At 72.5% G+C, this 57,671-nt stretch carries 44 protein-coding genes (1 of these 44 running past the window's edge); 31 read left to right on the forward strand and 13 right to left on the reverse strand.

Annotated elements, in window-relative coordinates; translation table 11 throughout:
- The first annotated feature begins 652 nt into the window (after window positions 1–652).
- A complete protein-coding gene (locus QSK30_RS30135) occupies window positions 653–1,876 on the forward strand; it encodes a hypothetical protein (RefSeq protein WP_285508033.1) in 1,224 nt (407 codons plus the stop codon).
- Between the two features lie 353 nt (window positions 1,877–2,229).
- Here QSK30_RS30135 and QSK30_RS30140 read toward each other — a convergent pair whose 3' ends face one another.
- Complete coding sequence (locus QSK30_RS30140) at window positions 2,230–4,407, reverse strand: tetratricopeptide repeat protein (RefSeq protein ID WP_285508034.1); 2,178 nt, start codon at window positions 4,405–4,407, stop codon at window positions 2,230–2,232.
- A gap of 514 nt (window positions 4,408–4,921) precedes the next feature.
- On the opposite strand from QSK30_RS30140, the gene QSK30_RS30145 reads away from it, so the two are divergent.
- From QSK30_RS30145 to trpA, 15 genes are all read left to right on the forward strand, one after another.
- Window positions 4,922–5,578, forward strand: coding sequence for a peptidoglycan-binding protein (locus tag QSK30_RS30145; RefSeq protein WP_285508035.1), 657 nt, complete (start codon window positions 4,922–4,924; stop codon window positions 5,576–5,578).
- Between the two features lie 10 nt (window positions 5,579–5,588).
- Window positions 5,589–7,916: a hypothetical protein gene (locus QSK30_RS30150; protein WP_285508037.1), complete on the forward strand. Its 2,328-nt coding sequence runs from the start codon at window positions 5,589–5,591 to the stop codon at window positions 7,914–7,916.
- 448 nt (window positions 7,917–8,364) lie between these two features.
- Window positions 8,365–9,318: an AraC family transcriptional regulator gene (locus QSK30_RS30155; RefSeq protein WP_285508039.1), complete on the forward strand. Its 954-nt coding sequence runs from the start codon at window positions 8,365–8,367 to the stop codon at window positions 9,316–9,318.
- 152 nt (window positions 9,319–9,470) lie between these two features.
- Complete coding sequence (locus tag QSK30_RS30160) at window positions 9,471–10,757, forward strand: FAD-dependent monooxygenase (protein ID WP_285508041.1); 1,287 nt, start codon at window positions 9,471–9,473, stop codon at window positions 10,755–10,757.
- 184 nt (window positions 10,758–10,941) lie between these two features.
- A complete protein-coding gene (locus QSK30_RS30165) occupies window positions 10,942–12,417 on the forward strand; it encodes a 4-hydroxyphenylacetate 3-hydroxylase family protein (RefSeq protein WP_285508044.1) in 1,476 nt (491 codons plus the stop codon).
- 63 nt (window positions 12,418–12,480) lie between these two features.
- Window positions 12,481–13,923, forward strand: coding sequence for an MFS transporter (locus QSK30_RS30170; protein ID WP_285508045.1), 1,443 nt, complete (start codon window positions 12,481–12,483; stop codon window positions 13,921–13,923).
- A gap of 78 nt (window positions 13,924–14,001) precedes the next feature.
- A complete protein-coding gene (locus QSK30_RS30175) occupies window positions 14,002–14,913 on the forward strand; it encodes an SDR family oxidoreductase (protein ID WP_285508047.1) in 912 nt (303 codons plus the stop codon).
- A gap of 109 nt (window positions 14,914–15,022) precedes the next feature.
- Complete coding sequence (locus tag QSK30_RS30180; RefSeq protein ID WP_285508049.1) at window positions 15,023–16,258, forward strand: beta-ketoacyl [acyl carrier protein] synthase domain-containing protein; 1,236 nt, start codon at window positions 15,023–15,025, stop codon at window positions 16,256–16,258.
- 111 nt (window positions 16,259–16,369) lie between these two features.
- On the forward strand, window positions 16,370–17,503 hold the full coding sequence (locus QSK30_RS30185) for a monodechloroaminopyrrolnitrin synthase PrnB family protein (protein ID WP_285508050.1): 1,134 nt from the start codon (window positions 16,370–16,372) through the stop codon (window positions 17,501–17,503).
- Window positions 17,500–18,777 carry a flavin-dependent oxidoreductase gene (locus QSK30_RS30190; protein ID WP_285508051.1) on the forward strand — a complete coding sequence of 426 codons (1,278 nt, stop codon included), beginning with the start codon at window positions 17,500–17,502 and terminating at the stop codon, window positions 18,775–18,777. The genes QSK30_RS30185 and QSK30_RS30190 overlap by 4 nt, the downstream gene beginning before the upstream one ends.
- A complete protein-coding gene (locus tag QSK30_RS30195) occupies window positions 18,774–19,451 on the forward strand; it encodes a DsbA family oxidoreductase (RefSeq protein WP_285508052.1) in 678 nt (225 codons plus the stop codon). The genes QSK30_RS30190 and QSK30_RS30195 overlap by 4 nt, the downstream gene beginning before the upstream one ends.
- Complete coding sequence (locus QSK30_RS30200; RefSeq protein WP_285508054.1) at window positions 19,448–21,082, forward strand: FAD-binding oxidoreductase; 1,635 nt, start codon at window positions 19,448–19,450, stop codon at window positions 21,080–21,082. Before QSK30_RS30195 ends, QSK30_RS30200 begins: the two co-directional genes overlap by 4 nt.
- The gene (gene trpC / locus QSK30_RS30205) at window positions 21,079–21,885 is read left to right on the forward strand and encodes an indole-3-glycerol phosphate synthase TrpC (RefSeq protein WP_285508056.1); all 807 of its coding nucleotides are present in this window, start codon (window positions 21,079–21,081) and stop codon (window positions 21,883–21,885) included. Before QSK30_RS30200 ends, trpC begins: the two co-directional genes overlap by 4 nt.
- On the forward strand, window positions 21,882–23,144 hold the full coding sequence (gene trpB / locus QSK30_RS30210; protein WP_285508058.1) for a tryptophan synthase subunit beta: 1,263 nt from the start codon (window positions 21,882–21,884) through the stop codon (window positions 23,142–23,144). Before trpC ends, trpB begins: the two co-directional genes overlap by 4 nt.
- A gap of 17 nt (window positions 23,145–23,161) precedes the next feature.
- Window positions 23,162–23,968, forward strand: coding sequence for a tryptophan synthase subunit alpha (gene trpA, locus QSK30_RS30215; RefSeq protein WP_502871909.1), 807 nt, complete (start codon window positions 23,162–23,164; stop codon window positions 23,966–23,968).
- Window positions 23,969–24,003: 35 nt separating this feature from the next.
- Here trpA and trpD read toward each other — a convergent pair whose 3' ends face one another.
- Entirely contained in the window at window positions 24,004–25,077 is a 1,074-nt protein-coding gene (gene trpD, locus QSK30_RS30220) for an anthranilate phosphoribosyltransferase (protein WP_285508061.1), read from the reverse strand.
- A gap of 146 nt (window positions 25,078–25,223) precedes the next feature.
- Between trpD and QSK30_RS30225 the strand changes: the two genes are divergently transcribed.
- A complete protein-coding gene (locus tag QSK30_RS30225) occupies window positions 25,224–26,630 on the forward strand; it encodes an aminotransferase-like domain-containing protein (protein ID WP_285508062.1) in 1,407 nt (468 codons plus the stop codon).
- Window positions 26,631–27,155: 525 nt separating this feature from the next.
- On the opposite strand, the gene QSK30_RS30230 is transcribed toward QSK30_RS30225, so the two are convergent.
- Complete coding sequence (locus QSK30_RS30230) at window positions 27,156–27,728, reverse strand: anthranilate synthase component II (protein WP_285508064.1); 573 nt, start codon at window positions 27,726–27,728, stop codon at window positions 27,156–27,158.
- Window positions 27,725–29,182, reverse strand: a complete 1,458-nt coding sequence (locus QSK30_RS30235) for an anthranilate synthase component I family protein (protein WP_285508065.1) — start codon at window positions 29,180–29,182, stop codon at window positions 27,725–27,727. Before QSK30_RS30235 ends, QSK30_RS30230 begins: the two co-directional genes overlap by 4 nt.
- A 200-nt stretch (window positions 29,183–29,382) precedes the next feature.
- Between QSK30_RS30235 and QSK30_RS30240 the strand changes: the two genes are divergently transcribed.
- A complete protein-coding gene (locus QSK30_RS30240; protein WP_285508066.1) occupies window positions 29,383–30,720 on the forward strand; it encodes a class II 3-deoxy-7-phosphoheptulonate synthase in 1,338 nt (445 codons plus the stop codon).
- Window positions 30,721–30,838: 118 nt separating this feature from the next.
- On the opposite strand, the gene QSK30_RS30245 is transcribed toward QSK30_RS30240, so the two are convergent.
- Window positions 30,839–31,306 (reverse strand): NUDIX hydrolase, encoded by a 468-nt coding sequence (locus tag QSK30_RS30245; protein WP_285508067.1) that lies wholly within the window; start codon window positions 31,304–31,306, stop codon window positions 30,839–30,841.
- A gap of 165 nt (window positions 31,307–31,471) precedes the next feature.
- On the opposite strand from QSK30_RS30245, the gene QSK30_RS30250 reads away from it, so the two are divergent.
- The 3 genes from QSK30_RS30250 (at window position 31,472) to QSK30_RS30260 (ending at window position 35,045) form a co-directional block, all read left to right on the forward strand.
- Entirely contained in the window at window positions 31,472–32,002 is a 531-nt protein-coding gene (locus QSK30_RS30250) for a hypothetical protein (RefSeq protein WP_285508069.1), read from the forward strand.
- A gap of 617 nt (window positions 32,003–32,619) precedes the next feature.
- Window positions 32,620–33,171: an isochorismatase family protein gene (locus QSK30_RS30255; protein ID WP_285508071.1), complete on the forward strand. Its 552-nt coding sequence runs from the start codon at window positions 32,620–32,622 to the stop codon at window positions 33,169–33,171.
- 602 nt (window positions 33,172–33,773) lie between these two features.
- The gene (locus QSK30_RS30260; RefSeq protein WP_285508072.1) at window positions 33,774–35,045 is read left to right on the forward strand and encodes an amidase family protein; all 1,272 of its coding nucleotides are present in this window, start codon (window positions 33,774–33,776) and stop codon (window positions 35,043–35,045) included.
- A gap of 6 nt (window positions 35,046–35,051) precedes the next feature.
- Here the strand turns inward: QSK30_RS30260 and QSK30_RS30265 are convergent, their stop codons facing one another.
- The gene (locus QSK30_RS30265; protein ID WP_285508074.1) at window positions 35,052–35,261 is read right to left on the reverse strand and encodes a hypothetical protein; all 210 of its coding nucleotides are present in this window, start codon (window positions 35,259–35,261) and stop codon (window positions 35,052–35,054) included.
- Window positions 35,262–35,730: 469 nt separating this feature from the next.
- Between QSK30_RS30265 and QSK30_RS30270 the strand changes: the two genes are divergently transcribed.
- Window positions 35,731–41,217, forward strand: a complete 5,487-nt coding sequence (locus QSK30_RS30270) for an ATP-binding protein (protein ID WP_285508076.1) — start codon at window positions 35,731–35,733, stop codon at window positions 41,215–41,217.
- A gap of 341 nt (window positions 41,218–41,558) precedes the next feature.
- On the opposite strand, the gene QSK30_RS30275 is transcribed toward QSK30_RS30270, so the two are convergent.
- Window positions 41,559–41,975 carry a MarR family winged helix-turn-helix transcriptional regulator gene (locus tag QSK30_RS30275; RefSeq protein WP_285508078.1) on the reverse strand — a complete coding sequence of 139 codons (417 nt, stop codon included), beginning with the start codon at window positions 41,973–41,975 and terminating at the stop codon, window positions 41,559–41,561.
- Window positions 41,976–42,026: 51 nt separating this feature from the next.
- Between QSK30_RS30275 and QSK30_RS30280 the strand changes: the two genes are divergently transcribed.
- Window positions 42,027–42,620, forward strand: a complete 594-nt coding sequence (locus tag QSK30_RS30280) for a TIGR03086 family metal-binding protein (protein WP_285508079.1) — start codon at window positions 42,027–42,029, stop codon at window positions 42,618–42,620.
- A 92-nt stretch (window positions 42,621–42,712) separates the two neighbouring features.
- Here QSK30_RS30280 and QSK30_RS30285 read toward each other — a convergent pair whose 3' ends face one another.
- From QSK30_RS30285 to QSK30_RS30305, 5 genes are read right to left on the reverse strand one after another with little or no spacing between them, the layout of a single operon-like run.
- Entirely contained in the window at window positions 42,713–43,945 is a 1,233-nt protein-coding gene (locus QSK30_RS30285; RefSeq protein ID WP_285508081.1) for a multidrug effflux MFS transporter, read from the reverse strand.
- A complete protein-coding gene (locus QSK30_RS30290; protein ID WP_285508084.1) occupies window positions 43,942–44,925 on the reverse strand; it encodes an alpha/beta hydrolase in 984 nt (327 codons plus the stop codon). Before QSK30_RS30290 ends, QSK30_RS30285 begins: the two co-directional genes overlap by 4 nt.
- Window positions 44,922–45,899 carry an alpha/beta hydrolase gene (locus QSK30_RS30295; protein WP_285508086.1) on the reverse strand — a complete coding sequence of 326 codons (978 nt, stop codon included), beginning with the start codon at window positions 45,897–45,899 and terminating at the stop codon, window positions 44,922–44,924. Before QSK30_RS30295 ends, QSK30_RS30290 begins: the two co-directional genes overlap by 4 nt.
- Before the next feature lie 29 nt (window positions 45,900–45,928).
- The gene (locus tag QSK30_RS30300) at window positions 45,929–46,894 is read right to left on the reverse strand and encodes an aldo/keto reductase (RefSeq protein ID WP_285508088.1); all 966 of its coding nucleotides are present in this window, start codon (window positions 46,892–46,894) and stop codon (window positions 45,929–45,931) included.
- Between the two features lie 49 nt (window positions 46,895–46,943).
- Window positions 46,944–48,050, reverse strand: coding sequence for a zinc-binding dehydrogenase (locus QSK30_RS30305; protein ID WP_285508090.1), 1,107 nt, complete (start codon window positions 48,048–48,050; stop codon window positions 46,944–46,946).
- Between the two features lie 400 nt (window positions 48,051–48,450).
- On the opposite strand from QSK30_RS30305, the gene QSK30_RS30310 reads away from it, so the two are divergent.
- The 6 genes from QSK30_RS30310 to QSK30_RS30335 all read left to right on the forward strand — a co-directional run bounded on the left by QSK30_RS30310 (window position 48,451) and on the right by QSK30_RS30335 (window position 55,092).
- On the forward strand, window positions 48,451–49,995 hold the full coding sequence (locus tag QSK30_RS30310; RefSeq protein ID WP_285508092.1) for an ABC transporter substrate-binding protein: 1,545 nt from the start codon (window positions 48,451–48,453) through the stop codon (window positions 49,993–49,995).
- Between the two features lie 61 nt (window positions 49,996–50,056).
- A complete protein-coding gene (locus tag QSK30_RS30315) occupies window positions 50,057–50,998 on the forward strand; it encodes an ABC transporter permease (protein WP_285508095.1) in 942 nt (313 codons plus the stop codon).
- Window positions 50,995–52,848, forward strand: coding sequence for a dipeptide/oligopeptide/nickel ABC transporter permease/ATP-binding protein (locus QSK30_RS30320; protein ID WP_285508097.1), 1,854 nt, complete (start codon window positions 50,995–50,997; stop codon window positions 52,846–52,848). Before QSK30_RS30315 ends, QSK30_RS30320 begins: the two co-directional genes overlap by 4 nt.
- On the forward strand, window positions 52,845–53,708 hold the full coding sequence (locus tag QSK30_RS30325; protein WP_285508098.1) for an ABC transporter ATP-binding protein: 864 nt from the start codon (window positions 52,845–52,847) through the stop codon (window positions 53,706–53,708). The genes QSK30_RS30320 and QSK30_RS30325 overlap by 4 nt, the downstream gene beginning before the upstream one ends.
- A gap of 22 nt (window positions 53,709–53,730) precedes the next feature.
- On the forward strand, window positions 53,731–54,312 hold the full coding sequence (locus QSK30_RS30330; protein ID WP_285508099.1) for a TetR/AcrR family transcriptional regulator: 582 nt from the start codon (window positions 53,731–53,733) through the stop codon (window positions 54,310–54,312).
- Between the two features lie 39 nt (window positions 54,313–54,351).
- Window positions 54,352–55,092, forward strand: coding sequence for an alpha/beta fold hydrolase (locus QSK30_RS30335; protein ID WP_285508100.1), 741 nt, complete (start codon window positions 54,352–54,354; stop codon window positions 55,090–55,092).
- Between the two features lie 41 nt (window positions 55,093–55,133).
- Here the strand turns inward: QSK30_RS30335 and QSK30_RS30340 are convergent, their stop codons facing one another.
- Window positions 55,134–55,991, reverse strand: coding sequence for a DUF4253 domain-containing protein (locus QSK30_RS30340; protein ID WP_285508101.1), 858 nt, complete (start codon window positions 55,989–55,991; stop codon window positions 55,134–55,136).
- Window positions 55,992–56,262: 271 nt separating this feature from the next.
- Here QSK30_RS30340 and QSK30_RS30345 point away from each other — a divergent pair, with 271 nt between their 5' ends.
- Together QSK30_RS30345 and QSK30_RS30350 are read left to right on the forward strand one after the other, a co-directional pair.
- Window positions 56,263–57,396 carry a hypothetical protein gene (locus QSK30_RS30345; RefSeq protein ID WP_285508103.1) on the forward strand — a complete coding sequence of 378 codons (1,134 nt, stop codon included), beginning with the start codon at window positions 56,263–56,265 and terminating at the stop codon, window positions 57,394–57,396.
- Between the two features lie 48 nt (window positions 57,397–57,444).
- Window positions 57,445–57,671, forward strand: the start of a protein-coding gene (locus QSK30_RS30350; protein WP_285508105.1) for a M20 family metallopeptidase. Its footprint extends 871 nt past the window's final position; the window shows 227 of its 1,098 coding nt (coding positions 1–227); the start codon lies at window positions 57,445–57,447; its stop codon lies beyond the right edge, outside the window.

Raw genomic sequence — 57,671 nt, forward strand, 5'->3', positions numbered from 1 at the left:
TGTGGGGCCCCTAGAGCACCGCGGTGGAGAGCAAAGGGCAGGGTAAGGGCATCCCCACCCACGGCAAGTTTAGCGGCACTCTCCCCCCACACGAAGCGAGTCCACTAGATCGAGCATCCGTAGCGGGACTTGCTTTCCAGCGCGGTCGGCCTCACCGCTGCGGTTTGCTGGGGGACGGAACCTGTCGGGTGCCAGTGAGGCTGGGGTTTGGTCCGCCTCAGCGGGCTCGGGATCCTCTCTGTGGGCGGGTGGGGTGAGGGATCGCCGCCGCGGTGAAGGTAGGTTTCTGAACCTGTGTTCCGGAGGCATGTAGCTCCGTGTGCTGTTTCCGCTTTGGAAGTGTGGCGAGAGCGGACTGACAAGCGAACTGAAAGTCTGCGTGCAGCGGTCCGCCGACGTCTCTGGTGTCGCGCGGGATTCCGCCTTTCGACTCCGCAGTCGGGCGGAGACACCCGGTCCCGTGCGTGCAGTACCGGTGTGGTGGTGTTCGGGTTTTGCGCGTCCGCTGAAAGGGAACCGACGTGATCTGCGGGCATCGTTCTCCTCGTTGTCGCGGTGCGCCGGTGTGGGGTGCCGCACCACCTGGGGAGGGAACTGTGACCGATCGAGGGAGTGGGCGGGTTCGTGTGGTGGGGGAGCGGGGAGGTCGGCGATGAGCGGGGAGGACCGGTGGGTGCGCAGCCCGGTGAACCGGCTGCACCGGCACTGGGCGACGCGGCAGGGGTGTCGTTCGGTGTTGGTGTTGGTGCCGCACATCGTGGCCGGGACGAGGTTGTTCGAGTTGTTGCCGTTGCTGGAGAACGACCACCGGGTGCAGGTCGTGTTCACCCAGCCGGAGGCGTGGGAGACCTGGCAGGCGACGCAGGACTTCCTCACCGCGCACGGTGGGGTGGTGCTGCCCTGGGCGCAGGCCCGGAGTGGTGAGTACGACCTTGTGCTGGCGGGCAGCACCCGCGGGGTCGACGATGTGCGCGGGCCGGTGTTGTTGGTGCCGCACGGTGGTGGGTTGGCGCAGTACCGGCGCGGTCGTCCGGCCAAGATGGGTGAATCGTGGCAGCCGATCCTGAACGTGGACGCGGCTCAGTTGTTGCGGGACGGTCGGGTGCGGGCCGAGGCGATCGTGCTGACCCACGACCTGGAGCTCGAGGTGCTCACCCGGACCTGCGCGCAGGCGGCGCCGTTCGCGGTCGTGGCGGGGGACATCGCGTTCGACCGGTTGACCGCCAGTCTGCCCGCCCGGGCGGGCTACCGGGCGGCGCTGGGTGTGGCCGACGGGCAGGAGTTGGTCGTGGTCAGCTCGACGTGGTCGCAGGCGTCCGCTTTCGGGCGGCACCCAGGCCTGTTCGAGCGGGTGCTGCGGGAGCTGCCGCCGGACCGGTATCGGGTGGTTGGGTTGTTGCACCCGAACGTGTGGTCGCACCACGGCCGTTGGCAGGTGCGGACCTGGCTCGCCGACTGCCTGCGCGCCGGGCTCAGCCTGGTGCCGCCGGAGGCCGGGTGGGGCGCGGCGGTTGTCGCCGCCGACCAGGTGATCGGTGACTACGGGTCGGTGACCACCTTCGCCGCCGGACTGGGCAAGCCGGTGCTGATGGCGGCCGAGTCGGACGGGCCGTTGTTGCCGGGTAGCCCGAGCGCGGTGCTCGCCGACGCGGCGCCGCGGTGGCGGATGGAGTTGCCGTTGGTGCCGCAGCTGCGGGCGGCCGCCCTGGCCGCGACCCCGGAGCTGGGTGAGCGAGTCCGCGGGCTGCTCACCTCGCGGCCCGGTCAGGCGGCCGCGACCCTGCGGCGGACGATGTACCGGTTGCTGCGATTGGCCGAACCCGAGCAGGTCGTGTTCCCGGACCCGCTGCCGCCGCCTACCCTGCTGGCGTCATGAGCGACGACACCGTCTCCGGGCTGGCCGTGCGGGCGACCCGCACGGCCACCCCCGGGCGCCTGGAGCTGTGGCGCTGCGACTCGACCGGGCAGCCGGTGGACTTCCTGCTCGGCCACGCTGACCTGTCCACGCCGTGGTCGGCGGCGGACGTTCTGCTGTTCCCCGAACAACCCTGCCTCGCCGACGCGCGCGCCGTCGCCGCGCGTGAGCTGGGGCTGCTCCCGGGACTCGCGTTGGCCGCGGTCGGTCTGGCGGGCGGGTCGTGCCTGCTGTCCACTGCGGACGGTGACACCGCCGTGGTGCCGCCCGCGTCCTTGCGGGCGGCTGCCGCCCTGGGCTACCTCGGGACCCTGCTACGCCTGCGCGTCGCCGAGTTGCGGGCCGTCGTCCGGTCGGAGTCCGCGCAACCGGGCCTCGGCGCGTTCCAGCTGTGGACCGCCCACTTCGCCCGCCAGCCGGCGGGCCTCGGTGAAGTGCCCCTCGGCGACGTCGAGCTCACCCTGCTGCTGGCGGATCTCACCGAGGGCGAGGAGGGCGTCGACCTGGTAACTCGCTGACCCGGAATCGCGCAGGACGGTCAGGGCCCGCTCCAGCCTGGCGAGCGCGGGCTCGAACCCCCCGACCTGGGCCTCGACCCGCGCCAGCGCGATGTCGACCTTGGCAGCGTCGCCGTGGTCGGACATCGCCTCGAAACCGTCGCGAGCCGACTCGAGTTCCACCGCCGACTCGCGGAGCCGACTCGCGGCCAGCAGCGCCTCGCCGATGCGCCGGTGCCGCAGGGCGACACCGCGGGGGATGCCCAGCTCGTCCTCGATGGCGAGGCTGGCGCGGAACCGGGCCAGCGCGTCCTCGGTGTCGCCCCGGCCCTGGGCCGCCATGCCGAGCTGGTAGAGCGCGACCGACTCGTTGGTCCGGCTCCCGGCGTGCCGGGCCAGGTCCAGGGCGCGCGCGCACTCGGTCCGCGCCTCGTCGAAGCGGTGCAGGTCGAGGTAGGCGCGGCCGAGCTGGCAGCGCAGCCGGGACTCGGCGACGGTGTTGCCGCACCGCTGGGCGGCCGGGATGCCGATCCTGTGGGAGGCGATCCACTGCTGGTAGTGCTTGCGGTAGAGGAACAACTCCCAGAGCGCCTCGCAGACCTGCCACGCGAGGTCGTCCCACCCGCGCTCAGCCGCGTCGGTGAGCACGGCGAGCAGGTTGGGCAGCTGCCCGTCCAACCAGTCCACGGCCGCGCTCGCCCGCTCGAACGGCGGCTCGGCGCCCCGGTAGTGCTGGGCGACCTCGCTCACCCGCCACCGGTTCGGGATCACGACCAGGTTCGCCCGGGTGGCGCTGTGCAGGAACCACTCGGCGATCGACCGCCGCGCCCGGTCGACCTCCTCGCTGCTCTGGTCGGGGTGGTCGCGCGCGTGCAGGCGCACCAGGTCGTGGTAGCGGTACCGGTCGCTGTCGACCTCTTCGAGCAGGCTGGCGTCCACGAGTGCTTGCAAGGCGTCCTCCGCGTCGTCCTTGGCCATGTCGGCGGCGGCAGCGGCCACGCCGACGTCGAACTCCGGACCGGGGTGCGCGCTCGCCAATCGGTAGAGCCGCGCCTGTTTCTCGTGCAGGGCCTGGTAGGACAGGTCGAAGGCCGCGTGCACCGGCGACTCGCCGTACGCGGCGAGCTTCGCCAGCCGGTGGCGCTCGTCCCGCAGCTCCGCGACCACCCGGGCGACCGGCCACCGGGGCCGGGCCGCCAGCCGGGCCCCGACGACGCGCAGCGCGATCGGCAACCGCCCGCACAGCGACACCAGCTCGCCGACCGCCGCCCGCTCGGTGCCGACCCGGCGCGCGCCCAATGAGCGGATCACCAGGTCCACCGCCTGTTCGTGCGGCAGCGGGAGCAGCTCGACGAACTCCGCGCCCTCCATGTGCAGCCCGCTGAGCCGCAGCCTGCTGGTGACCAGCACCATCGAGTCCTCCGAGGCGGGCACCAGCGGTCGCACCTGCGCGGCGGAGACCGCGTTGTCCACCAGCACGAGCAGCCCGCGCCGGGTGGTCAGGCTGCGGAACAGCGCGGTCTGCTCGGCCAGTTCCACCGGCACCCGGTCCGGCGGGACCCCGAGGCCGCGCAGGAAGCCGCCCAGCACCTGCTCGGTGGATACCGCGCCCTCGGCGGAGAAGCCGCGCACGTCGGCGTAGAGCTGCCCGTCGGGGAAGCGCGCGGCGTTGCGCGCCGCCCAGGCCACGGCCAGGGCGGTCTTGCCGACGCCGCCGGTGCCGGTGAGTACGACCAGGCCCGGGCGACCGGTGCCGCCTGCCACCTGGTCGACCCTGGCCATTTCGGGCGACCGGTCGGCGAAGTAGGCCGCGGGCGGCGGCAGCTGCCAGGGGACCGTGGCGCGTGCGACGTCCTGGTGGATGTGCACGCCGCCGTGGATCACCCCGGACTGCACCGACGGCGCGGCCACCACACCGGCGATGCTGTTGCCGGTCTGAACGGGTACTCGCCCGGTGTTCTCGGAATTGCGCTGGTCATCGCGACCGGTCCCCATGTGCGCCCCCTTCTCCGCCCTTCTTGCAGGGTAGGAACCAGCCGCGCGGCACGGCACCGCCGCTCGGTGACTGCCCCCGAAGTAGTGGCGACAACCCACCGTGACGTGCCCGATCGCGCCCCTCGCGCCCCCGCGTTCCCCCATTCGCCATTAGCCCGCCCGGCGAGGTCCCCCTGTATTCGTCGCTCACCTCGCGGCGACCGCTACGCCCGACTGGGTCACACCCACGAGTCGCCTGGCCTGGGCACTTCTCGTGAACGGGCGCGCTGGTTGACCCGAACAGGCCGGCCGGGTCGTTTCCCGGACACCGCCCGTGCGGTTGACGTTCGCCTACGCGCGTGCCGGGGCTGAATACGCAAAGCGTTTCAGCTTTGTCCGTAATATGTCCAAAGTGGAATGGCCGAATTCCTCTCGACGGTCGTGGGATCTGTTTTGTGCCGGAGAACCCCGGGTACTGGGTGTTCGGCGGGCCGCGATCGCGAGCCGCGCGGAGTTCGGACGGATGGAGCCATGGATGAGTGACGCGGAACTGACTGCCCTGTCGAGGGAAGAGCTGGCGGCCGAGGCGGGGGTGGCGTTGCCGGACAAGGAGGTCTACTCCCTGCTCGACCTCAACGTCGACCTCGACATCGGACTCGACCTGGCCGCTCCGGTCGACCTGGCCGTGGCGGCCAACGCCAACGTGGCGGCCCCGATCGACGCCGCGGTGGGCGCCAATGTGCTCTCCGACGGGTCGACCGCGCAGGCGTTGTCCGACCAGGGTGTGCTGATCAACCAGGGGCTCAGCGGCGAGGCCGTGGCGAACTCCAGCCAGGACAGCGTGATCGACCAGGCCGAGCCCGCGACCCAGGCCCCGGCGCAGACCCCGGCCGCCGGTCCGGTGAGCTCGAACGCCGGTGTGGTGCCCGACGACATCTCCGGCGCGCTCGACGGCGGCCTGCTCAACGTCGACGTCAACCTCGCCGCCGACCTGGACCTGGCCGCCCCGATCAACGGCGCCGTCGCGGCCAACGCCAACGTGGCCGCGCCGATCGACGCCGCGGTGTCGGCCAACATCGGCTCGACCGGGTCGGAGGCGACCGCGGTCGCCCAGCAGGACGCGATCATCAACCAGGACATCGACGCCAACGCCGAGGCGACCGCGGACCAGAAGTCCGACCTGCGCCAGTGAAGGGACCCGCATGAGCACCACCTCCGGGTCTGAGGTCGCGCCCGGGCGGGACACCACCCGCCCGGGCGCGGCCCCGCGGCGGGCCGACGGGATCGAGCTGATCGGCGAGATGCGCGGTTCCGGCTACCGCCGCCCACCCGCCCTCGTCCGCCGCGTGGACGGCCAAGTGGTCCAGCTGACACCGTTGCTCTACGCCGTGCTCGCGGCTGTCGACGGTGAGGCCGACCACGACGAGATCGCCGCGCGGGTCCGCGCCGCCACCGGGCGCGGGGTGACCGCGGCCGACGTGGACCTGTTGATCCAGGCCAAGTTGACGCCGCTGGGCGTGCTGCGCCTGCCCGACGGCAGCGAGCCGACGCCGCGCAAGGCCACGCCGCTGCTGGGCCTGCGGATGCGGCACGTGATCTCCGACCCGGACCGCACCCGGCGGATCACCGCGCCGTTCGCCCGGCTGTTCAACCCGGTGCTGGTGGTCGCGACCCTGGCCGCCTTCGCGGCGGTGTCGTTCTGGGTGCTGTTCCACAAAGGACTGGCGGGCGCCACCCGCCAGGTGTTCGAGCAGCCGCCGCTGCTGCTGCTGGTGATCGGCGTGACCATCGTCTCGGCGGGCTTCCACGAGTTCGGCCACGCCGCCGCCGCCCGCCGCGGCGGCGCCACCCCGGGCGCGATGGGCTTCGGCCTCTACCTGATGTGGCCGACCTTCTACACCGACGTCACCGACAGCTACCGGCTCGGCCGCGCGGGCCGACTGCGGACCGACCTCGGCGGTCTGTACTTCAACACCCTGGTCGCGGTCGGCATGTTCGGGCTCTGGTGGGTGTCCGGGTGGGACGCGCTGCTGCTGGTGATCGCCACCCAGATCCTGCAGATGGTCCGCCAGCTGGCGCCGATGGTCCGCTTCGACGGCTACCACGTGCTCGCCGACCTCACCGGCGTCCCCGACCTCTACCAGCACATCAAGCCGACCCTGCTCGGCCTGCTGCCGAACCGGTGGCGCACCCCGTCGAACCTCAAGCCGTGGGCCAGGGTGGTGGTGACCCTGTGGGTCGTCGTCGTGGTCCCGCTGCTGCTGCTCTCCACCGCGACGATCGTGCTGACGCTGCCGCGCGTCCTCGGGACCGCGTGGGCGGGCATGGGCCGCCAGTGGCAGGCCGCGACCACCGACTACGCCGACGGCGACATCGCCGGCGTGCTGGTGCGCGCCTTGGCCATCCTGGCCGTCGGACTGTCCATTGTGGGCGTCGGCCTGATGCTGGCCCGGTCCGTCCGCAGGCTGGTCACGCGCACCTGGAAGCGGACCGAGGGCAAACCGCTCCGCCGGGCCCTGGCCGGCCTGACCGCCGCCGCCGTGCTCATCGCCCTGGCCTGGGCGTGGTGGCCCGCACCCGACCGCTACCGCCCGATCCAGCCCGACGAGCGCGGCACCGTGGTCGACATCTTGCACGCGGTCCAGACCAAGCGACTCCCGGCCGCGTCCTCGTCCGCCCCCACCGTGACGACGAAGACGGTGTGGCCGCAGTCGGCGGCACGACCCACCAAGGAACGCCCCACGCTGGCCATGGTGCTCGTACCCGTTGCGCGCCAAGGGGGTCCGGCCCCCACAGCCCCCACGTGGGTCTTCCCCTTCGACCGCCCGGACCCGCCCGGCCCCGGCGACAACCAGGCCCTCGCCGTCAACACCACGCACGGCTCGGTCCGCTACGAGGTCAGCTTCGCCCTGGTCTGGGTCACCGACGGCGAATCGACCAACCGCAACGAGGCCTGGGCACTGGCCAGCTGCCGGGACTGCACCACGGTCGCCATCGCCTTCCAGGTGGTCCTCATCGTGGGTCAGGCGGACGTCGTCGTACCGGAGAACATCGCCGTCGCCATCAACCACTCCTGCGTCGAGTGCGTGACCTACGCGCTGGCCTCCCAGCTGGTCATCACCCTGCCCGGCGACCTCAGCCCCGGCGCCAAGGCCCGCCTGGACGAGATCTGGGCCCGGCTCGCGGACCTGGCGCAGAACATCCAGGGCATGTCGGCACAGCAGATCCAGGACGCGCTGCAACAGGTCAAGGTCGACATCCTGACCGTGGTCAGCCAAGAGGGCGGCACAACCCCCACCCCATCCACCGCCCCGACGACCAGCGGCAGCACCGCACCGACGACGACCGTGACGGCGCCATCTGTCTCGGGCACCTCTTCGCCCGCGACGACCACCACGAGCCAGTCCGCCGTCACCACCACGACAACCCCGAGCCGGACAACGGCATCCGCCTCAAGCACCCCCAACAGCACAACCACGCCACCCTCGCCAACAACAACGCAGGCCCCCCTCACCAGCCCACCCACATAAGAACACCGCCACCACCCCGCCCCCCAGTTGCGGCGGCTCGCCAACCCCGCCCGGCAACCACCCCGCGCAGCACCGCTGCCCTCCAACCCCGACCCCACCCCCAGGCAGCACCGGCCCCTCCGAGCCACCCGGCGACCCCCCCCGCCCCCTGCATCTCATACGCAGCCAAAACACGGGCTGGACTGGTCTGTCAAGGCATTCCTCCCGCCTTGACAGACCAGTCCAGCCCGTAGTCACACTTGGCGTAGGGGAAGCAGGCCCCTGAACCCAGGACGGCACAAGGACGCTCGGTGATCATCTTTACCGACCCCGCGGCATCAGGACGCCCAGCCCCGTCAAGCGGCTCACCCGCCCCGCTGTCCCACCGGCCGGGCGAATGTCCGGTTCGTGTCAGTCTGGAACGGTAACGTGATCGCGGGGGTACTTTTAGCAAGGGGGGAGGACATCGGTGACCGTTCACACCGATGAGGACGACCTGTTGAGCGAGCTGCTCCGGCCGATCAGGCTCACCGGCGTCTTCCACAGCTGGTGGCTGCTGCGCACGCCGTGGTCGATAGAGGGCGACTCGGAGAGCACCTGCGCGGTGCTGCACTACATCGCCGAGGGTTCGTGCTGGATCAGCGCCGACGGCGTGCCGCCGACCCACCTGCAGCAGGGTGACCTGGCCATCTTCCCGACCGGGGTGGCGCACCGGATGTCCGACCAGCCCGACCGGGTCGGCACCCCGCTGCGCGCGCTGCTCGCCGCCCGGGCGCCCGGGGCCTCGGACCGGCTGGTGCACGGCGGCGACGGCGCCCAGTCCCGGGTCCTGTGCGCCGGGCTGCACTTCGACGCCAGCGCCGCGTCCTCGCTGTACCGGGCACTGCCCTGGATGATGGTGCTCGAGCGGGAGCGGGTCGAGCGCGAGCCGCTGCTCCGGGACGTGATCAACCTGCTGGTCGCCTACCAGGGCGGTGACGTGCCCGGCTCGCAGGTCATCACGCTGCGGGCGTTCGAGATGGCCTTCGTGCTGACCCTGCGGCCGCTGCTCGGCGGGATGATGGAGCGGCCCGAGGTGCTCGCCGCGCTGCAGCACCCGGGCATCAGCAAGGCGCTGCTGATCATGTACACCCGGTTCGCCGAGCCGTGGACGATCGAGTCGCTGGCCCGCGAGGTGGGCATGTCCCGCTCGGCGTTCACCGCCAGCTTCCGGGAGCTGGTCGGTGAGGGCCCGGCGCGCCACCTGGCCTCGCACCGGATGCGCGAGTCGGCCCGGCTGCTCGCCGAGAGCAGCATCCCGCAGAGCGCGCTGCCGCAGCGGGTCGGCTACAAGAGCGCCGTGGGCTTCCACCTGGCGTTCCGCAAGTGCTTCGACATGACGCCGGGGGAGTACCGGCAGAGCTTCCAGCGCACCGCGGGCTGAGCGAGGCCGAGAACTGGACGATAGTTAACAGCCCCCGGTCTCCGGTTCATTGATCCCCTTCCGACAGTTGGGCACGCTTGGGGGGCACTGGCACACCGGGTGGTTCGGGGGAGGAACACCGTGTCGCGTTGTCGCACGCGGTCGGTTGGATCATGAACATCCTGATAGCGGGCGCGGGGATCGGCGGGCTGGTCGCCGCGCTGAGCCTGCACGACGGCGGGCTCGACGACCTGCGGGTCATCGATGCCGCGCGCGAGCTGCGGCCGCTGGGCGCCGGGGTCAACCTGCGCCCGAACGCGGTGCGCGAGCTGGCCGCGCTCGGCCTGTACCGCCCGATCGCCGACGTCGCCGTCCCGATCGAGGAAGTCCACTACCACAACCAGCACGGCGACCTGATCTCCCGCGAGCAGCGCGGCCGCGGCAGCGGCTACCACTGGCCGCAGCTCGCCGTGCGCCGCGGCGCGCTGCAGGGCATCCTCGCCGAGGCGGTGCGCACCCGCCTTGGGGAGCACCGCGTCCGCGCGGCCACCAGGGTCACCGGCGCCACCGCTGTCGACGGCGGCGTCCGGGTGGACGTGCTGCGCGACGGTGAACCCACCACCTTCGAGGCGGACGTGCTGATCGGCGCGGACGGCCTGCACTCGGCCGTTCGCCGCGCGGTCAGCAGCTCCGAGTCCGCGCCGGTGTGGAACGGCATGGTGGTCTGGCGCGGGATGACCTGGGCGCCACCGCCCGCGCGCGCCGGTCGGGTGGTCATCGCCGGAGACGGCGTGCGCAAGGTCGTGCTGTACCCGGTGGCCCCACCCCGGGCCGACGGGCAGGTGCTGCTCAACTGGGCGGTCTCGGTCCGGCACGAGGACCACGACGGCGCCGACCGGACCGACTGGAACCGACCCGTCCCGGCGGCCAAGGTCGCCGCGGGCTTCCCGGGCTGGCGGGTCGCGGGCATCGCGCTGACCGACCTCTTCGAGGGCGCGGACAGCTGCTTCGAGTACCCCCTGCTCGACCGCGACCCGCTGCCCACCTGGTCCAGCGGCACCACCACGCTGCTCGGCGACGCCGCGCACGCCATGCACCCGATGGGGTCCAACGCCACCACCCAGGCGGTGGTGGACGCCCGGGCGTTGGCCTACTTCCTGGCCACCGACCCGGACCCGGCGCGCGCCATCGCGGCCTACGAGCGCCACCGCCGCCCGGTGACCTCCCGGATCCAGCTCGCCAACCGGGCGATGGGCCCGGAGGCGGTGATCGACCTGGTCGCCGAGCGCGCGCCCGCGGGGTTCGCCGCGGTCACCGACGTCGTGCCGTCGGCCTCGCTCGACGCGGTCGGCGACCGGTACGCGGTGCTGGCCGGCTTCGACCGGGACAGCGTCAACCGGCGGTCGCCCTACGACATCCGGCGCGCCCGGCTCGTCGACTCGGCGGCGCTGGGCGCCTGAGCCGGTCCCACCGCGGGCCCCACGAGGCGGCCCGCGCGATCACAGCACCGACACCCCAGCACTGACAGCGAAGAGCCGACATCACAGCACTGACACGGCACTGACACCCACAAGCACTGACACCCACGAGCAGTCACACCACTCGAACACCACGGCACTCACACCACCAGAGCGAAGAGGAAGCATGACCCGCACCGGGAAGCAGTACCTGGAATCGCTCCGCGACGGCCGTCAGGTCTGGCTGGACGGCGAACTGGTCACCGACATCACCACGCACCCGGCGTTCCGCAACACCGCCAAGTCGATCGCCGACCTCTACGATCTCACCCACGAACCCGCGCTCGTGGACACGTTAACCGTGCCCGGTGCCGACGGGGACCGGGTGCACCGCGCGTACGAGATCCCGCGCAGCTATGAGGACCTGGTCGCGCGGCGCAAGGCGTACAAGGTGTGGTCCGAGGCCAGCTTCGGGTTCCTCGGCCGCTCGCCGGACTACATGGCCGGTGGCATCGCCGGGTTCCAGGCGGTGCCCGACATCTTCGCCACCGACACCTTCGACGGCCGGGCGAACGTCGAGGCCTACCACCGCCGGATGTCGCAGGGCGACCTGTACCCGACCTTCACCATCACCAACCCGCAGATCGACCGCACCAAGCCCGCCTCCGAGCAGGAGGAGGACGACCTCTACGTGCGGGTCGTCAAGGAGCAGGACAATGGCATCGTGGTGCGCGGCGCCAAGATGATCGGCACCGCCGCGGTGTTCGGCGACGAGGTCATCGTCGGCACCATCGAGCCGCTGGCCCCGCAGGACGTGGAGTACGCGCTGTCGTTCTCCATCCCGATCGACACCCCCGGGCTCAAGTTCATCTCGCGCACCTCCTACGAGGCCGCCGCGCGCAGCGTCTTCGACAACCCGCTGTCCTCGCGCTTCGACGAGAACGACGCGCTGCTGGTGTGCGACGACGTGTTCGTGCCGTGGGAGCGGGTGCTGGTCTACCGCGACGTGCGCGCCTCGCTGCTGCAGTGGTGGGGCACCGCGGCGTGGCCGAACTTCGTGCACCAGGCCGCGACCCGGTTCTGGACCAAGATGGAGTTCCTCTCCGGCCTGGCCATCCTGATCGCCAAGGCGAACAACAGCTACGAGCTGCCGCCGGTGCAGAACCAGATCGGCAAGATCATGGGCTGGCTGACCATCGCGCGCTCGATGGTGCTCGCCGCCGAGGCCGCGTACGAGCCGGTGCCCGGTGGCGAGGGCGTGCGGATCAACAACGAGATCGCCTCCGCGCACCGGGCGATGTCCGGTGACCTGTACCCGAAGATGCTGCAAGAGGTGAAGCTGATCGCGGGCGGTGGCCTGATCCAGCTGCCCGCCAGCGGCCTGGACCTGCTGCACCCGGAGCTGGGCGGGCTGGTCAAGAAGTACGTGCGCTCGCCGGGGCACCCGGCCGAGCGGCGGATGAAGCTGTTCAAGCTGGCCTGGGACGCGCTCGGCTCGGAGTTCGCCTCCCGGCACGAGCAGTACGAGCGCTTCTACCACGGCGCGCCGCACATCTACTTCCCCTCGATCGTCCGCGACGGCAACCCCGAGCTGCTCGAGGCGCTGGTGGAGAAGTGCATGAGCGGCTACGAGCTCGCCGACGAGCCCGGCGTCGCGGGCTGAGCGGCCCGCGAAACCGACCCGGTACCTGACCCCGGCCACCCGGCCACCACGAGGAGACCCACGATGGACCCAGTCGCCCGGCGCGCGCTCGCGCTGCTCGCCTGCATCCAGTTCCTGCTCATCCTCGACACCGCGATCATCAACGTCGCCGCCCCGTCGATCGGCGCCGACCTGCACATCTCCCCGGCCGAGCTGTCCTGGGTGGCCAACGCCTACCTGGTGACCTTCGGCGGGTTGCTGCTGCTCAGCGGCCGGGCGGCGGACCTGCTCGACCGGCGCACCCTGCTCGTCGCGGGCCTGGGCGTGCTCGTCGCGGGGTCGATCGCGGGCGCGGTGGCCGGTGACGCGCTGCTACTGGTCGCGGGTCGCGCGCTGCAGGGGATCGGGGCGGCCGCCGCCGCGGCGTCGGCGTTCGCGGTGCTCATCGACTTGTTCCCGGAGGGCCCGGAGCGGCACAAGGCGCTCGGGGTGTTCGCCGCGATGGCTGGTGCGGGCGGTGCGACCGGCACGGTGCTCGGCGGGGTGTTGACCAGCTGGCTGGGCTGGCGGTCCACCTTCGGGCTCAACATCCTGGCCGGTCTCGCGCTGGCGGTGCTCGCGGCGCGGGTGGTCGGGCCGACGGTGCGGCGGCGCGGCGCGGCGGGTGGGTTCGACCTGGGTGGCGCGCTGCTGTCCACGGTCGGTCTCGGTCTGTTGGCCTTCGCGCTGGTGAACACCGGTGTCGACGGGTGGACCTCGCCGCGCACCGTGGTGCCGGGGGTGGCGGGGGTGCTGTTGCTCGGTCTGTTCGCGGTGGTGGAGCGGCGGGTGTCGGCGCCGCTGATGCCGCCGGAGGTGCTGCGCAGGCCGCTGCTGCGCACGGCGAACCTGCTCTCCGGGCTGGCCCAGGTGGTGCTGTTCCCGATGTTCTTCCTGATCAGCGTGCACATGCAGACGGTGCTCGACTTCACCCCGGTGCAGGGCGGGCTCGCGCTGCTGCCGCTGTCGGTCACGGTGATCCTGGTGGCGGGCAACACGGGCCGGGTCATCGGCCGGTTCGGGCTGCGGGCGGTCATGGTCGTCGGGTTCGTGATCGTGACCGCCGGCCTGGCCTGGCTGTCCCGGCTGCACCCGGACGGCACCTTCGTCGGCGACGTGCTCTTCCCCAGCCTGCTGCTCGGTGTCGGCCTGCCGCTGGTGGCGATCACCACCAACGTGGCCGCCACCCTGCAGGCCGCGCCGGAGGAGGTCGGCCTGGCCTCCGGTCTGATCAACACCAGCCAGCAGTTCGGCTCGGTGATCGGCCTGGCGGTGCTCAGCGGGGTCGCCGCGGCGTGGACCCTGGACTCCGCCGACCCCACCTCCGACGCGGCGCTGACCAGCGGGTTCAGCGCGGCCTTCGTGGTCGGCGCGGTGCTCGCGCTGGTGGCCACCGCGATCGCGACGACCCTGCGGGTCGGGGCGCCCGAACCGGCCCCGGCCACCGCCGGGACGAATGCTCAATCACCCGACACCACAGCTCATTGAACCCGTTCCGCGGTTTCCGCAGGCTGTACAGCGGGGCACGACACCGCTACCCAACACCGATGAAGGGCACTGAAACCCATGTCTGACGAACGCCGATACCTCGTGATCGGAGCCCAGGGCTTCCAGGGCGCGGCGGTCGCCCGCGCCCTGCTGGCGGGCGGGCACGAGGTCCGTGGCTTCGCCAAGGCGGGCGGCACCCCCGCCCCCGGGGCACCCGAGGTGCCGACGGTGACCGGCGACCTGGCCGACCCGGCCGTGGTGCGCGCCGCGTTCGAGGGCATCACGCACGCCTCGGTGGTGCTGCCGCTGGTCTACGACGCCGAGCAGGTCGTCACCTTCGCCCGCAACGTCGCCGAGGCCGCCAAGGCCGCCGGGGTGACCCGGCTGGTCTACAACACCAACACCCCGGTGCCCGCCGAGACCACCCCGTACGCGGCGTACGAGACCCGGCGCGCCGCCGAGGCGGTGTTCACCGGCGCGGGCCTGCCGCTGGTCGTGCTGCGCCCGCCGGTGTACCTGGACAACCTGTTCAGCCCGTGGAACGGCCCGGCGCTGATCAACGACGGCGTGCTGGCCTACCCGCTGGCCGAGGACCGCAGGGTCGCCTGGCTCTCGCACGCCGACCTGGCCGCGGCCACCGTCGCCGCGCTGCACCGGCCGGGCATCGAGGGCACCGTCCTCGCCCTCGGCGGCCCCGAGGCGGTCACCGGTTCGGAGCTGGCCACGGCGTTCGGCGCCGCGCTCGGGCGCGAGGTGAGCTACCTGCCGCTGGAGGTCGGCGCGTTCGAGGCCGGGCTGCGCGAGGTCGTCGGCGCGGACGCCGCGGCGGGCGTCAGCGGGATCTACAAGTGGGCCGCGCAGAGTTCGGACCCCGAGCTGTTCACCGTGGACCACGACGAGGTGACCCGGGTCCTGGGCATCACGCCGACCCCGATCACCGAGTGGGTCGCCGCGCAGCACTGGGAGGTCTGGGCCGGGCAGCCTGCCTGAGCCCGGTGATCCCGGACCCGCGCTGGGGGCGCGGGTCCGGGGCACCGCGGGGGAACATCGGGTGAGTGCCGGGGCAGTACTCCCCGGCGGAGGATCAGGGGGATTCTCGATGGCTTCGGCTGTCGCTGTGGTCGGAGTCGGCTGCGCCCTGCCCGGCGCGCGGACTCCGGACGACCTGTGGCGATTACTGGTGCGGGCGGGCACGGCCGTCGGGCCCGCCCGTCCCGGCACCGCACTGGCGCGCGCGGGCCTGCTGGCCGGTCTCGACGCGTTCGACGACCTGGACCGCTTCGACATCGACCGGGCCGAGTCGGCCCGGATGGACCCGCAGCAGCGGGTGTTGCTCACCGTCGTCGACGAGGCCGTCGCCGACGCGGGCCTGGACCGCTCGCGACTCGCGGGCAGCCGCACCGCTGTCTACACCGGACAGTCCAATTCGGACCACTGGGACGCTCGCGCGGCCCGCGGTGACCTGGCGCTGGGGGACTTCCCCGGCAGCCACCAGCGGGCGCTGCTGGCCGGCCGGGTGAGCCACGTGTTCGACCTGCGCGGACCCGGCGTCACCGTCGACGCCGCCCAGGCCTCCTCGCTGGTCGCGATCCACCTCGCCTGCCGCGCGCTGCGCGCCGGGGACGCCGACCTCGCCATCGCGGGCGGGGTCAACCTGCTGCTCGGACCGCACGCGGGCACGATGCTCACCGCGGGCGGCGTGCTCTCGCCGCGCGGGCGCTGCGCGTTCGGCGACGCCGAGGCCGACGGCTTCGTGCGCGCCGAGGGCGCGGCCGCGGTCGTGCTCAAACCGCTGGCCGCCGCACGCGCCGCGGGCGACCGGATCCGCGCGGTCATCGCCGGCAGCGCGGTGAGCAACGACGGCCGTGCCAAGGAATCCCTGCTGCACCCCAGCGAACACGGCCAGGCCGAGGCGATGCGCTGGGCGTACGCCGACGCCGGGATCGACCCGGCCGAGGTCGACTACGTCGAGGCGCACGGCACCGGCACCAGGATCGACCTGGCCGAGCTCGGTGCGCTGAACCAGGTCCTGGCCCCCGGCCGACCGCCGGGCCGACCCTGCCTGGTCGGCTCGGTCAAGACCAACATCGGTCACGCCGAGGCCGCCGCGGGGGTCGCGGGCCTGGTCAAGGCCATCCTGTGCCTGGAGCACGACGCCGTGCCCGCCAGCCTGCACCTGCGCCAACCGCACCCGGCGGTCGACTGGGACCGGGTCCCGCTGGTGGTCCCCACCGGGCTCACCCCGCTCCCGCGCCGCGACCGGCCCGGGGTCGTCGCGGTCAACGGCCAGAGCATCTCCTCGACGAACGTCCACGTAGTCCTCACCCGGGCCTGACCCGGTCCCGACCCGGACACCGAACCCCACCAAGCGAAGCCAGTACCCCCACCGCCTTCGGTCCCGCCGGGCCGACGGCGTCCCAGCACTACCCCATTTCCAGGAGCGACCTTGTCCTTCAACGCCGCTGTTGCCCACAATTCCGCGCTGTTGCACGGCAACGACTTCCAGATCGAGCGGGTCCGGGCCATCGACCCGCTGGGCGCCGACGAGGCGTGCCTGCGGCTGCGCGAGATGAACGCGGCCGCCGACATCCCGGCTATAACCGCGGCCCTGCGCGGCCTGTTACCCGACGCCGAGTCCGCCCGCGGCTACGACATGGACACCTGTCTGGCCGTCATGCGCGATCTCGGCATGTTCCTCGGATCCCTGAAGCGGCACGGGGTGGAGCCGCTGGAGCTGGTACCGGAGGCCACCCCGCTGCTGCTCGACCTTGGTGTGCGCACCGACATGATCCCGCGCGACACCGTGCACCACTACTGCACCTGGAACCCCACCGATGACCGCCGCCGGATGTACACCGGCGACGAGCAGGAGGACCACCTGCAGAACTCGGTCCGGCTGGTGTTCCCGCACCTGCGGGCCGCCCTGGAGCTGGTGCACCTGCTGCGCGGCATCGAGCCGACCGACCCGAAGTTCGCCGTGCTGGTCGACGCGCTCGACCGCGAGCTCACGCCGATGGTCACCTCGATCGACGGCGTGCTCAAGAACGTCACCCCGAAGTTCTTCGCCACCGTGCTGCGGCCCTACTTCGAGGAGATCGACGTCGCGGGCCAGACCTACCTCGGCCCGGCCGCGGCGCAGGTCCCGCTGTGGCTGGTGGACGAGGTCGTCTGGGCCTCGGACCGCGGCGCCCCGGACTACCTGGACTTCCTGCACCACTCGGTGCCCTACAGCCTGCCCCGCTGGCGCGAGCTGCACGAGAGCTGGGTGGGCGCGCCGTCGCTGGTGACCCGGCTGCTGCAGGCGCACGCCGAGGAGGGCGACTCGCCGTGGACGGCGCCCACGCTGCGGGCCAGCGCGGTCGCGATCGCCCGGATGATGCGCACGATCGTGGTGTTCCGCGGCAGGCACCTGGGCATCGCCCGGCAGGCCTACCAGGAGGACCTGCGGCTCTACCCGGTCGGCAGCGGTGGCGCCAGCGTCGAGCTGCTGCGCGAGATCATCGACCTGACCAGGGAGAACTCGCAGCTGACCGCGCGGGTGGGCAAGCCGCGCGCGCACCCGGTCGAGGTGAGCGCGTGAGGATCACCATCGCAGGGGCCGGGATCGGCGGGCTCACCGCGGCGCTGAGCCTGCACGCCGCCGGGTTCGACGAGGTCACCGTGCTGGAGTCGGTGCCCGAGATCGCGCCGATCGGGGTGGGCCTGAACATCCTGCCCAACGCCATCCGGGAGTTCGACGAGCTCGGCGTCGCCGACCGGCTGCTCGAGGTGGCCGTGGCCACCGGCAGCCTGTCCTACTACAACCGGTTCGGCAGCCTGATCTGGAACGAGCCGCGCGGGATCGGCGCCGGGTACCGCTGGCCGCAGCTGTCCATCCACAGAGGACGGTTGCAGCGGGTGCTGCTCGACGTGGTGCGCGAACGGCTCGGGCCGGACGCGGTGGTGGCCGACTCGCGGGTGGTCGGCTTCGAGAACCGGGCCGCGGGCGGGGTCGACGCGCACGTGCTGCGCGGCGACGGGAGCACACGGACGGTCACTACCGACCTGCTGGTGGGCGCCGACGGCATCCACTCGGCGGTCCGCGCGGCCATGCACCCGTGCGACGGTGGTCCACAGTGGAACGGGCTGCTGGTCTGGCGGGGCAGTGCCTGGGCGCCGCCGTTCCTCGACGGCCGCACCATGGTCATCGCCGGGGACCGGGGCAGGCGCGCGGTGGTCTACCCGATGTCGGTCCCGTCGGCGCCGGGCGAGCCGGTGCTGATGAACTGGGCGGTCGCCCGCCGGGTCGAGGTCGGGACGGTCCCGGACCGGGCCGACTGGAACCGGCCCGCCGACCCGGAGCGGTTCCTGCCGCACTTCGCCGACCTGGTCTTCGACTGGCTCGACGTGCCCGCCCTGGTCCGCTCCGCCGACCGGGCGCTGGAGTACCCGATGGTCGACCGGGACCCGCTGCCGAGCTGGACCGCGGGCCGGGTCACCCTGCTCGGCGACGCCGCGCACGCGATGAACCCGATGGGCTCCAACGGCGGCACCCAGTCCATCGTGGACGGCCGGGTGCTGGCCAGGGCGCTGGTCGAGCACGCCGACCCCGACGACGCGCTGCTGGCCTACGAGAACGAGCGCCGACCGCCGATGACCGCGCTGCAGGAGGCCAACCGCCGGATGGGCCCCGAGGTGGTCATCGACCTGGCCGACGAGCGCGCCCCGGCGGGGTTCGCCGACGTGTGCGAGGTGTTCCCGCACGGCGAGCTGGCCCGGATCTCGGCGTCCTACGCCACCCTGGGCTCGTTCGACCCGGACACGGTCAACAGCAGGCCGAGCAACGCCGTCCAGCGCTGGGACACCCCGGCGTGACGGCGGGCGCGGTCACCGGTGGCGTCCTGCGGGTCGAGGTCTACTCCGACGTGTCCTGCCCGTGGTGCTACCTGGCCACCAGGTCCCTGCACGCGGCGGTGCGGGAGCTGGGCGAGGACCGGTTCGACGTCGTCGCGCACCCGTACCAGATCGACGGCGAGGAACCGGCGCGGCCGGTGCCGATGCTAGAGTTCCTGGCGGGCAAGTACGGCCAGGACAAGGCGCGCCGGATGAGCCAGGTGGTCACCGAGACCGGTGCGCGCCTGGGTGTCGAGTTCCGCAACGCCGAGGGATTCTCGGTCAACACGCTGCAGGCCCACCGTCTCTTGTGGATGGTCGACCGCGAGCACGGGTGGCGTGCCCGCGCGCAGGTCGAGCAGGGCTTGTTCGCCGAGTGGTTCACCCTGGCGGGCAACGTCGCCGACCCGGCGGTGCTGCTGCGCCACGCCGTGCGCGCCGGTGTCCCCGAGGCGCGTGCCGCCGCCTTCCTCGAGTCCGATGAAGACCTCGTCGCGGTGCGGGCGCGGATCGCGGCCACCCGCACCGAGGTGGCACTGGTCCCGACCGTCGTCGTCGGCGCCACCAGGGTCGAGCAGTACCAGTCCACAGAGGACTACCGAAGCGTTCTCCAGTCCCACCTCCCCACAGCCACATCGCGAAGGACAGCACTGTGAGCACTTCCCGACGCCGCTTCCTGATCGGCGCGACCGCGGGCACCGGGCTCGCGGTCGCGGGCACCGCCCTGCCCGCCATCGCCGAACCCATCGCCGGGCCCGCCGCCCAGCCCGTCACCGAGTCCGCCGCCGGTCTGGCACCGGCCCTGCGGGTCGGGCCCGGCGCGGGCCAGTACCCGGACCTGGTGCGCGGGGTCAACCTGCGCTGGGTCGGCAACCCCGACGAGGTGTGGGTCGCCCGCACCGCCGACGACGTCGTCGCCGCGGTCGGCTCGGCCCTGCGCACCGGCAGGCGGGTGGCGGTCCGCAGCGGTGGCCACTGCTTCGAGGACTTCGCCACCGGGGACGTCCGGGTGCTCATCGACGTCTCCGGGCTCGACACCGTGGACTACGACCCGGGCAGGCGCGCGTTCGCCGTCGGCGCGGGCGCGACCCTGGGCGAGGTGTACACCAAGCTCTTCAAGGGTTGGGGTGTGACGATCCCCGGTGGTTCCTGCCCCACCGTCGGGGTCGGCGGGCACATCGCGGGCGGCGGCTACGGGCCGCTCAACCGCCTGCACGGTCTGGTCGTCGACCACCTCTACGCGGTGGAGGTCGTCGTCGCGGGTCGGGACGGCCGCGCGCGCAAGGTGGTGGCCACCCGTGAGGCCGACGACCCGAACCGCGACCTGTGGTGGGCGCACACCGGTGGTGGCGGCGGCAACTTCGGCGTGGTGACGCGGTACTGGTTCCGGAGCAAGAACGCGGGCGGCTCCGACCCGACCGCGTTGCTGCCCAAGCCGCCGCGCGAACTGCTGGTGTCCACGGTGATCTGGCCGTGGGCGCGGCTCGACCAGGCCGCTTTCGTCCGCCTGGTGCGCAACTTCACCGGCTGGTTCGCCGCGAACAACGCGCCGGGTTCCCCGCTCGCCAGCGTCTACGCCCACCTCGCGACGTTCCACTCCTCGGGTGGCGCGGTCGCATTGAACGTGCAGATCGACGCTGGACTGCCCAACGCCGACCGTCAGCTCGATGCTTTCCTCGCCGCGGTGGACAACGGCGTCGGTGTGGCGCACCAGACTGTCGAGCGCTCCCGGCTGCCGTGGCTGCTGGGCACCCGCTGGTCCGGGTTCGCCGACCGGCCCACCGGCAAGCGGATCAAGGGCAAGTCCGCCATGCACCGCGGCGCGCTCAGCGAGCGCGCGGCGACGGCGCTCTACGCCAACCTGACCCGCGCCGACTACACCCACCCCGGCAGCGGCGTGCTCATCGCGCCCTACGGCGGCGAGGTGACCGCCGCCGCACCGGGCGCCACCGCGTCGGTGCACCGCGACAGCGCGATCACCCTGCTCTACGTCAGCGAGTGGACCGACCCCGCGCAGGACGGGCTGCACATCGACTTCCAGCGCAGGCTCTACCGCGACGTCTACGCCACCACCGGCGGCGTCCCGGTGCCCGGTGCCGAGACCAGTGGCGCGTACGTGAACTACGCCGACGCCGACCTGCTCGACCCGGCCTGGAACACCAGCGGCGTGCCGTGGTCCACTTTGTACTACCGGGACGCCTACCCCCGGCTGCTGGAGACCAAGGCGCGCTGGGACCCGAACAACGTGTTCCACCACCGGATGTCGATCGGCGGTGGCCGCCGATGAGCGTGCTCGACGGCATCCTCGACGGCGTGCGGGAGGACCTGCGCGACCGGATGGCCGAGGTCGACGTGCAGTACCTGTGCGGTCGCGCCGACGCCCGGGTCGACCGGCTCACGCCGAACGAGACCGTCGCGGCCCTGCGCGGCGACGGGGTTCGGGTCATCGCCGAGGTCAAGCGGAGCAGCCCGGCGCTCGGGTCGCTGGCCGCGATCACCGACCCGGCCGCGCTGGCCACCCAGTACGCCGCGGGCGGTGCGGCCGCGGTCAGCGTGCTCACCGAGGCGCGGCGGTTCAGCGGCAGCCTCGACGACCTCGCCGCGGTGCGCGCCGAGGTCGCGGTCCCGTTGCTGCGCAAGGACTTCGTGGTCCACCCCTACCAGGTGATCGAGGCCGCGGCCTACGGCGCCGACCTGCTGCTGCTGATCGTGGCCGCACTGTCCCAAGAGGATTTGGAACTGCTCATGCTGGAGGCCGACCACGCCGGGCTCGCGGTACTGGTCGAGGCGCACACCGAGGTCGAGGTGGTGCGCGCGGTGGACGCGGGTGCCCGGGTGATCGGGATCAACGCCCGTGACCTGACCACGTTGGAGGTGCACCGCGAGACCTTCGCCCGACTGGTCGGACACGTGCCCGCGGGTGTGGTCACGGTGGCCGAGTCGGGGATCCGCGACGGCGACGACGTGCGCGCCTACGTCGAGGCCGGTGCCGACGCGGTGCTGGTCGGCTCCGCCCTGGTGCGCAGCGACAACCCCGCCACCGCGGTCTCCGACCTGGTGTCCGCGGGCCGACGGGAGGGAACCCGATGACCACGACCCTGTCCAGCGGTTACCTGGAAGTGGTGACCGAGGCGTTCGCCAGCGGCCCAGCGCCCGACCGGGCCGGTCACTTCGGCCGGTTCGGCGGGCGGTTCATGCCCGAGGCGCTGATGAGCACGCTGGCCGAGCTGACCGCGGCCTACGACCACGCCCGCCAGGACGCGCTGTTCCACGCCGAGTTCGCCGAGCTGCTGGCGGGCTACGCGGGCAGGCCGAGCCTGCTCACCGACGCCACCCGGCTCTCCGCCGGGACCGGTGCCCGGCTGCTGCTCAAGCGCGAGGACCTCAACCACACTGGCTCACACAAGATCAACAACGTGCTGGGGCAGGCGTTGCTGGCCCGGCGGATGGGCAAGCGCCGGATCATCGCGGAGACCGGCGCGGGCCAGCACGGGGTGGCCACCGCCACCGCCTGCGCGCTGCTGGGCCTGGAGTGCGTGGTCTACATGGGCGCCGAGGACACCCGGCGCCAAGCGCTCAACGTGGCCAGGATGTCCGTGCTCGGCGCGACCGTGGTGCCGGTGGAGGTGGGCAGCCGCACCCTCAAGGACGCGATCAACGAGGCGCTGCGGGACTGGGTCACCAACGCCGACACCACGCACTACCTGCTCGGCACCGCCGCCGGGTCGCACCCGTTCCCGGCCATGGTCCGCGACTTCCACCGGGTCATCGGGGTGGAGGCCCGTCGCCAGGTCGGCGACCTGTGCGGCGGCCTGCCGGACGCGGTCGTGGCCTGCGTCGGCGGCGGGTCCAACGCCATCGGCGTGTTCCACCCGTTCCTCGACGACACCGGTGTCCGCCTCTACGGCATGGAGGCGGGCGGCGCCGGGGTGCACACCGACCGGCACGCCGCGTCGATCACCGGTGGTTCGGTGGGCGTGCTGCACGGCGCGCGCACCTTCCTGCTGCAGGACGAGTTCGGGCAGACCCAGGAGAGCCACTCCATCTCGGCGGGCCTGGACTACCCGGCCGTCGGGCCGGAGCACGCCCACCTGCACGACCTGGGCCGGGTCGCCTACCAGCCGGTCACCGACGACGAGGCGATGGCGGCCTTCCGGCTGCTGAGCCGGTCCGAGGGGATCATCCCGGCGATCGAGTCGGCGCACGCGGTCGCGGGCGCGCTGCGGCTGGCACCGGTGCTCGCCGCGGAGCTGGGGCGGGAGCCGGTGGTGCTGGTCTGCCTGTCCGGCCGCGGTGACAAGGACATGGCGACCGCGTCGGAGTACTTCGGACTGGAGGGGGACCGATGAGCGTGACACTGTCTGCTGTGGACAGTCTGGACAGCGTCCTGCGGGCCGCGCGGGCCGACGGCCGGGCCGCCCTGGTCGGCTACCTGCCCGCCGGGTTCCCCTCGGCCGAGGGGGCGGTGGCCGCCGCTCGCGCCATGGTCGAGGGTGGGGTGGACGTCATCGAACTCGGCCTGCCCTATAGCGACCCGGTGATGGACGGCCCGGTCATCCAGCGCGCCGCCGCCGCGGCGCTGGCAGGCGGGGCCACCACCGAGACGCTGTTCGACTCGGTCGCCGCGGTGGCCGAGACGGGTGTGCCGGTGCTGTGCATGACCTACTGGAACCCGGTGGAGCGCTACGGCGTCCGGCGCTTCGCCGAGCGGCTCGCCGCCGCGGGCGGGCACGGGCTGGTCACCCCGGACCTGATCCCGGAGGAGGCGGCGGGCGCGGGCTGGACCGAGGCGGCCACCGAGCACGGGCTGGCCCGGGTGCACCTGGTCGCACCGTCCTCTTCGGACAGCCGGGTCGCGCTGACGGCGGCGGCGTCGAGCGGCTTCGTCTACGCCGCCTCGATGATGGGCGTCACGGGCACCGGCCAGGCCGCCGGTGGCGCGGCGGCCGACCTGGTCGCCCGGGTGCGGGCCACCCGCGACATCCCGGTGTGCGTGGGCATCGGTGTGTCCACTCGGGACCAGGCGGCGGCGATCGGGCGGCACGCCGACGGGGTGATCGTCGGTGCGGCGTTCGTGCGCAGGCTGCTCGAGGCCGAGACCGAGGCGGCCGGTGTCGACGCGGTCCGCGAGTTCGCCGCCGACCTCGCCGCGGGCCTGCGGTCGAGCGGCTGACGGTGGCCGCCGCGCCCTTACCGGGCTCGCCGGGGTCAGCCCCCGGCGAGCTTGCCGGTGACCGTCACCCAGCGGTCCAGCACGGCCGCCGCGCGCCCGTCGTCGACGGCCGCGGCGGCTCGGGCCAGCCCGTCGGCCAGGCGCTCGGCGACCGGGCGGTCGTCGGGCGCCGCGACGGCCAGACCCGCTGCGGCCGAGAGCAGCACGGCGTCGCGGACCGGGCCGCGCGCGCCGGCGAGGAATTCCCTTGTCACAGCCGCGTTGTGGGCGGGGTCGCCACCGCGGAGCGCTCCCGCGGCGGCGCGGGGGATGCCGAGTTCGCGCGGGTCGAGCACCTCGACGCGCACAGCGCCGCCCGCGTGGGTGGACCACACCCGCGAGGTGTCGCTGACGGTCAGCTCGTCGAGGCCGTCGTCGCCGCGGAAGACCAGCGCGGACACACCGCGCTCGGCGAACACACCCCCCACCAGCGGTGCCACCCGCGCGTCGGCGACCCCGACCGCGGCGGCGCTGGGGGCAGCGGGATTGGTCAACGGGCCCAACAGGTTGAACACCGTGGGCACGCCCAACTGCTTGCGCACGGCCGAGGCGTGCCGCATCGCGGGGTGGAACACCGGGGCGAAGCAGAAGGCGATGCCCGCCTCGGCCAGCACCGGTGCCACGGTCTCGGCGGGCAGGTCGATCACCACGCCGAGCTCCTCGAGCAGGTCGGCCGACCCGCACGCCGAGGACGAGGAACGGTTGCCGTGCTTGACGACCGCGGCCCCGGCGGCGGCGGCCACCACCGCCGACATGGTCGAGACGTTGACCGTCGAGGCCAGGTCGCCACCGGTGCCGACGATGTCGAGCACCGGCCGGTCCACCGCCACCTGGCGGGCGTGCGCGCGCATCGCCCGGACCAGCCCGGCCACCTCCGCGACCGTCTCGCCCTTGGCCCGCAGCCCCACCAGCAGCCCACCGAGCCGGGCCTCGCCCGCGCGACCCGACATCACCTCCGACATCGCCCACTCGGTGAGCTCGCCGTCGAGGTCGGCACCCCCGGTCAGCGCCGACAGGATCGTCGACCACCGGGCGCGCGTCGATTCCAGCCCTGATTCCTCGGGTGCCACCGGATTCTCCATTCCCCGCAGTTGGACCCAGATTCGCAGCCACGTCGGGTGTGGGCCAAGTCCACTCCGGGGGAAATGCAGCAGACCATTTCCCGCGGTGCGCGGACGGCGCCGCGACCTTATTAGCCGAAAGGGGAGAACAACGGATGTCCGCCATGCTGCCGCTGGTCGTCGACCGGGAGTCGCCGCGCCCGATGACCGTGCAGATCCAGACCGCGATCCGCGACCGCGTCCTCGACGGCACCCTGCACCCGGGCTCCCGGCTGCCCTCGAGCAGGCACCTGGCCCTCGACCTCGGCGTCTCGCGCAGCGTGGTGGTGCAGGCCTACGAGCAGATGATCGCCGAGGGCTACCTGCGCGCCGAGCAGGGCTCGGGCACCCGGGTGGCCACCCACCTGCCCAGCCGCGGAGCCGCGGACGACCCGCGACCGGCCGCACCGCCGCAGGCCGTCCGGTTCGACCTGCGCGCCGCGGCCACCGGCATGGCGCTGTTCCCCCGGCGGGAGTGGTTGCTGGCCTACCAGAACGCGGTCCGCTCGGTGCACCACAGCCCGATGGCCCGACCCGCGCCCCTGGGCGTCGGCGACCTGCGCGTCGCACTCGCCTCTTACCTCGGCCGAGTCCGGGGCGTACGCGCGGGCGGCGCGGACGTCGTGGTCTCCGGGGGCACCGCGCACACCCTCGGTACGGTCTGCGCCGCCCTGCGCGACCTGGGAATCGATCACCTCGCCGTGGCCAACCCCGGCGACCAACGACACGTGGTCGCCGCCGCCCGGGCAGGCGCCCGGCTCATCCCGGTACCGGTCGACGCACACGGCCTGGACGTCGAGGCACTGGCCCGCACCGGCGCGCGGGCGGTGCTGGTCAACCCGGTCGCCCAAGTACCAACCGGCGCCGCGCTGTCCCCGACCCGCCGCGACGCGCTGCTGCGCTGGGCCGAGTCGGTGGACGGCTGGGTGATAGAGCACGACCCGGACGGACACCTGTGGCTCGGCCGGGGAAGCGGTCCCCTGGCCCTGCAACGACTCGCACCGGACCGCGTGGTCTACGCGGGCTCGACCAGCGGCATGCTCGGCCCCTGCCTGCGACTGGGCTGGTTCGTGGCCCCGCCACGACTGCGCGCGGCAATCGAGCGCGCGCCCGCGGGCGGCTTCGCGGAGCCGGATTCCCTCACGCAGCTGGCATTCGCCGAGTTCGTGGATCGCGGCTTGCTGGACCAGCACGTCCGCCAACTGCGGGGAACCCACCGGGCTCGTCGAGCGGCACTGCGCGCTGCTGTCGCGGTGCACCTGCCCGGGTCGGTGGTGCTGGGGGTGGAGGTTGGGACGCACGCTTATGTGCCGTTGTTACCTGGAACGGACGATGTCCGGTTGGCGGCGTTGGCCCGGGCGCGATCGGTGCTGGTGGATACGGGAAGGCAGTACCACCTTGACCGTGGCCGGGCGGAGCCTGCGCTGGTGATCGGGTACGGGGCGGTTGAGCACAGCAGGCTGGCCGAGGCTGTCGCGATCCTGGGTGGGTTGCGGGAGAGTCGGTTGGCCTCTGCTGGGTGAGCTGCTCTTCCCGTGCTCCCGTGCTCCCGTGTGTTTTCCCCTGAATCCCCTACGCCAATTGTCACGACGGGCGGGAGGCGGTTGTCAAGGCGGGAAAGATGCCTTGACAACCGCCTCCCGCCCGTGTTTTGGCTGCGTATGGAATGCAGGGGGCGGGGTGGTCTGGGGGTGGGTGTGTTGGGGCCTGCTGCGGTTGGGGTGGGGGGCGGGGGAGTTGAGGCCATCGCAGGTCCGGCCGGTAATGGTCGGCCGAGGAGGTTGACTGGCACTGCTGGAGGTCGTTGGAATGCCTGAACACGCTGCGCATCGGATAGTCGTTCGCTGTTCTCGCCAGCTCCGGCTGCCGCGGTCGCCAACCTGGCCTCGCCCCCAGACCACTCCCGCCCCTGCATTCCATACGCAGCCAAAACACGGGCTGTATCCCTTTGTCAAGGCATCTTTCCCGCCTTGACAAAGGGATACAGCCCGTAGTGATAATTGGCGTAGGGGATTCAGGGGAAACACGCGGGAAGCGCGGGCGCAGGCTCAGACAACAGCCAAGCCCAGGAAGTTGGCCAGCATCGCCGAGCCCTTCACCGTCGTGATGCTCTCCGGGTGGAACTGCACCCCCTGCACCGGCAACGACCGGTGCCGCAACCCCATCAGATAACCGTCATCCAACGAGCGAGCGGTGCCGATCAGTTCGTCAGGCAGCGGCTCATCGACGACGATCGAGTGGTATCGGGTCACCACGAGCTGGTCCGGCAGGCCCTCGAACACTCCCTGTGCGTCGTGGTCGATCACGCTGGTGCGGCCGTGCATGAGGTTGTCCGCCAGCCGGACTGCGCCGCCGAAGGCGAGGGCGATCGCCTGGTGTCCCAGGCAGACGCCGAGCAGCGGTACCTCGCCGGCGAAGTGGTGCACCAGGTCGACGTGGCCGGAATCGGCCGGGTGGCCGGGGCCGGGGCCGAGCACGACCGCCGACGGGTTCAGCGCGGCCAGCTCGTCGGGGGTGCGGGTGCCCGAGCGCACGACGGTGGTCGGCACCCCCAGCTCGCGCAGGTACTGGTCGATGATGTGGACGAAACTGTCGTAGGCGTCCACCAGCAGTACGGTCACCTGAGCTCCGCTCCGGTCAGCGCCCAGTAGCCAGCGCCCATCTTGGCCAGGGTCTCGTCCCACTCCGCCGCCGGGTCCGACAGCGCGACCACGCCGGCCGAGCTCTGCGTGGAGTAGGTGCCGTCCGGGGACTGGACGATCGTGCGGATGCACAGCGCCAGCTCGGAGAAGCCGCGCGGGTCGATCAGGCCGATCGCGCCCGCGTACGGGCCGCGCCTGCGGACCTCGATGCCGTCGATGATCTGCATCGCCCGCACCTTCGGCGCGCCGGTCATCGTGCCCGCCGGGAAGGTCGCGCACAGCGTGTCCCACACGTCCATGCCCGCCGCGAGCTCGCCGGAGACGGTGGAGACCAGGTGGAACACGTGGGAGAACGCCTCGACCGCCATCAGCTCGTCCACCGCCAGGGTGCCCGGGCGGCACACCCGGCCGATGTCGTTGCGGCACAGGTCGACCAGCATCACGTGCTCGGCCTGCTCCTTGACGCTGGCCACCAGCTCCTTGATCCGGCGCTCGTTGTCCACGCCGGTCGGGTCGCGGCGGGTGGTGCCCGCGATCGGCCGCATCACGATGCGCCCGCCGCGCACGCGGAAGTGCAGTTCCGGGCTGGCGCCGATCAGGGTCGTGCCCGCCTGCCGGGTCAGGTACATGTACGGCGAGGGGTTGCGGCTGCGCAGCCGTCGGTAGACCGCGAGCGGCGTGAGCGGGGTTCGCACGTCGATCCGGTGCCCGACCTGGATCTGGTAGACGTCGCCGATCCGCACGTGGTGCAGGCAGCGCTTCACCCAGTCCAGGAACGTGTCCCGGTCGACGGTGTCCTCGACCGACTCCGGCGGGGGAGCGGGCGGGACGCCGACGGGCTCGGCGGTGAGCTCGCGCAGCCAGTCGGCGCCGCGCGGGGTGGGCAGGTCCGGGCCGGCCGCGGTGATCACGGTGGGGGTGCTCCCGTCCCGCTCGAACCACACCGTCTGCTGGTAGAGGGTGACGGTGACGTCGGGGGTGCTCGGGGCCGAGGTCCGCTCGGGCAACTCCTCCATCAGGGCCGCCGCGTCGTAGCCCACCGAGGTCAGGAACCCGAAGGCGAAGCGGTCGGCCGGGATGTCGGTGGTGACGTCGAAGGCGTCCATGGCGGTGCGCAGCAGGTCCCACACCGCGGCGGCGTTCGGCGGGCCGCCGCGGCCGGTGTGCCAGTCGCAGTGCGCGCGCAGGGCCGCGGCGGCGGCGCCGTCGCCGGAGACCTCGACCCGGTCGCCGGTCACCGTGATCTCGGCCAGCCTGCCGAACCCGACGACCGTCGGCGCCGGGTCGTCCACCGAGTGCAGGTCCTCCAGCAGGAAGACCTCGTCGGCGCCCAGCCGCTCGCGCAGCGCGGCGTAGAGCGCGAGCGCGTCCGGTGCCCGCGGCGCGACGGCCGCGGCGGTGACGACCACCGGTGGTCGAGGTGGTGTGGACATGGCGCCCCCCGCATTCCATTCGCGTGAACCAGGTCCACGGCAGTGAACCAGGCACCGGGGAAATGCGGCCAGACCATTTCCCGACCCGCTGACCGGACCACTCGGCGAACTCATTGCGGCCCGTTCACCGGATGTGCTGACCTGGTGGTGAAATCGAACACCGGCTCCCGTGCCCCGCGCACCTCGGCGAAAAGGTCGTCATGAATTCCGAACTGCTGGAACTCGCCCCGGAGTCCTGGCGGGGACTGCCCGCCGCCCACCAGCCGCAGTGGCCCGACGCCGCCGCGCTGGCCGAGGTGGTGCGCAGGCTCGGCGCCGCCCCCGGCCTGGTCACCGCGGCCGAGTGCGACGACCTGCGCGACCGGCTCGGCGCGGTGGCCCGCGGCGAGGCGTTCGTGCTGCAGGGCGGCGACTGCGCGGAGACCTTCGACGGCGTCGGCCCGGAGGCGATCCGCAACAAGCTCAAGACCCTGCTGCAGATGGCCGTCGTGTTCACCTACGCGGGCTCGGTGCCGGTGGTCAAGATCGGCCGGATCGCCGGGCAGTACGCCAAGCCGCGGTCCAACCCGGTCGAGACGGTCGACGGCCGCACCCTGCCGGTGTACCGCGGCGACGCCGTCAACGGCCTGCCGTTCGAGGCCGCCGCGCGCACCCCGGACCCCGAACGGCTGTGGCGGGTCTACGAGTCCTCCGCGCGCACCCTGGAACTCGTGCGCTCCTACACCCACGACGGCTACGCAGGTCTGGACCAGTTGCACCGCTGGAACCGCGACTTCGTGGCCGCCTCACCCGCGGGCGCGCGCTACGAGGAACTCGCCTACGAGATCGACAAAGCGCTGCGGTTCATGCGCGCCTGCGGCGCTCAGCCCGCGGAGCTGCGCTCGGTGGAGCTGTTCGCCAGCCACGAGGGCCTGCTGCTCGACTACGAGGGCGCGCTCACCCGGGTCGACCCGGCCTCCGGCGGCCACTACGCGACCAGCGGCCACATGCTGTGGGTCGGCGAACGCACCCGCGCCCTCGACGGCGCCCACATGGCCTACTTCGCGGGCATCGACAACCCCATCGGCGTCAAGCTCGGCCCGGGCACGACGCCGGAGCAGGTCGTCGGCTACGTCGAGCACCTCAACCCCGACCGGGTGCCGGGCAGGCTGACGTTCATCACCAGGATGGGCGCGGGCGCGGTCCGCGATCGCCTACCCGCCCTGGTATCGGCCGCCGAGTCGGTGTCGGCCGGGGTGGTGTGGGTGTGCGATCCCATGCACGGCAACACCTTCACCGCGCCCAGCGGCCACAAGACCCGGCTCTTCGCCGACATCCTGGCCGAGGTGCGCGGGTTCTTCGACGTGCACCGCGCACTGGGCACCCACCCCGGCGGCGTGCACGTCGAGTTCACCGGGGACGACGTCACCGAGTGCGTCGGCGGCGGCAACGAGATCCTGCTCGACGACCTGCTCGGCCGCTACGAGTCCGCCTGCGACCCCCGGCTCAACCGCAGCCAGTCGCTGGACCTGGCCTTCGAGGTCGCCGAACTCCTCTGAGTCCCCAGCCGTGGGTGCGGTGATCGCCGCACCCACGGCCCCGCCCCACTGTCTGGCGATGTTCGCGGAGCGGGATCGACAATCTGTCTCATGTGGACAGTCATCAGTGCCCGCTCGATCAGCCGCCGCCCGCCGCCGATTCCAGCGCGAGTGAACGCAAGAACGCGGCCTGGTCGACCATCGTGTTCACCGGGAGGTCGGTGAAGTAGCCGACCTCCTCGGTCTGCTCGGAGCTACCGGGCACACCCTCGACGATGTCGGCGGCGAACACGATCCCGACCGGCCACCCGCGATAACCCCCGTCGTGCAGGTGTGGGTATTCGACGTAACCGAGCTGCTCGCCCACCGCCACCACGACACGCAGCTCGTTCAGCGCGACCCGCCGCACGGCCGCCGTCAGCGATTCCCCGAAGTACACCGTTCCGCCGGGCAGGTGCCACTGCCCCAGACAGGGTTCGATACCCCGCTTGGTCAACAGGATCCCCGCGTCGGTCCGGACGAGCACCTCGACCGCGAGGCGCGGTACCCGGCCGTAGATCTCATCGAACTGGCTCCGCGACAGCGGAAACGCCCCATCGGCCGACATGGCGCCAGGCTAGCAGGGCCCCGCATCGCGACTCGATCCTTCGCCGACCTCGCCCTCCGCCACCGGGCGGCGGGATCGAGGCCGGGCCCGCCCCGACGCGCGAACCCGGTAACGGGCACGATGGTGTGGTCGACACCATGGGTGAACCGCCGAGGAGGAACGCGAGTGGACGTGCGCCGCACCCGGACCCTGCTGATCGGTGCGCTGCTGGTAGGGGCCGCGGTAACGGGCTGCGCGCCGGTCCGGGGCACGGCCGTGCCCGCACCCGGCCCGACCGCGGGCAGGCAGTCCAGCTCGCGCAACCCCACCACCACCGGTTCGAGGCAGTCCACCAGACCGAGCGTCCCGTCCACCATCTCACGCCCCACGAGCTCCCGGACCAGCGGCGGCCCGACGTCCACGCCGACCACCGGCCCCACCGCCGTCGTACGGGCGTACTTCGACGCGATCAACGCGCGCGACTACCGCCGGGCATGGGACATCGGTGGCAAGAACACCGGCAAACCATACGCGGACTTCGCCGCAGGCTTCGCCACAACCGATCACGACGTCATCACCATCCAATCGGTGAACGGCCCCACGGTGACCGCCACCCTCACCGCCCACCAAACCGATGGAACCCAGAAGACCTTCCAGGGCACCTACACCGTCACCGGCGACACCATTACCCGCTTCGAGGTCCGGGCCACCGGCTGACAGTCCACTAGGGACACTGCGGTATCGACCAAGGCGCCCGGCTCCAGTCGCGATCAACTCCCAAGCCCGCTGCGCGACCTCGGCCCCACCCGCCAAACCTCAGCGGAGAGACACACCCCGCTGGTACCGCAACCAAAGGCCGCCCACCACCACCACCACCACCACCCCGCCCACTCACTCACCCACCCACCCAACCGCAGCGGATAGCCCGACACCTCTGGTACGCAACAAGATCCCGCCCCCGCCGGTACCGCAGCGGTGAGGCCGACCACGCTGGAACGCAACACCCGCTACGGATGCTCGATCTAGTGGACTCGCTTCGTGTGGGGGAGGAGTACCGCTAAACTTGACCGGTGGTGGGGAATGCCCTTCACCCGCCCTTTTTTCGCCACCGCGGTGCTCTAGGGGCCCCGCGCGAAGTGAGTTCACTAGATCGAGCCCCCGCTCTTACCCGGGCAACGAAGACGGCAACGCCGAAGCGAGCCCAAGCCCACGCTCGAAACCCAGGCCAGGCGTCACAACAAGCCGAGCCCCCCGAGCCAGGTCCACATGCAGACTGTCGGTGCTCGCGCTTATCGTGGTCCCACCTGGACCCAACGCCGAGGAGCACCAGCACCATGACCACGCTGAGCGACCGCCCGAACACCGCCCTGCTGATCATCGACGTCCAGAACGACGTCGTGGCCGCCGCCCACGACCGCGACGGCGTCATCGCCAACATCGCCACCCTGGTCGACCGGGCGCGGGCGAAGGACGTCCCGGTCGTCTGGGTCCAGCACTCCGACGCGGGCATGCCCAGGGATACCGAGGGCTGGCGCTACGTCCCCGAGCTCACGCAGGGGGAGTCGGAGCCGGTGGTGCACAAGCACTACGGCGACTCCTTCGAGGACACCGACCTGGAGTCCATCCTCGCCGCGGCCAAGGTCGGCCACCTGGTCGTCGCGGGCGCCCAGACCGACGCCTGCATCCGCTCCACCCTGCACGGCGCCGTGGTCCGGGGCTACGACGCCACCCTGGTCAGCGACGCCCACACCACCGAAGACCTCAGCCAGTGGGGCGCCCCCGCTCCCGACAAGGTCATCGCCCACACCAACCTCTACTGGCAGCACCACAACGCCCCCGGCCGCAACGGCGGAACAACCACCACCGACACCGTCGACTTCGGCTGACCCCAGCCGCTCACTCCCACTTCCAGTCACAGGCGGGAGGATGTGAAAGGGGCGGGTGGGGACGGAAAGTGGGAGATTCCTGCGGGGTGGGAACAAAGTAGGGATGCCGCAGGTGGAGAAAGAACGTGGGGGTACCCGCGGGTGGGAAACGTAGGTGGGATGCCCGCAGGTCGAGAAGGAAGGTGGGGAAGCACGAGGGAGAAAGAAGAGCAGGGGCACGCGGAGATCCGCAACCACCCGTCAAGCCGCAGCGGTCAGGCCGGCCACGCTGCTACGCAACGCCCGCTACGGATGCTCGATCTAGTGGACTCGCTTCGTGTGGGGGAGGAGTGCCGCTAAACTTGCCGTGTGGTGGGGAATGCCCTTCACCCGCCCTTTTTTCGCCACCGCGGTGCTCTAGGGGCCCCGCGCGAAGTGAGTTCACTAGATCGAGCCCACGCTTGTAACTCGGGCAACGAAGACGGCAACCCCCGGCCCAGGCAACGAAGAAGCGATCAAGCGCAACGGTGCGCTCAGCGCACACCACAGGTCGCGGTCAGCCATGGACCCCAGACCAGGACAATCCTACGGTCCACTCCCACCCCCCGACGGGAGAACCGAGCATGGCGGACCTACCGGCCTGGCAAGCACTCAACCCCCAAGACCGCGTCAACCGCCTCTCGACCACCATCAAGAGCGCCGAGTCCTCCGCCCACGGCGACTGGATCAGCGTCACCTCCGATACCTCCCACGGCCCAGGCGTCCTCGCCGGTGTCCCCTTCTCCGTCAAGGACAACATCGACGTCCGCGGCTTCGCCACCACCGCGGGCAGCCGGTTGCTCGACGACACCCCGGCGACCGCCGACGCCAGTGTCGTGAGTGTCCTGCGGGACGCCGGGGCGGTGGTCGTCGGCAAGGCGAACCTGCACGAGCTCGCGTTCGGCATCACGAGCAACAACGGGGCGTTCGGCCCGGTGCGCAACCCGGTGGACCCGGCTCGGTCGGCTGGGGGGTCGAGTGGCGGCAGCGCGGTCGGGGTCGCCCTCGGTGTCGTGCCGTTCGCCCTGGGAACCGACACCGGTGGCTCGGTGACGATCCCGGCGTCGTTCTGCGGTGTGGTCGGGTTTCGCCCGTCCACCGGCCGTTACGCCGGTGACGGTGTGGTGAACCTGTCCACTAGCCGCGACACCATCGGTGTCCTCGCGCGCACGGTGCGCGACATCAGCACCGTCGACGAGGTCATCACCGGCGAGCCCGCCGCCCCCGAGTCTGTCGCGGGTCTGCGGATCGGGTTGCCGCGCAGCCGTTTCCGGGACCTCGACCCGGAGGTCGCGCGGGTCGTCGCCGACTTCCTGTCCACAGTGGAGCGAACAGCGCGACTGGTCGAACTGGACCTGGCCGATGACATCGAGGTGGGCGCGGGCAACGACCTGGTGTTCTTCGAGGCGCCACACCTGCTCGCCCGCCGGGTGCGGGTCGAGCGGGCGCGGTGGCTGGAGCGGATCGCCTCCCCGGACGTCCGGGCCCTGGTCGAGTCGATGTGCTCGGCCCCGATCACCCCCGACGCCTACCAGGCCGCCCGGGCCGCCCGCTGGCGGTTGCGGCGCACCTACGCCGAGGCGTTCCGCCGGGTGGACGTCATCCTGAGCCCCACCTGCCCGGTGCCGCCGCCGCTGCTCGGCGAGGACGACGTGATCACCCTCAACGGCAGGCAAGTCCCCGTCTTCCCGACCGTCACCCGCAACGTCAGCCCCGGCACGGTCGCGGGTCTCCCGATGCTCTCGCTGCCCGCGGGCAGCACCTCGACCGGTCTCCCGGTCGGCGTGCTCCTGGAAGCCCACCCGTTCGCGGACACCCGACTGCTGCGCGTCGCGGAGACCCTCGGGCACTCCTGACCAGCGTCACCGGTCCCGGCTCACCCGGTGGTGGATCACCAGCAGCACGACGCACAGCAGCGTCACCCCACCGGCGACCATCCGCGTCGTCAGGTCGATCCCCATCGGGAACCCGATCGAGTTGATCGCCGCGCTGACCACCAGCACCGACCACAGCGCCCCCGGGATGACCGCCCCGCGCCGGTGGTCCTTGTCCACACCACTCTGATTTCCCATGGCTCGAACCTACGAACGCCCGCCCGCCCCGACGATCCCCCGGACTACCCGATCGCGGGTGGTGCCAGCGCTACCGCGCCGCCGTGTCCAGGGCCTACTCGGGTGTCAGCGCGGTGTCCGCCGTTGTCAGAGTCGCGTCACCCGTTGTCCGAGTCCGACTGACCGCGAGTGCGGCTCGCTCAGCGCCGACTACCGTGCCGACTGGTTTTCGCCATCCGGCGTTTACCTGGTCAGCCGCGTCGTAGGGTGCGCCTGTGTGGTCTGGCCGTCCCCGGGCGCGCCCGGGGACGGGCGGTGTGGTCCGGCTCGCCTTTTGTCGGGTCTCCACAACGCAACGGGTCCGGCATGCGCGGGGTGGGACATTGGAGTACTCGGCGGTAGTCCACCATGGTGTTAGGCAGGTGCAGGGTGACGCTCCGGGACTCGGACGTCGCCTTCTGTGTGTTCGGGTACTTGGGAGGCTCAGCCGGTGTTCAGTCGTGTCGCCATCGTCAACCGTGGTGAGGCCGCGATGCGGCTCATCCACGCCGTCCGGGACCTCTCGGCGGAAACCGGGACGCGGATCGAGACGGTCGCCCTCTACACCGACGCCGACCGGACCGCGACCTTCGTGCGGGAGGCCGACGACGCCTACCTGCTCGGCCCCGCCTCGGCGCGGCCCTACCTCGACCACGCCGTGCTGGAGCGCGCGCTGGTGGAGACCGGGGCCGACGCGGCGTGGGTCGGCTGGGGGTTCGTCGCCGAGGACCCGGCGTTCGCCGAGCTGTGCGAGAAGGTCGGGGTCACCTTCGTCGGGCCGAGCGCGGACGCGATGCGCAAGCTCGGGGACAAGATCGGCGCGAAGCTGATCGCCGAGGAGGCCGGGGTCCCGGTCGCGCCGTGGAGCCGCGGCGCGGTCGCCACCCTTGAGGACGCGCTGCGCGCGGGCAACGAGATCGGCTACCCGCTGATGCTCAAGGCCACCGCGGGCGGCGGCGGGCGCGGTATCCGGATGGTCGCCTCCGACGCCGACCTGGCCGAGGCCTACGAGCGCACCAGCCAGGAGGCGTTGCGCGCCTTCGGTTCCGGTGTGCTGTTCCTCGAGCGGCTGGTCACCGGCGCCCGGCACGTCGAGGTCCAGGTGATCGCCGACGGCCAGGGCACCGCGTGGGCGCTGGGCGTGCGCGACTGCTCGGTGCAGCGGCGCAACCAGAAGATCATCGAGGAGTCCGCCTCCCCGGTGCTCTCCCCGGCGCAGACCGCCGAGCTCAAGGCCTCGGCCGAGCGGCTGGCGCTGGCGGTGGACTACCGCGGCGCGGGCACCGTCGAGTTCCTCTACCACCCGGGCGAGCAGCTGTTCGCCTTCCTCGAGGTCAACACGCGGCTGCAGGTCGAGCACCCGATCACCGAGATCACCACCGGCACCGACCTGGTCAAGCTGCAGCTGCACGTCGCCGGTGGCGGCAAGCTCGAGGGCCCGCAGCCGGTGGAGAGCGGCCACGCCGTCGAGGCGCGGCTCAACGCCGAGGACCCCGACCGCGACTTCGCCCCCTCGCCCGGCCGGATCACCCGGCTGGCCCTGCCCGCGGGCCCCGGCATCCGGGTCGACACCGGGGTCAGCGAGGGCGACGGCATCCCGGCCGACTTCGACTCGATGATCGCCAAGATCATCGCCTACGGCCGCGACCGGGACGAGGCACTGGCCCGGCTGCGCCGCGCGCTGGCCGAGACCACCGTGATCATCGAGGGCGGCGCGACCAACAAGAGCTTCGTGCTCGACCTGCTCGACCAGCCCGAGGTGATCGACGCCAGCGCCGACACCGGCTGGATCGACCGGGTGCGCGCCCAGGGCCGCCTGGTCGGCCACCGGCACTCCGCGATCGCGCTGGCCGCGGCCGCGATCGAGGCCTACGAGGACGAGGAGGAGGTCAGCCGCCAGCGGCTGCTGGCCACCGCGCACGGCGGCAGGCCGCAGGTGCAGCACGAGAGCAGCCGCCCGCTGGACCTCAAGCTGCGCGGCGTCGGCTACCGGGTGAGCGTGGCCAGGGTCGGCCAGCAGCGGTTCCGCGTCGGCGTCTCCGGCGGCGGGGACGTGCACGCCGCCGACGTCGAGGTCGAGCGGTTCGACGCGCACAGCGGCCGGATCGTGGTCAACGGGCAGCGGTTCCGGCTGGTGTCGGCCACGCACGGCCCGATCCACCTGGTCGAGGTCGACGGCGTCACCCACCGGGTCAGCCGCGACGAGGGCGGCGTCGTCCGCTCGCCCGCGCCCGCGCTGGTCGTGGCGACGCCGCTGGCGGTCGGCGACGAGGTCGACGCCGGTGCGCCGATCCTGGTGCTGGAGAGCATGAAGATGGAGACGGTGCTGCGCGCGCCGTTCCGCGCCCGGGTGCGCGAGTGCCCGGTGTCGGTGGGCAGCCAGGTCGAGACCGGCACCCCGCTGATGCGCCTCGAGCCGCTCGCCGACGACGCCGCCGAGGCCGAGGCCGCGGGCCCGGCCGAGACCGTCGAGATCGACCTGCCCGCGGAGCGGGTGGGGGCGTCGGCGGCCGAGCGGGTCGAGCGCGGTCTGCAGGACCTGCGCGGCCTGCTGCTGGGCTTCGACGTCGACCCGCACGACCGCGGCCGGGTGCTGGCCGGGTACCTGGCCGCCCGGGCCGAGCTGGGCGGGCGGCCGCTGCCCGGCGAGCTGGACCTGCTCACGGTGTTCGCCGACCTGTCCGAGCTCAGCCGCAACAAGCCCGGCGGCGAGCTCGACGTCGAGCCGGGCAGCCCGGTGCACAGCCCGCGCGAGTACTTCCACAGCTACCTGCAGAGCCTCGACGTCGAGCGCGCGGGCGTCACCGAGGGCTTCCAGGCCCGGCTGCGCCAGGTGCTCGCCCACTACGGCGTCACCGACCTGGACCGCACACCGGAGCTGGAAGCCGCGGTCTTCCGGATCTTCCTGGCCCAGCAGCGGATGTCGACCCACGTCGCGGTCGTCTCGGAGCTGCTGCGCCAGTGGCTGGCCGGCGTGCCGCCGCTGGAGTCGCTCAGCGAGCGCGCCGGGCTCACCCTGGAGCACCTGGTCGAGGCCACCCAGGTGCGCTTCCCCGCGGTGTCGGACCTGGCCCGCGGGCTGGTGTTCCGCTGGTTCGCCCAGCCGCTGCTGCGCCGCAACCGGGCCAAGGTCTACGTCGCGGTCCGCGACGAGCTGCGCCACCTCGACCGGCACCCGGACGCGCCGGACCGGGCCGAGCGGATCCAGGCCATGGTGGCCAGCGCCGAGCCGCTGGTGCGGCTGGTCGGCCAGCGGATCGGGCGCCCCGGCCGCGACCACGCGCCGCTGCTGGAGGTGCTGACCCGCCGCTACTACGGCAACCGCGGGCTCTCCGAGGTCACCGCCCGGGAGGTCGCGGGCTGCCGGTTCGTCACCGCCGAGCACACCGGCTCGAACGGTGTCACGCGCGTGGTCACCACCGCGGTCGACATCGCCGCCCTGCCCGCCGCGATCGGCGCGGTGGGCGAGTTCGCCGCCGACGTCGCCGAGCGCGGGCTGGTCGCCGACCTCTACGTCACCTGGGAGGACCAGCCCGACGCCGACGCGATGGCGGTCCGGCTGGGCGAGCTGCTGGCCGCGCACCCGCTGCCCGCGGGCGTCCGCCGGATCACCACCACCATCGCGGGCACCAGCGGCGCGGTGATGCACCACCACTTCAGCTTCCGCCCGGACGGCGCGGGCTTCGTCGAGGACCGGCTGATCCGCGGCCTGCACCCGCAGATCGCCCAGCGCCTCCAGCTGCAGCGGCTGCGCGAGTTCGACCTCACCCGGCTGCCCTCCGCCGACGAGGAGATCTACCTGTTCAAGGGCGTCGCGCGCAGCAACCCGGCCGACGAGCGGCTCTTCGCGATGGGCCAGGTCCGCGACCTGACCCCGTTGCGCGAGGCCGACGGCAGGCTGGTCGCGCTGCCCGCGGTGGAGGACGCGATCACCGCGTGCCTCGACGCGATCCGCAACATCCAGGCGCAGCGCCCGCAGAACAAGCGCTTCGACACCAACCGGATCATGATGTACGTCTGGCCCGCGACCGAGCTGACCACCGAGGAGCTCAACACGCTGGTCCAGCGCATCCTGCCGACCTCGGCGGGCGCCGGGCTGGAGGAGGTCCAGTTCCTCGCCCGCAGGCGCACCACCGCGGGTGAGCTGACCGAGGTCTCCGTGCGGATCACCCTCGACCCGGGCAACGGCGCGCGCCTGCTGGTCGGCGAGCCGTCCACCGAACCGGTCCAGCCGCTCGACGACTACCGCCAGAAGGTCCTGCGCGCGGCCCGCCGCGGCAACACCTACCCCTACGAGCTGACCGGCCTGCTCGCCGGGCACAGCGGGGTGTTCACCGAGCACGACCTCGACGAGCACGGCGTGCTGGTCCCGGTCGACCGGCCGAAGGGCAAGAACACCGCCGCGATCGTGGCGGGCGTGGTCACCACACCGACCGAGCGCTACCCCGAGGGCGTCACCCGCGTGGTGCTGCTCGGCGACCCGACCAAGGCGCTGGGCGCGCTCTCGGAGCCGGAGTGCTCCCGGGTGATCGCGGCGCTGGACCTCGCCGAGCGCGAGCGCGTCCCGCTGGAGTGGTTCGCGCTCTCGGCGGGCGCCCGGATCTCGATGTCCTCGGGCACCGAGAACATGGACTGGGTCGCCGCCGCGCTCAAGCGGATCGTCACCTTCACCCAGGCGGGCGGCGAGATCAACATCGTGGTCGCGGGTATCACCGTCGGCGCCCAGCCGTACTGGAACGCCGAGGCCACGATGCTCATGCACACCAAGGGCATCCTGGTCATGACACCGGACTCGGCGATGGTGCTCACCGGCAAGCAGTCGCTGGACTTCTCCGGCGGCGTCTCGGCCGAGGACAACTTCGGCATCGGCGGCTACGACCGGGTGATGGGCCCCAACGGCCAGGCGCAGTACTGGGCCCCGGACCTGCCCGCCGCCCGCGAGGTGCTGATGGCGCACTACGACCACACCTACGTGGTGCCCGGCGAGACCACCCCGCGCAAGGCCGACACCAACGACCCGGTCGACCGCGACGTCTCCGACTTCCCGCACGCGATCGTCGGCAGCGACTTCGCCACCGTCGGCCAGATCTTCTCGGTGGAGCACAACCCGGACCGCAAGAAGCCGTTCGACATCCGCACGGTGATGCGCGCCCTGTCCGACCAGGACCACCCGGTCCTGGAGCGCTGGGCGGGCATGGCCGACGCGGGCACCTCCGCGGTCCAGGACGTGCACATCGGCGGCTGGCCGGTCTGCCTGATCGGCATCGAGTCCCGCGCCGTCCCGCGCCGCGGGTTCCCCCCCACCGACGGCCCGGACACCTACACCGCGGGCACGCTGTTCCCCCGGTCGTCGAAGAAGACCGCCCGGGCGATCAACTCGGCGTCGGGCAACCGCCCGCTGGTCGTGCTGGCCAACCTGTCCGGCTTCGACGGCTCCCCGGAGTCGATGCGCAAGCTGCAGCTGGAGTACGGCGCCGAGATCGGCCGGGCCATCGTCAACTTCGACGGCCCGATCGTCTTCTGCGTCATCTCCCGCTACCACGGCGGCGCCTTCGTGGTGTTCTCCAAGGCGCTCAACCCGAACATGACGGTGCTCGCCCTGGAGGGCTCCTTCGCCTCGGTCCTCGGCGGCGCCCCAGCGGCCGCCGTCGTCTTCTCCGGCGACGTCAACAACCGCACCGCGACCGACCCCCGGGTGACCGAGCTCCAGACCCAGGTCGCGGCAGCCGAGGGCGCGGAACGAGCGGCCCTCAACGCCCGACTCGCCGAGGTCCAGTCCACCGTCCGAGCCGAGAAACTCGGCGAGGTCGCCGCCGAGTTCGACCGCGTCCACAGCATCCAGCGCGCGGTGGAGGTCGGTTCGGTGGACACGATCATCAGCGCGGCGGAGCTGCGGCCGAGGATCATCGAGGCAATCGAACACGGCATGAAGCAGTAGCGCGGGAAGAGCGCCAACACGGCTCCCTGACTCGGAAGCGAACCGGCCGCAGCCCCTCTGCGGCCGGTTCGCCACTTGAAGCATTCGCACTCCGAACCTCCCGCCCGACGCGCGCACCGGGTCTATTTACAGTAGGACCAGTCGAGGCCAAAGGCCTTCCCGCACAACGGAAGCCGCACCAGGCAGCCAGAGCGCACCCGCTGACCAGCCCTCCCCCTGCATTCCATACGCAGCCAAACCCAGACAGGCCGTAGTCACACTTGGCGTAGGGAATCCAGGGCCGGAAAGGCCCAGTACCAGAAAAGCCCAAGGCCGAGAACCAAGGCCCAAAGCCCAAGGCGTCAAACAGAAGCAGCCAGCTCTTCAAGCACGGAAACAAAGATCCGACGCCGTTCAGCGGGCACCGAGCGCAGGAACTCGGCCTCCATCTCCCGGATACCCTCCCGGCAAGCAGCCACCAGCGACCGTCCCGCCTCGGTCAACGACACCACCCGGTTCCGTCGGTCCGCCGGGTCGGCTGTCCGCGTCACCAGCAGCCCGGCCTCGAGCCGGTCCAGGATCGGGATGAGCCGGGTCTTGTCCCGCCGGACCGCCGCCGCCAGTTCCGCCTGGGTCGGGGCCGCGCCGGACTCCAGTGCGCCGAGGACCACGTAGTCCCACATCTCCAGGCCGTGCGCGCGCAGGATCGGTTCCTCGGCCGCCACCATCGCCCGGGTCAGGCGCGCGAACGACGCCCCGAGGTCGTGTCGCTGTGTCATGGCGAGACGATATCGCTTGACCAATCGTCTACTAGCGCAGATCATCTACCTATGCAGATCATTCTGGACCTCCACCGCCGGTCCGTCGAGGCGATCCAGCCGATCATCGCGCGGATCCGCCCCGCCGACCTCGGCCGCCCGACCCCGTGCGTGGGCTGGGATCTCCGCGCGCTGCAGGCCCACATGATCGGCCAGGACCACGGTTTCGCCACGGCGGTGGCCGCGGATGTCCCGGTCGAGGCGTTCGCACCCCGGGAGCCGTCCCTCGCGGCCCACCGGGCGAGCTGTGACCGGGTGGTCGAGGCGTTCGCCGCCGCCGACCCGACCCGGCACGTGCTCTTGGCCGAGTTCGAGAACCGCCGGTTCCCGCTGCGGACCGTCGTCGGCTTCCACCTGCTCGACACCCTGGTGCACGGCTGGGACGTCGCCGCCGCCCTCGGCACCGAGGTCGACTACGGCGGCGAACTCCTCGCCGCCGTCCACACCCAGGCCGAACTCGTCCCCGGCGGCCCCGCCCGCACCGGGCCGGGGGCCGCGTTCGCCCCCGGCCTCCCGATCGCGGGGACGTCGACCGGGTGGACGCGCACGCTCGCGTTGCTGGGCCGCGACCCCCGGTGGACCGCGGGAACCCCGAACCACCACTGATCGCGCGCGAGCGCGACAAAACCGGTGGGCCCGCGTGCTGAGGGGTCACGCGGGCCCACCGACCGGAACCCCGACGAGCGGCTGACGAGTGACTACAGCGCGCCGGGTGGGACGACCTCCACCTCGGCCCGCTCGACGGCCTCGGCCGAGTCCACCGCCCGCTTGCGCAGTCGGGGCAGCACCGCGAACCACACCAGGGCGGCCGCGCAGCCGTAGGCCGCCGCCATGGTGATGCTCATCGACAGCGGGCTCGTCCCGCTCAGCGACACCAGCGGCGCCACCAGCGGACCGATGGCGAACGCCGAGGTGCCGAGCAGCGCCGCCGCCGTCCCGGCCCGCCTGCCGTGGTCGGCCAGGGCCAGCGCGGACCCGTTGGCCTGGGTGCCGCCGGTCACCAGCATCAGCAGCGCCAGCGCGATGAGCAGCGCGACCAACCCGGCGCCCAGCAGCACCGACACGAGCATGCCCAGCGCGGCCAGCGCCGTGACGACGGTGCCGACCGAGTACATCCGCACCGGCCCCGCGCGGCGCACCACGGACCGGTTGATCAGCGCGCCGACCACGGACATGACCGCGTTGGCCGCGAAGCAGACGCTGAACAGCTGCGGGCTCATCGAGTAGCTGTCCTGCAACACGAAGCTGATCGAGGCGAGGTAGGTGAAGAACGCCGTCCCACCGCACGCGCCCGCGAGCAGGAAGCAGAGGAACAGCCGGTCCCGCAGCACCGCGCCGAACTCGTGCCCGCTGCCCCGGGCGTGCCGGTCGGCGGGTTCGAGGCTCTCCGGCAGCGCGGTCAGCGCCAGCAGGAACAGCGCGACGCCGATCCCGGCCAGCACGGCGAAGATTCCGCGCCAGCCGATCAGCGGCGCCAGCTGACCGCCGACGACCGGGGCCACGATCGGCGCGAGCGCGCCGACCGTGGTCAGCATCGCCAGCAACCGGACCAGCTCGACACCCTCGGTGAGGTCGCGGGCCACGGCCAGCGCGACCACGATCCCGGCCGACCCGGACAGCCCCTGGAAGAACCGGGCGGCCAGCAGCAGCTCGATCGACGGCGCCACCGCGCAGACCAGGGACAGCACCGCGAACAGCGCCACCCCGGCCAGCAGCGGCTTGCGCCTGCCGAACCGGTCGCTGAGCGGGCCCACCACCAGCTGCCCGAGCGCCAGCCCCAGCATGCACGCCGACATCGTCGCCTGCGCCAGGCTGTCGCTGGTGTCCAGCTCGGTGGCGAGCTCGGGCAGCGCGGGCATGTAGAGGTCCATCGAGATCGGCCCGAACATCTCCAGCAGGCCCAGCACGACGGCGACGCGGCGCAGGCTCACGAGGACCGCAGGATCCGCCGCAGCCACGACAGCCGGGTCGCCGCGGCCGCGCGGGAGACCTCGGCGTCGGGGGAGAACCCCGAGAAGCCGTGGTACCCGCCCGCCCACACGTGCAGCTCGGCCTGCCCACCGGTGGCCCAGATCCGCAGCGCGTACTCGGTCGCCTCGTCCCGGAAGGTCTCGGCGGCCCCGACGTCGATGTAGGCGGGCGGCAGGCCGGACAGGTCCACCATCCGGGTCGGCACCTGGTAGGGCGAGGCCTGGTCGGTGCCGCGCAGCGGGCCGAGGATGGCGTCCCACGCGGTGTCGTTGTTGTTGCGGTCCCAGGCGCCGATCCCGTCGTACTGCCGGGTGGACACCGTCACGTTGCGGTCGTCGAGCATCGGGCACAGCAGCCCCTGCCCGGCGATCTTGGGCCCGCCGCGGTCCCTGGCCAGCAGCGACACCCCGGCGGAGAGCCCGCCACCGGCGCTCGCCCCGGTCACCACGACCCGGTCGGTGTCGACGCCGAGCTCGTCGGCGTGCTCGGCGAGCCACACCAGGCCCGCGTAGCAGTCCTCGACCGCGGCGGGCGCGGGGTGCTCCGGTGCCAGGCGGTACTCGACCGACACACCGAGCGCGCCGAAGAGCAGCGCCTCCTCGATCAGGCCGTCGATGCCGAAGTACCGGTTGCCGAGGACCATCCCGCCGCCGTGGATGCTGTAGATCGCGGGCGCGCCCGGGGCGAGGTCGTGCGGTCGGACGATCGTCAGCACGATGTCCGGTTCGCCCGCCGGGCCGGGGACCGTGCGGTCCTCGACCGTGACCGGTCGGTCGCCGACGATGTGCTCGATCGGCGGGATGATCGTCGCGAAGTGCGCCCGGTTGGCCAGGATCGTCCCGGCCCGCAGCGGGATCTGCTCGACGAGCTCCAGGAACGCCGCCAGCCCCGGCTCCAGCTCGGGGTCGTACGGGACCGGCTTGTACTGCTCGGTGCTCATCGCGCCACCAGTCCCAGGACCCGGCGCAGCCACGAGTTGCGCGTCTGCAGCGCGGCCTGGCTGACCGGCCACTCGGGCACGTACATGTCGAAGCCGTGGAAGGCCCCGCTCCACACGTGCAGCTCGGCCTGCCCGCCGGTGGCCCAGATCCGCAGCGCGTACTGGGTGTCCTCGTCGCGGAACGGCTCGGCGCTGCCCACCTCGATGAACGCGGGCGGCAGTCCGGACAGGTCGGTGGCCCGGGTGGGCGCGGCGTACGGCGAGGCCGCGTCGGTGCCCGCCGCGTCGCCGAGCAGCGACTTCCAGCCGACCAGGTTCGACTCGCGGGTCCAGGTGCCGATGCCCCGGTACTGGTGGCTGGCCACGGTGGTGTTGGTGTCGTCGAGCATCGGGCACAGCAGCAACTGCCCGGCGAGCGCGGGGCCGCCCCGGTCGCGCGCCAGCAGCGAGACCCCGGCGGACAGGCCGCCGCCCGCGCTGCCGCCCATGATCACGACCCGGTCCGGGTCGATGCCCAGCTCGGCGGCGTTCTCGACCGTCCACACCAGACCGGCGTAGCAGTCCTCGACCGGGGCCGGGTGCGGGTGCTCGGGGGCCAGCCGGTACTCGACGTTGACCGCGACCACGCCCAGCTCCAGGACCAGGGCGAGCAGCCGCCCGACGTCCATGTTGCGGTGGCCGATCATCATGCCGCCGCCGTGGATGTTGTAGAGCCCGGGCACCGGCCCGGTCAGCCCGCGCGGGCTGATGACGGTGACCTCCAGGTCGGGCGCGCCGTCCGGACCGGGGATGGTCCGCTCGACGACGTCGACCGGTGCGTCGCCGACCGCCTCGGCGGCCGGGGCGAACATCGCGGCCATGCCCTGGCGGATCGCCGGGATCGTGTCGGGGTGCAACTGTGGGGCGTCCGGCGGCACCAGGTGCGCCAGCGCGGGTTCGATCTCGGGGTCGAACGGCACCGGTGGGTGGGTCACGACAGGCTCCTCGCTCGTGGGGTGGGGGTTCACGGCCCCGCCGGGTCGACCACGTCGCGGTCGGCCCAGAACGGGTCGACCAGCGCGCGCAGCTCCTCGGGCCCGACCCGCTCGACCAGCTCGACGGCGGCGAGGTTGTCCTCGAGCTGGTCGAGCCGGGTCGCGCCGAACAGGGTGGTGAGGTTGGCCGGGTGGGTCAGGGTGAAGGCGACGGCGAGGCGCGCCGGGCTGGTGCCCAGCCGCTCGGCGACCGCGGCGACCCCGGCGGCGTGCCGCTTGATCGCCTCCCGGACGCCGCCCGGGTCGCGGCCGAGCTCGCGGGTCAGGCCGGTGCCGCCCGCCAGGATGCCGCCCTCGAGCACGTCGGAGGACTGCAGGGCGAACCCGTCGGCGAACAGCGCGCCGAACGGCTCGCCGTCGGCGATGGACCGGCGGCCGATGCTGTACTTCAGCTGCGCGAGCCGCGGGCCGTCGACCCCGCGCTCGGCGGCGATCTCCTGGAGGCGGCGGATGTTCGCCGCGGACCAGTTGTTGACGCCCCAGGCCCGGATCAGCCCGGCGCGGGTGAGCCCGGCGAGGTCCTCGACCAGGTCCTCCAGCACGATGTCATCGCGCCGGATGTCACCGAGGATCACCAGATCGGCGACGTCGAAACCGCCGCGCAGGAACGCGTTCTCCAGCTGCGGGCGGAACCCGTCGTCGTCGAAGCCCTCGAGCCACAGCTTCGCCGAGACGAGGTACTCCGCGCGCGGGATTCCGGCGGCCCGGATGGCCGCGTTCCAGATCACGTCGGTGAACGCGGGCTCCATGCCGGGCACGCTGTAGACGCCGACGTCGAACAGGTTGACCCCGGCGGACACGGCCGTGCGGATCATCGTGACGGTGTCGGCGAAGTCCATCCGGTCGTAGGTGTGCCAGGAGCCCAGGGACAGCGGCGAGACGTCGAGCTCGGTGGTGCCGAGGCGGCGCCGGGGCAGGGGAGACGAGGCGGACACGGTTCTCTCCTAGTGCTGGGGGCTGGTCGGGGTGCCGGGGCGGGGCTGCTCAGGCCAGGCGGGGGTCGATGACGGCCTTGACCTCGTCGAGCCGGTGCATCGCGGCGATCCGCTCGGAGGCGCCCGCGAGCCCGACCGGCGTGCCGAACAGCCGGTCCCACGGCATCCGGGCGCCGAACGCGCCGAAGAACTCGATCGCGTTGTGGTAGTCGGCGATGTCGCCGTTGAGCGAGCCGTGCACGGTCAGCTCCTTGCCCATGATCGTGCCCAGCGGCAGCGGCGCGGAGTTCGGGCCGGTGCTGCCGACGATCACGACGTGGCCGCGCTGCGCGGCCATCGCCACCGCCTCGGTGCCGACCGAGGGCGCCCCGGCGAAGTCGAGCACCAGGTCGGCGCCGTGCCCGCCGGTGAGCTCGCGGACCCGCTCGACGATGCCGTCGGAGCCCAGCGCGATGTCGACGGTGGCGTCGGCGCCGAACTCGCCCGCGAGGGTGAGCCGGGACTCCGGCGCGCCGACGGTGATGACCTTGGCGGCACCGGAGATGTGCGCGACGGCGGTGGCGAAGACGCCCAGGGCGCCGGAGCCCTGGACCACGACCCGCTTGCCGGTCAGGCCGCCGACGTAGGAGAACGCGCGCAGCACGGTCTTGGCCGCGCAGCCCGCCATCGCGGCCCAGGTGCTCGGCACCTCTTCGGGCAGCAGCAGCTTGGCCGCGCGCGGCACGACGTAGGCGTACTCGCTCAGGCCCGCGGTCGCGTACGGGGGGACGTCCGAGCGCTGCAAGAAGCCGTAGCCGCGGCGGGAGCAGGCGACGGGTTCGCGCAGCACGACGCAGCCGTAGCACTCACCGCAGGTCGACTCCGACCAGCCGATCCGGGCGCCGACGGCGATGTCGCGGCCGAGCGCGTCGCGGGTGTCGGGGCCGACCGCGACGACGTCGCCGACCATCTCGTGGCCCAGCACCATCGGCAGCATGCCGGGGAAGCTCATCTTCCCGGACCAGATCTCCACGTCGGTGCCGCAGAGCGTGGCGCAGGAGACGCGCACGAGCGCCGCGCCCGGGGCCACCTCGGCGGGCAGCGGGAGCTCGGTGAGGTGCAGCGGCTGGCCGTGCTCGGTCAGCACCGCCGCCCGGGTGGAGGTCGGGACGGTCATCGGACTCCTTGCGGTGGCGGGAGGTGGGGGTCGAGCGAGTCTTTAGTCTACGTCTGTCGATTAAAATGTCGAGACCCCGCTCACGTCGGACCGCGGGGGCCGCGGGTGGGGGTCCGCGCAGGGGGCACCGCCGCCGCGGCCGGGGGCTCGACACCGGCCCGAGACGGGGTGTGTATACGAGCGTAGAAAATAAACCCCCTGGACCGCAAGGGGAACCGTTGGTGACCGCCCGGGTAACGGCTCTCTATCGACCCGTTGATTTTTTCGCCAACGAACGTAGACTATCCCGCATCACGGTGAGCCAGGTCTCACTTCTTGATCTCCACGCTCCGGCGAGGACCCGCCCGCGGCAGCGGTGCGCGCCTCCCCACCAGCTGTTCACCACCGAGAGAAGGACCCGATGACGAGAACACGGACATCGGCACTGGTAGCGATAGCCGCCGTAGCCGCCATCACGCTCGCCGCCTGTACCAGCGCGGGCGGCAGCAGCCCGGGTGCAGGCGGTGGCACCGCCGCCGGGGACATCTCCGAGCTCAAGGCCGGGGTGTTCCTGGACGTGACGTCCTGGGACCCGGCCGCCGCCGACATCGGGTTCGACGGCCCGTACCTCTCGGCCGTGTACGACCCGCTGGTCGCGTTGGACAAGGACGCCAAACCGGTGCCCGCGCTGGCCACGTCCTGGGAGTGGTCGGCCGACCGGCTCACCCTGACCGCCGAGCTGCGCAAGGGCGTCACCTTCGACGACGGGCAGAAGTTCGACGCCGCCGCCGCGGTCGCGAACCTGCAGCACCTCAAGACCGGGGTGCGCTCCGGCCAGGCCTACCTCAACGTCTCGGGCTTCACCGCCAAGGACGAGGACACCCTCGAGATCAAACTGTCCAAACGGGACGACTCGCTGCTCTACTTCATGGGCCTGGGCCGCAGTTGGATGGCCTCGCCCGCCGCGATCGCGGCCAACTCGCTGACCGCGGGCCCGGTCGGCTCCGGCCCGTACACCTTCGACAAGGCCAACTCCGCGCCGCAGTCGCAGTACGTGTTCACCAAGAAGGCGAACCACTGGGACAGCGCGACCTACCCGTTCCCCACGGTGAAGCTGTTCCCGATCACCGACCAGACCGCGAGCTTCAACGCGATGCTCTCCGGTCAGCTCAACGTCCAGTTCGCCAACGCCGCGAACCTGCCCAAGGCCAAGGACAACGGCTGGAACATCGCGTCCAAGCCGTCCTCGTGGGTCGGCGTGCAGTTCGCCGACCGCACCGGCACCCAGGTCAAGGCCCTCGGTGACCAGCGCGTCCGGCAGGCGATCAGCTACGCCTTCGACTCCGCGGGCATCCTCAAGGCGGTCGGCAACGGCTCGGGCACCGCGACCAACCAGCTCTGGCCGGTCGACGGCACCGTCTACGACAAGTCGATGGACGGCAAGTACGCCACCAACATGGCCAAGGCCAAGCAGCTGCTCGCCGACGCCGGGTACCCGGGCGGCTTCACCGTCAAGATGCCGATGTCGCCGATCTTCGCCGCCTGGCAGCCCGCCGCCAACCAGACCTTCGGCGAGCTGGGCATCAAGGTGGAGTGGCAGGACATGGCCATGCCCGACTACCAGAAGAACGCGCCGACCTACCCGATGTTCCTCGCGGTGATCGCCATGAGCGGCAACGACATGGCCACGCTCTCCGACCAGGTCACCACCGCCCAGTGGTACAACCCGAACCCGGCGGTCGACGCCTTCCCGGAGGTCAAGGCCCTGGTCGGGCAGGCCGAGCAGGCCGAGCCCGGCGCGGCGCAGACCGCGGTGCTCAAGCAGCTCAACGCCAAGCTGGTCGACCTGGCCTGGTGGAGCGTCTGGTACCAGGCCGACAACACCTACTTCAGCGTCAAGGGCATCACGGTGACCCCGATCACCGGGATGATGTTCCCGACCCTGCGGTTCATCCAGCGCGGCTGACGCGCCCGTGCCCGGCAGGTCCGTCCACTTCGGACGGACCTGCCGGTGAGGAGCCGAGACAATGCTGTCCTTCATCGCCAAGCGCCTGCTCTCCGGCGTGCTGCTGCTCGTGCTGGTCACGACCGGCACCTTCTTCCTGGCCCACCTGGCCATCGGGGACCCGACCCCCGGGCTGCTGGGCAACAGCGCCACCCCCGCGCAGCAGGACGCGCTGCGCGCCAAGATCGGGTTCGACCGACCGCTGCTGGTCCAGTTCTGGGACTGGATCTCGCACGCCGCCACCGGCGACTTCGGCAGCTCGTGGCGCAACTTCCAACCGGTCGGCGACCAGCTCGTGCTGCGCGTGCCGGTGACGCTGTCGGTGGTGGTCTTCGCGACGCTGCTCTCCGCGGTCATCGGCGTGGCCGTGGGCATCCTGTGCGGGCTGCGGCCCGGCGGCGTGCTCGACCGGGTCCTCAAGCTCGCCTCGGTGGTGCTCTTCGCGCTGCCCGGGTTCTGGGTCAGCCTGGTGCTGGTCACCTGGTTCGCCCTGGACCTGCGGTGGTTCCCGGCGATCGGGTACGTCTCGCCGGACCAGTCGGTCAGCGGCTGGCTCGAGTCGATCACGCTGCCGTCGGTGTCGCTGGCGCTCGGCGCGATCGTGATGGTCGCCGAGCAGCTGCGCAACGGCTTCCTCCAGGTCAACAACCAGGACTTCGTGCGCACGCTGCGCGCCCGCGGCCTGTCCAAGCGGCGGGTCACCGCGCACGTGCTGCGCAACGCCTCGCCCGCGGCGCTGACCGTGCTCGCGCTGATGTTCGTCGGCCTGCTCGGCGGCGCCATCGTCGTCGAGATCGTGTTCAACCTGCCCGGTATCGGCAGCCTGACCCAGTCGGCCTCGCAGATCGGGGACATCCCGGTGCTGCTCGGCCTGACCGCCGTCACCGTGGTGTTCGTCGTCCTCGTCAACTTCCTGCTCGACCTCGTGCTCGGGTGGGTCAACCCGAAGGTGCGCGAACGATGACCGCAGTCCCGTTCCCCGCCGCGCTGGCGCCCGTCAAACGGATCTCGCTCGGGCGCCGCTACCTGCGCCGCCCGCTCGGCGTGGTCGCGCTCGCGCTGCTGCTGGTCGTGGTCGCCGCGGCGGTCCTGGCGCCGTGGCTCGCGCCGTTCGACCCCAACCACGTCGACTTCACCCTCACCCACGCCGAACCCGGCGGCGGCCACCTCCTCGGCGGCGACTCCGCGGGCCGCGACATCCTCAGCAGGTTGCTGCACGGTGCGCGGACCACGCTCTACGGCGCGGTCATCACCTGTGTGTCCGGCCTGCTGCTGGGCGTCCCGGCCGGGGTGTGCGCGGGCTACTTCGGCGGGGTCACCGACCGGCTGGCCTCCTGGGTCAGCGACGCCCTGCAGTCTGTCCCGGGCATGATCGTGCTGCTGGTCGTCGCCGCGGGCACCGGCCAGTCCTTCCCGGTCCTGATGGTCGCGCTGGGCGTCTTCCTGGCCCCCGGCTACTACCGGATCACCCGGGCGCGGGCGCTGGCCGTGCGCAAGGAGCCCTACATCGACGCCGCCCGGGTCGCGGGCGTGACCAACCCGCGCATCCTGCGCACGCACATGCTGCGCGCGGTCTACGCCCCGATCGTCGTGCAGACGGCGCTGACCGCCGGGATCGCCATCGGCATGCAGGCGGGCCTGCAGTTCCTCGGCATCGGCTCGGCGTCCACGCCGAGCTGGGGCCAGATGATGAACGACGGCTTCCAGAACATGCTGACCTACCCGCTGATCCTGCTGTGGCCCTCGATCGCGCTGGGCATCACCATCGCCGCGCTGGCGTTCATCGGGTCGACCCTGGCCGACCTGATCAGCATCCGCGCGGAGCAGCCCTCCCGGCGCGCCCGGGCCCGCGTGCGCCAGGAGCTCACCGCGCCCGCCGCCACCGAGCTGTCCAACCGGCTGCCGAGCGGCGAGCACGAGCACTCGGCCGAGGACTGCGCCCTGCGCATCGACAACCTCCGCGTCGGTTACGCCTCCCCGTCCGGGGTGAAGGAGGTCGTCCGGGGCGTGTCCCTGGACGCGGCTCCGGGCGAGGTGCTCGGCATCGTGGGCGAGTCCGGGTCCGGCAAGACGCAGACCATGTTCGCCGTCCTCGACCTGCTGCCCTCGGGCGGCACCGCGGTCGCCGACGGCATCCGGGTCAGCGGTCGCGAGGTCAGCGGTCTCTCCGCGGCCGAGCGCGCCGCGCTGCTCGGCCGGTCGATCGGCTACGTCCCGCAGGAGCCGCTGAGCAACCTCGACCCGTGCTACACGATCGAGCGCCAGCTGGTCGAACCGCTGCGGCACGTGCACGGCCTGTCGAAGGCCGACGCCCGCCAACGCGCGCGCGACGTCCTGGTCCGGGTGGGCCTCACCGACCCCGACCGCGTCCTGGCGTCCTACCCGCACCAGATCTCCGGCGGCATGGCCCAGCGCGTGCTCATCGCGGGCGCGGTGGCCGGTCGGCCGTCGCTGCTGGTCGCCGACGAGCCGACGACCGCGCTCGACGTCACCGTGCAGGCCGAGGTGCTCGAGCTGCTGCGCGAGCTGCAGCAGGAGTACGGCATGACGCTGGTGATCGTGACGCACAACTTCGGCGTCGTCGCCGACATCTGCGACCGGGTCGTGGTGATGAAGGACGGCCGGATCGTCGAGACCGGCCGGGTGGAGCAGATCTTCCGGCACCCGGCCGACCCCTACACCGCCGAGCTGATCAGCGCCTCCCTCGACGACGTCGCGGGGCGGCACGAACTGGACCAGGCCTGGGCGCGCGAGTCACCCGCCGCCCTGGACCGCAGCGCCGCGCACGTCGGCGGAGAGGACGACGCACGATGAACGCCGCCAACGACAGCGCTGGTACCGCAGGCACGGACACCGCACCGCTGCTCTCCGTGCAGGACCTGGTGGTCGACTACCGACTGGCCCGCAAGGTCCGTTTCCGCGCCCTGAAAGGGGTTTCGCTGACGGTCGGACCGGGGGAGTGCGTCGGGCTGGTCGGCGAGAGCGGGTCGGGCAAGTCCACGCTCGGCCGGGCCCTGCTCGGGCTCGCGCCGGTCGAGTCCGGCCGGATCACCTTCGACGGCGAGGACATCACGCACGCCCGCGGTGCCGCGCGCCGCCGCCTGGCCAACGACATCCAGGTCGTCTTCCAGGACCCGTACGGCTCGCTCGACCCCACCATGACCGTCGGCGAGGTCCTCGCCGAACCGCTGGAGGTGGCCGGGACCACCCGCGCCCAGGCGCGCGCGGTGGTCGCCGAGATGCTCGACCGGGTGCGGCTGCCCACCGACTCCGTGCACCGCTACCCGAGCGAGTTCTCCGGCGGGCAGCGGCAGCGGATCGCGATCGCGCGGGCGCTGGTCCGGATGCCCCGGCTGATCGTCTGCGACGAGCCGGTGAGCGCGCTCGACCTGACCACCCAGGCGACGATCCTGGACCTGTTCATCGACCTGCAGCGCGAGACCGGGGTGTCCTACCTGTTCGTCTCGCACGACCTCGGCGTCGTGCGGCGGATCTGCCACCGCGTCTCGGTCATGTACCAGGGCGAGATCGTCGAGTCCGGGCACACCCGCTCGGTCACCGAGGAGCCCGCCCACCCCTACACCCGACGCCTGCTGCTGGCCTCGCCCGTCGCCGACCCGGCGCGCCAGGCCGACCGCCGGGCCGCCTGGCTCGGCCTGCGGGAGTCGGCGTGACCCACCTGCATTGGAGGCCGCCGTGCCCAAGGTCATCGACCACGAGCAGCGGCGCCGGGAGATCGTCGAGGTCGCCAAGCGGCTGATCGCCGAGGGCGGGTTCGAGGCGGCCACGATGCGCAGCATCGTCACCGCGGCGGGCTTCGCCAACGGCGCGCTCAAGCACTACTTCGCGGGCAAGGACGGCATCATCGCCGCGACCTTCGAGAGCGTCCTGGACGAGACCGCGCGGCGGATGTCCGAACTGGACCCGGACGTGGGCCCGGTGGCGGCGCTGCGCGGTTTCGTCGAGGCGGCCATGCCGCTGGAGCCGGACCGGATCAGCTCGGCCAGGGTGCTGCTGGTGCTCTGGGGCCACTCGGTCACCAACCCGGACCTGGCCCGGCAGTACCGCGACCTGCTCACCATCTGGCGGGGGGAGCTGACCAGGCGGATCGGCGCGGTCTGGGACCGCGGCGAGCCGCCCGCCGCCGGGCTGCTCGCCGACGAGATCATCTCGGTCACCATCGGCGCCAACGTGGCCAGCCTGATGCACCCGGTGGGCGCGCTGGTGCAGCGCTACCGCGACTACGTCGAGGCGCTGATGGGCCGGATCGCGGGCTGACCCCTGGAACCGCAACGGGTTTTCGTCTACGCTCGTAGAATGATCGATGCTCCCGCGCTCCCGACCACCCGCACCCGGCCCGCCGCCGAGGTGACCGGCCCGCCCGTCGTGCTCGTCCACGGCTTCGTCACCGGGGGTGCCGTGGACTTCCCCGCCGAGCGCTGGGCCGAGCCGCTGGCCGCGGCAGGCCGCGAGGCCGTCGTGGTGCACCTGCCCGGGCACCCGGGCGGCCCGGCCGTCGGCTCGGCCGACGAGGTGGGCACCGCGCACCTGCTCCGCAGGCTCGCGGCCGGGATCGCCGCCGAGGGTTCCGGGGAGGTCGACGTGATCGGCTACTCGCTCGGCGCCCGGCTCGCCTGGGACCTCGCCGCCACCGGGGTGCTCCCGGTGCGCAGGCTGGTGCTCGGCGGCCTGAGCCCGATGGAGCCGTTCGCCGCGGTCGACCTCGCGGCGGCCCGCGCCGCGGTCCGCGGTGGACCCGCGCCCGCGGACCCGCTCACCGGCATGATCACCGGCATGGTGTCCGGCCCGGACCGCGACGCCGACTCGCTGCTGCTGGTCGTCGAGGGGCTGGCCCGGGAGCCGTTCGACCCGACGGCCCGCGTTCCCCAGGTGCCGACGCTGTTCCTCGCCGGCCTGGACGACCCGATGTCCCAGGGCGTCGACCAGCTCGTCGCGGGTGTGCCCGGGGCCCGCCTGCAGCGGGTCCCCGGTGACCACTTCGGCGCGCTGGCGGGCGACGAGCTGCGCGCCGCCGCCTTCGAGTTCCTCGGCGTCTGAGCCGTGACGGTGTCACGGGCGCCGCGGCGCCCGTGGGCCGGTCAGTCCCACCAGAACACCCACGAGTGGTCGCCGAGCAGGCGCTGGGCGTAGGTCGAGAGCGTCTGGGGTGCCTCGCCCTGCCAGACGTTGTCCGGGCAGAACGCGAAGTGCTCGGCCGCCACGGCCAGCGCCTGGGCCTCGGTGGTGGGCGGCGCGGAGACGCTGAGCAGCAGGGTGTCGAACCCGAGGCCGACGACGCGGGCACCGAACCGGTTCTCCCAGTCGCGCAGCACCGCGGCCACCTCGCCGGTGTCGTTGGTGTGGTTCATCGGCCCGGTCCAGCCCGCCACCGCCAGCGCGTCGGCGCCCCGTTCCGCCGCGACCAGGCCCAGGCGCATCGACGCGTGCCCGGCGAGCAGCTGCTCGGCGAGGTCGTCGGCGGTGAGGTCGGGCGCGGTGCGCCCAGTCAGCGGGCGGGCGAGCCCGGGCCACTCGCGGCCGAAGGGGGCGGTGACGGCGAGCCGCTCGGCGGCGGAGAGGTCGTCCTCCTCGTCCCCGGTGGTGTGCGCGGCCCACCATCCCGCGAGCAGCGCGCCCGGCTCGTGCCCGGCGGGAGCGGACATGTCACCGGGCAGCACCTCGCCGTTGCCCCACGGGCGGTACTCCGGGTCCTCGTCGTCGAGCGCGTCGAGCAGCAGCGGCCACAGCCCGGACCTGGTGTGCTCGGCCCGCAGCCGGGCCCACAGGCCCGCGGCGGCGGGCTGGTCGCTGAGCCAGAACGCGGGCCTGCCGCCGTTGTCCTCTTCGGGCTGCACGAGCCTGCCGGGCGGCAGCGGAACCGACAGGGTCCGGCCGTTGGCGGTGGTGCCGGGGAACAGGTCCCGCAGTTCGGTGGGGAGCGGTGCGTCGGAGATCACGGTCGGATCGTAGGCGGTGCGCCCGACGGTCGGCGGCGCGTTGATCGCACCGGTACCGGGTCCGCGGCGATCATCCGGGGAACCTTGGGCGAACAGCTCGCGAACACCCTTCGTCGCGGTGCCCGGGGCGGCCGTCCGGGACAACGCGTGACCTGATGATCACGCTAGCCTCCGACCTGCGGAACACCGAACTGTCGAATATCCGCCACACGGGCGCGCGCGGCACGGCACCCGGCGGGGAAAGCGGAACCTCATGTCCACGGAGTCACAGGTGTCCACGGAGCAGGCGACCGACGCGGCGACCCCGGACGCGGCCACCTCGGACGCGGCCACCTCGGACGCGGCCGCACCCGGCGCGGCCGCCTCGCCGGAAGCCCCGCCCGAGCCGTCCCCGGGTGAGCTCGCCATCGAGGCGGCCCTGAAGGCGGTGGGCGCCATCCCGGCCACCTCCGACGCCGCCACCGGGGACTCCGAGGACTCCGGCAGCACCGACGTGGCCGCGCCCGCCGCCGCGCTCGAGGCGCCGCGGCGGGTGCGCAAGCCGATGATCGTGACCGCGGTGGTCGTGGGCCTCGCGCTGGTCGCCACGCCGCTGGTGCTGTCCCGGCTGAACGACGACCCCGAGGCGAGCGGGGCGCCCACCGCGGCCGGCTACCCGCAGGACCCCTCGGCGGGCGCCGGATCCGTGCCCGCTCCGGCAGGCGGCCCGATCGACCAGCCCACGCCCGCCGCGCAGTCCGCGGGTGTCGCCCCGGTCGCGGGCGCGGTGCCGGGCCCGGGCTCCCAGGTCAACCCGGCCCCGGTCGCCCCGCAGGCCGGACGGCCCGCGCAGAGCGGCGCCCCGGCCCCGGTCGTGCCGCCGGTGAACCCCCCGGCCACGCCGCGCCAGGCGGCCGGTCCGACCTACGAGGCGACCGCGGGTCCCGGTTGCGGCGGCACCACCGGGTACTCCAGCGTCGGGTCCTTCCGCAGTGGCAAGGAGGGCTGGGTCGACCACGGCGGCGGCTGCGGCGCGGCGTACGTGTCGGTCCCGATGTCCGGCTGGCCGGACAAGGACGACGACAGCGCGTACGGCCTGTGGACGTTCAACACCGGCCCGGTGACCACCGGCACCTGCGCCGTGTCGGTGTACGTGCCCGCGGGCGACCTCGTCGACGTCGGCGGCGACCCCACGTCCTACCGCGTGCACGACCGCTTCGACGTCGGCAAGGGCGGCGAGGTCGGCGCGTTCGAGGTCAAGCAGGTGGCCCGGCGCGGCCAGTGGGTGGAGGCGGGCACCTTCCGCATCGGCGGCGCCAAGCTCGCCGTGAAGCTGCTCTCCCGCGGCAAGGACTGGTCGGACTCGGGGAGCAAGACCTACGCGCACCACGCCGCCGCCGCGGTGAAGGTCAAGTGCCAGGCCTGATCCAGGTATTCAGTCCGTTGTAGACAGAGTTGGTGCGGGGTGGTCGAAGTGGACATAGCCGCGTTCCTGGTGGCGGCCGAGGAGCTGTTGGCCATCCGGTCGACGGCCGATCGGCCCGCCGAGCTGCACCGCGCGCTGGACCTCGTGCTCGACGCCGTCGGCCCGGGGTTCACCGTGGAGCGCTTCGACTCCAACGGCAAACCGAGCGCGTTGCTCTACCCCGGCAACGGTTCCAGACCGCGGTTCCGCGCGATCCTCAACGGACACCTAGACGT

It is taken from the genome of Actinokineospora sp. NBRC 105648, assembly GCF_030269645.1.
GTDB lineage: Bacteria > Actinomycetota > Actinomycetes > Mycobacteriales > Pseudonocardiaceae > Actinokineospora.

Excerpts from the sequence above, each read along its gene's own strand:
- QSK30_RS30135 (WP_285508033.1), top strand. The coding sequence starts at position 653 with ATGAGCGGGGAGGACCGGTGGGTGCGCAGCCCGGTGAACCGGCTGCAC.
- QSK30_RS30140 (WP_285508034.1), bottom strand. The coding sequence starts at position 4,407 with ATGGGGACCGGTCGCGATGACCAGCGCAATTCCGAGAACACCGGGCGA.
- QSK30_RS30145 (WP_285508035.1), top strand. The coding sequence starts at position 4,922 with ATGAGTGACGCGGAACTGACTGCCCTGTCGAGGGAAGAGCTGGCGGCC.
- QSK30_RS30150 (WP_285508037.1), top strand. The coding sequence starts at position 5,589 with ATGAGCACCACCTCCGGGTCTGAGGTCGCGCCCGGGCGGGACACCACC.
- QSK30_RS30160 (WP_285508041.1), top strand. The coding sequence starts at position 9,471 with ATGAACATCCTGATAGCGGGCGCGGGGATCGGCGGGCTGGTCGCCGCG.
- QSK30_RS30165 (WP_285508044.1), top strand. The coding sequence starts at position 10,942 with ATGACCCGCACCGGGAAGCAGTACCTGGAATCGCTCCGCGACGGCCGT.
- QSK30_RS30170 (WP_285508045.1), top strand. The coding sequence starts at position 12,481 with ATGGACCCAGTCGCCCGGCGCGCGCTCGCGCTGCTCGCCTGCATCCAG.
- QSK30_RS30175 (WP_285508047.1), top strand. The coding sequence starts at position 14,002 with ATGTCTGACGAACGCCGATACCTCGTGATCGGAGCCCAGGGCTTCCAG.
- QSK30_RS30180 (WP_285508049.1), top strand. The coding sequence starts at position 15,023 with ATGGCTTCGGCTGTCGCTGTGGTCGGAGTCGGCTGCGCCCTGCCCGGC.
- trpC (WP_285508056.1), top strand. The coding sequence starts at position 21,079 with ATGAGCGTGCTCGACGGCATCCTCGACGGCGTGCGGGAGGACCTGCGC.
- trpB (WP_285508058.1), top strand. The coding sequence starts at position 21,882 with ATGACCACGACCCTGTCCAGCGGTTACCTGGAAGTGGTGACCGAGGCG.
- QSK30_RS30225 (WP_285508062.1), top strand. The coding sequence starts at position 25,224 with ATGTCCGCCATGCTGCCGCTGGTCGTCGACCGGGAGTCGCCGCGCCCG.
- QSK30_RS30235 (WP_285508065.1), bottom strand. The coding sequence starts at position 29,182 with ATGTCCACACCACCTCGACCACCGGTGGTCGTCACCGCCGCGGCCGTC.
- QSK30_RS30240 (WP_285508066.1), top strand. The coding sequence starts at position 29,383 with ATGAATTCCGAACTGCTGGAACTCGCCCCGGAGTCCTGGCGGGGACTG.
- QSK30_RS30245 (WP_285508067.1), bottom strand. The coding sequence starts at position 31,306 with ATGTCGGCCGATGGGGCGTTTCCGCTGTCGCGGAGCCAGTTCGATGAG.
- QSK30_RS30255 (WP_285508071.1), top strand. The coding sequence starts at position 32,620 with ATGACCACGCTGAGCGACCGCCCGAACACCGCCCTGCTGATCATCGAC.
- QSK30_RS30260 (WP_285508072.1), top strand. The coding sequence starts at position 33,774 with ATGGCGGACCTACCGGCCTGGCAAGCACTCAACCCCCAAGACCGCGTC.
- QSK30_RS30265 (WP_285508074.1), bottom strand. The coding sequence starts at position 35,261 with ATGGGAAATCAGAGTGGTGTGGACAAGGACCACCGGCGCGGGGCGGTC.
- QSK30_RS30275 (WP_285508078.1), bottom strand. The coding sequence starts at position 41,975 with ATGACACAGCGACACGACCTCGGGGCGTCGTTCGCGCGCCTGACCCGG.
- QSK30_RS30280 (WP_285508079.1), top strand. The coding sequence starts at position 42,027 with ATGCAGATCATTCTGGACCTCCACCGCCGGTCCGTCGAGGCGATCCAG.
- QSK30_RS30290 (WP_285508084.1), bottom strand. The coding sequence starts at position 44,925 with ATGAGCACCGAGCAGTACAAGCCGGTCCCGTACGACCCCGAGCTGGAG.
- QSK30_RS30305 (WP_285508090.1), bottom strand. The coding sequence starts at position 48,050 with ATGACCGTCCCGACCTCCACCCGGGCGGCGGTGCTGACCGAGCACGGC.
- QSK30_RS30310 (WP_285508092.1), top strand. The coding sequence starts at position 48,451 with ATGACGAGAACACGGACATCGGCACTGGTAGCGATAGCCGCCGTAGCC.
- QSK30_RS30315 (WP_285508095.1), top strand. The coding sequence starts at position 50,057 with ATGCTGTCCTTCATCGCCAAGCGCCTGCTCTCCGGCGTGCTGCTGCTC.
- QSK30_RS30320 (WP_285508097.1), top strand. The coding sequence starts at position 50,995 with ATGACCGCAGTCCCGTTCCCCGCCGCGCTGGCGCCCGTCAAACGGATC.
- QSK30_RS30325 (WP_285508098.1), top strand. The coding sequence starts at position 52,845 with ATGAACGCCGCCAACGACAGCGCTGGTACCGCAGGCACGGACACCGCA.
- QSK30_RS30335 (WP_285508100.1), top strand. The coding sequence starts at position 54,352 with ATGATCGATGCTCCCGCGCTCCCGACCACCCGCACCCGGCCCGCCGCC.